This window comes from Pseudomonas sp. GW704-F2, from assembly GCF_059423025.1.
Genome location: NZ_JBWKXO010000014.1, coordinates 51854 through 107855 on the forward strand (window position 1 = coordinate 51854; position 56002 = coordinate 107855).

The 56002-nt window shown below is 62.5% G+C and carries 51 protein-coding genes and 2 pseudogenes; 24 read left to right on the plus strand and 29 right to left on the minus strand.

The annotated features are described in order from the left end of the window. The 6 genes from AC07W0_RS14085 to exbB all read right to left on the minus strand — a co-directional run. Positions 1 to 1314, minus strand: a 1314-nt coding sequence (locus AC07W0_RS14085) for an HDOD domain-containing protein (RefSeq protein WP_495029332.1), incomplete at its 3' end; no start/stop codon positions are given. Positions 1315 to 1391: 77 nt separating this feature from the next. Further along, entirely contained in the window at positions 1392 to 3467 is a 2076-nt protein-coding gene (gene recG, locus AC07W0_RS14090) for an ATP-dependent DNA helicase RecG (protein ID WP_017846067.1), read from the minus strand. A gap of 8 nt (positions 3468 to 3475) precedes the next feature. After that, positions 3476 to 4396 carry a hydrogen peroxide-inducible genes activator gene (locus tag AC07W0_RS14095; protein WP_046488968.1) on the minus strand — a complete coding sequence of 307 codons (921 nt, stop codon included), beginning with the start codon at positions 4394 to 4396 and terminating at the stop codon, positions 3476 to 3478. A 228-nt stretch (positions 4397 to 4624) separates the two neighbouring features. Next, on the minus strand, positions 4625 to 5374 hold the full coding sequence (locus AC07W0_RS14100) for a TonB family protein (RefSeq protein WP_017846065.1): 750 nt from the start codon (positions 5372 to 5374) through the stop codon (positions 4625 to 4627). After that, positions 5371 to 5796, minus strand: a complete 426-nt coding sequence (gene exbD, locus AC07W0_RS14105; protein WP_017846064.1) for a TonB system transport protein ExbD — start codon at positions 5794 to 5796, stop codon at positions 5371 to 5373. Before exbD ends, AC07W0_RS14100 begins: the two co-directional genes overlap by 4 nt. A 6-nt stretch (positions 5797 to 5802) precedes the next feature. Beyond that, on the minus strand, positions 5803 to 6774 hold the full coding sequence (exbB, locus tag AC07W0_RS14110) for a tonB-system energizer ExbB (protein WP_102617856.1): 972 nt from the start codon (positions 6772 to 6774) through the stop codon (positions 5803 to 5805). A gap of 189 nt (positions 6775 to 6963) precedes the next feature. Here exbB and AC07W0_RS14115 point away from each other — a divergent pair, with 189 nt between their 5' ends. Next, a complete protein-coding gene (locus tag AC07W0_RS14115; RefSeq protein ID WP_017846062.1) occupies positions 6964 to 7815 on the plus strand; it encodes an SDR family oxidoreductase in 852 nt (283 codons plus the stop codon). 128 nt (positions 7816 to 7943) lie between these two features. Here the strand turns inward: AC07W0_RS14115 and AC07W0_RS14120 are convergent, their stop codons facing one another. The 6 genes from AC07W0_RS14120 to AC07W0_RS14145 all read right to left on the minus strand — a co-directional run bounded on the left by AC07W0_RS14120 (position 7944) and on the right by AC07W0_RS14145 (position 13240). After that, a complete protein-coding gene (locus AC07W0_RS14120) occupies positions 7944 to 8687 on the minus strand; it encodes a hypothetical protein (RefSeq protein ID WP_017846061.1) in 744 nt (247 codons plus the stop codon). Between the two features lie 56 nt (positions 8688 to 8743). Continuing rightward, positions 8744 to 9124: a RidA family protein gene (locus AC07W0_RS14125; protein WP_003176922.1), complete on the minus strand. Its 381-nt coding sequence runs from the start codon at positions 9122 to 9124 to the stop codon at positions 8744 to 8746. A 24-nt stretch (positions 9125 to 9148) separates the two neighbouring features. Next, positions 9149 to 11254 (minus strand): bifunctional GTP diphosphokinase/guanosine-3',5'-bis pyrophosphate 3'-pyrophosphohydrolase, encoded by a 2106-nt coding sequence (gene spoT, locus AC07W0_RS14130; protein WP_102617855.1) that lies wholly within the window; start codon positions 11252 to 11254, stop codon positions 9149 to 9151. Positions 11255 to 11314: 60 nt separating this feature from the next. Further along, positions 11315 to 11578, minus strand: a complete 264-nt coding sequence (gene rpoZ, locus AC07W0_RS14135; protein WP_003176920.1) for a DNA-directed RNA polymerase subunit omega — start codon at positions 11576 to 11578, stop codon at positions 11315 to 11317. 167 nt (positions 11579 to 11745) lie between these two features. After that, the gene (gmk, locus tag AC07W0_RS14140) at positions 11746 to 12366 is read right to left on the minus strand and encodes a guanylate kinase (protein ID WP_017846059.1); all 621 of its coding nucleotides are present in this window, start codon (positions 12364 to 12366) and stop codon (positions 11746 to 11748) included. Between the two features lie 10 nt (positions 12367 to 12376). Further along, positions 12377 to 13240, minus strand: a complete 864-nt coding sequence (locus AC07W0_RS14145; protein WP_017846058.1) for a YicC/YloC family endoribonuclease — start codon at positions 13238 to 13240, stop codon at positions 12377 to 12379. A 229-nt stretch (positions 13241 to 13469) separates the two neighbouring features. On the opposite strand from AC07W0_RS14145, the gene rph reads away from it, so the two are divergent. Next, positions 13470 to 14192 carry a ribonuclease PH gene (gene rph / locus AC07W0_RS14150; RefSeq protein ID WP_003195497.1) on the plus strand — a complete coding sequence of 241 codons (723 nt, stop codon included), beginning with the start codon at positions 13470 to 13472 and terminating at the stop codon, positions 14190 to 14192. 22 nt (positions 14193 to 14214) lie between these two features. Beyond that, complete coding sequence (locus AC07W0_RS14155) at positions 14215 to 14583, plus strand: DUF4870 domain-containing protein (protein ID WP_017846057.1); 369 nt, start codon at positions 14215 to 14217, stop codon at positions 14581 to 14583. 60 nt (positions 14584 to 14643) lie between these two features. Here the strand turns inward: AC07W0_RS14155 and crc are convergent, their stop codons facing one another. Then, a complete protein-coding gene (gene crc, locus AC07W0_RS14160) occupies positions 14644 to 15423 on the minus strand; it encodes a catabolite repression control protein Crc (protein WP_003195493.1) in 780 nt (259 codons plus the stop codon). An 82-nt stretch (positions 15424 to 15505) separates the two neighbouring features. Between crc and pyrE the strand changes: the two genes are divergently transcribed. Beyond that, positions 15506 to 16153 (plus strand): orotate phosphoribosyltransferase, encoded by a 648-nt coding sequence (gene pyrE / locus AC07W0_RS14165; RefSeq protein ID WP_017846056.1) that lies wholly within the window; start codon positions 15506 to 15508, stop codon positions 16151 to 16153. A 146-nt stretch (positions 16154 to 16299) separates the two neighbouring features. Here the strand turns inward: pyrE and argB are convergent, their stop codons facing one another. From argB to coaBC, 4 genes and pseudogenes are all read right to left on the minus strand, one after another. Beyond that, positions 16300 to 17205 (minus strand): acetylglutamate kinase, encoded by a 906-nt coding sequence (gene argB / locus AC07W0_RS14170; protein ID WP_017846055.1) that lies wholly within the window; start codon positions 17203 to 17205, stop codon positions 16300 to 16302. Between the two features lie 22 nt (positions 17206 to 17227). Then, positions 17228 to 18652 (minus strand): annotated as a pseudogene (locus AC07W0_RS14175) (phosphomannomutase/phosphoglucomutase); the annotation flags it as partial. 242 nt (positions 18653 to 18894) lie between these two features. Next, complete coding sequence (gene dut, locus AC07W0_RS14180) at positions 18895 to 19350, minus strand: dUTP diphosphatase (RefSeq protein ID WP_017846053.1); 456 nt, start codon at positions 19348 to 19350, stop codon at positions 18895 to 18897. Positions 19351 to 19355: 5 nt separating this feature from the next. Further along, entirely contained in the window at positions 19356 to 20564 is a 1209-nt protein-coding gene (gene coaBC / locus AC07W0_RS14185) for a bifunctional phosphopantothenoylcysteine decarboxylase/phosphopantothenate--cysteine ligase CoaBC (RefSeq protein WP_102617852.1), read from the minus strand. Positions 20565 to 20707: 143 nt separating this feature from the next. Between coaBC and radC the strand changes: the two genes are divergently transcribed. Continuing rightward, positions 20708 to 21382, plus strand: coding sequence for a RadC family protein (radC, locus tag AC07W0_RS14190; protein WP_017846051.1), 675 nt, complete (start codon positions 20708 to 20710; stop codon positions 21380 to 21382). 61 nt (positions 21383 to 21443) lie between these two features. On the opposite strand, the gene AC07W0_RS14195 is transcribed toward radC, so the two are convergent. Then, positions 21444 to 23036 carry an ABC transporter substrate-binding protein gene (locus AC07W0_RS14195; RefSeq protein ID WP_102617851.1) on the minus strand — a complete coding sequence of 531 codons (1593 nt, stop codon included), beginning with the start codon at positions 23034 to 23036 and terminating at the stop codon, positions 21444 to 21446. Between the two features lie 458 nt (positions 23037 to 23494). On the opposite strand from AC07W0_RS14195, the gene rpmB reads away from it, so the two are divergent. Then, positions 23495 to 23728: a 50S ribosomal protein L28 gene (rpmB, locus tag AC07W0_RS14200; RefSeq protein ID WP_003176907.1), complete on the plus strand. Its 234-nt coding sequence runs from the start codon at positions 23495 to 23497 to the stop codon at positions 23726 to 23728. Between the two features lie 11 nt (positions 23729 to 23739). Beyond that, on the plus strand, positions 23740 to 23895 hold the full coding sequence (rpmG, locus tag AC07W0_RS14205) for a 50S ribosomal protein L33 (protein ID WP_003176906.1): 156 nt from the start codon (positions 23740 to 23742) through the stop codon (positions 23893 to 23895). A gap of 73 nt (positions 23896 to 23968) precedes the next feature. On the opposite strand, the gene AC07W0_RS14210 is transcribed toward rpmG, so the two are convergent. Beyond that, the gene (locus tag AC07W0_RS14210; RefSeq protein WP_017846047.1) at positions 23969 to 24331 is read right to left on the minus strand and encodes a cupin domain-containing protein; all 363 of its coding nucleotides are present in this window, start codon (positions 24329 to 24331) and stop codon (positions 23969 to 23971) included. Positions 24332 to 24561: 230 nt separating this feature from the next. On the opposite strand from AC07W0_RS14210, the gene AC07W0_RS14215 reads away from it, so the two are divergent. Further along, on the plus strand, positions 24562 to 26055 hold the full coding sequence (locus tag AC07W0_RS14215; protein ID WP_046381649.1) for an aldehyde dehydrogenase: 1494 nt from the start codon (positions 24562 to 24564) through the stop codon (positions 26053 to 26055). Positions 26056 to 26216: 161 nt separating this feature from the next. Beyond that, a complete protein-coding gene (locus AC07W0_RS14220; protein WP_102617850.1) occupies positions 26217 to 27359 on the plus strand; it encodes an MFS transporter in 1143 nt (380 codons plus the stop codon). Between the two features lie 63 nt (positions 27360 to 27422). Here the strand turns inward: AC07W0_RS14220 and AC07W0_RS14225 are convergent, their stop codons facing one another. After that, the gene (locus tag AC07W0_RS14225) at positions 27423 to 28991 is read right to left on the minus strand and encodes a phospholipase D family protein (RefSeq protein ID WP_032804275.1); all 1569 of its coding nucleotides are present in this window, start codon (positions 28989 to 28991) and stop codon (positions 27423 to 27425) included. A gap of 62 nt (positions 28992 to 29053) precedes the next feature. Next, positions 29054 to 30478 carry an aminotransferase-like domain-containing protein gene (locus AC07W0_RS14230; protein ID WP_046385149.1) on the minus strand — a complete coding sequence of 475 codons (1425 nt, stop codon included), beginning with the start codon at positions 30476 to 30478 and terminating at the stop codon, positions 29054 to 29056. A 165-nt stretch (positions 30479 to 30643) separates the two neighbouring features. Between AC07W0_RS14230 and AC07W0_RS14235 the strand changes: the two genes are divergently transcribed. After that, the gene (locus AC07W0_RS14235; protein WP_017846042.1) at positions 30644 to 30868 is read left to right on the plus strand and encodes a DUF1127 domain-containing protein; all 225 of its coding nucleotides are present in this window, start codon (positions 30644 to 30646) and stop codon (positions 30866 to 30868) included. Position 30869: 1 nt separating this feature from the next. On the opposite strand, the gene AC07W0_RS14240 is transcribed toward AC07W0_RS14235, so the two are convergent. Further along, entirely contained in the window at positions 30870 to 32162 is a 1293-nt protein-coding gene (locus tag AC07W0_RS14240; RefSeq protein WP_046381651.1) for an NAD(P)/FAD-dependent oxidoreductase, read from the minus strand. 114 nt (positions 32163 to 32276) lie between these two features. Here AC07W0_RS14240 and AC07W0_RS14245 point away from each other — a divergent pair, with 114 nt between their 5' ends. Beyond that, complete coding sequence (locus AC07W0_RS14245) at positions 32277 to 32630, plus strand: YkgJ family cysteine cluster protein (RefSeq protein WP_017135860.1); 354 nt, start codon at positions 32277 to 32279, stop codon at positions 32628 to 32630. A 47-nt stretch (positions 32631 to 32677) separates the two neighbouring features. Here the strand turns inward: AC07W0_RS14245 and AC07W0_RS14250 are convergent, their stop codons facing one another. After that, a complete protein-coding gene (locus AC07W0_RS14250) occupies positions 32678 to 33166 on the minus strand; it encodes an Lrp/AsnC ligand binding domain-containing protein (RefSeq protein WP_017846039.1) in 489 nt (162 codons plus the stop codon). A gap of 155 nt (positions 33167 to 33321) precedes the next feature. Between AC07W0_RS14250 and dadA the strand changes: the two genes are divergently transcribed. The 6 genes from dadA to AC07W0_RS14280 all read left to right on the plus strand — a co-directional run bounded on the left by dadA (position 33322) and on the right by AC07W0_RS14280 (position 39419). Continuing rightward, positions 33322 to 34623, plus strand: coding sequence for a D-amino acid dehydrogenase (dadA, locus tag AC07W0_RS14255; protein ID WP_017846038.1), 1302 nt, complete (start codon positions 33322 to 33324; stop codon positions 34621 to 34623). After that, positions 34595 to 34948 carry a RidA family protein gene (locus AC07W0_RS14260; protein ID WP_017846037.1) on the plus strand — a complete coding sequence of 118 codons (354 nt, stop codon included), beginning with the start codon at positions 34595 to 34597 and terminating at the stop codon, positions 34946 to 34948. Before dadA ends, AC07W0_RS14260 begins: the two co-directional genes overlap by 29 nt. 78 nt (positions 34949 to 35026) lie before the next feature. Next, complete coding sequence (gene alr / locus AC07W0_RS14265; RefSeq protein ID WP_046488947.1) at positions 35027 to 36100, plus strand: alanine racemase; 1074 nt, start codon at positions 35027 to 35029, stop codon at positions 36098 to 36100. 116 nt (positions 36101 to 36216) lie between these two features. Then, positions 36217 to 36765 carry a cupin domain-containing protein gene (locus AC07W0_RS14270; RefSeq protein WP_017846035.1) on the plus strand — a complete coding sequence of 183 codons (549 nt, stop codon included), beginning with the start codon at positions 36217 to 36219 and terminating at the stop codon, positions 36763 to 36765. 181 nt (positions 36766 to 36946) lie between these two features. After that, a complete protein-coding gene (locus tag AC07W0_RS14275) occupies positions 36947 to 37360 on the plus strand; it encodes a c-type cytochrome (protein WP_026139909.1) in 414 nt (137 codons plus the stop codon). Positions 37361 to 37496: 136 nt separating this feature from the next. Then, positions 37497 to 39419 (plus strand): acetyl-CoA hydrolase/transferase C-terminal domain-containing protein, encoded by a 1923-nt coding sequence (locus AC07W0_RS14280; protein WP_102617849.1) that lies wholly within the window; start codon positions 37497 to 37499, stop codon positions 39417 to 39419. 131 nt (positions 39420 to 39550) lie between these two features. Here the strand turns inward: AC07W0_RS14280 and AC07W0_RS14285 are convergent, their stop codons facing one another. Both AC07W0_RS14285 and rep read right to left on the minus strand, forming a co-directional pair. Then, entirely contained in the window at positions 39551 to 40123 is a 573-nt protein-coding gene (locus AC07W0_RS14285) for a xanthine phosphoribosyltransferase (RefSeq protein WP_017846032.1), read from the minus strand. Between the two features lie 58 nt (positions 40124 to 40181). Beyond that, complete coding sequence (gene rep / locus AC07W0_RS14290) at positions 40182 to 42191, minus strand: DNA helicase Rep (RefSeq protein WP_017846031.1); 2010 nt, start codon at positions 42189 to 42191, stop codon at positions 40182 to 40184. A 255-nt stretch (positions 42192 to 42446) separates the two neighbouring features. On the opposite strand from rep, the gene AC07W0_RS14295 reads away from it, so the two are divergent. Continuing rightward, positions 42447 to 44111: a putative bifunctional diguanylate cyclase/phosphodiesterase gene (locus AC07W0_RS14295; RefSeq protein ID WP_017846030.1), complete on the plus strand. Its 1665-nt coding sequence runs from the start codon at positions 42447 to 42449 to the stop codon at positions 44109 to 44111. 50 nt (positions 44112 to 44161) lie between these two features. On the opposite strand, the gene AC07W0_RS14300 is transcribed toward AC07W0_RS14295, so the two are convergent. Continuing rightward, positions 44162 to 45565: a NorM family multidrug efflux MATE transporter gene (locus AC07W0_RS14300; RefSeq protein WP_017846029.1), complete on the minus strand. Its 1404-nt coding sequence runs from the start codon at positions 45563 to 45565 to the stop codon at positions 44162 to 44164. A 152-nt stretch (positions 45566 to 45717) separates the two neighbouring features. On the opposite strand from AC07W0_RS14300, the gene AC07W0_RS14305 reads away from it, so the two are divergent. From AC07W0_RS14305 to AC07W0_RS14315, 3 genes and pseudogenes are all read left to right on the plus strand, one after another. Continuing rightward, positions 45718 to 46638: a LysR substrate-binding domain-containing protein gene (locus AC07W0_RS14305; RefSeq protein WP_026139908.1), complete on the plus strand. Its 921-nt coding sequence runs from the start codon at positions 45718 to 45720 to the stop codon at positions 46636 to 46638. A 177-nt stretch (positions 46639 to 46815) separates the two neighbouring features. Further along, positions 46816 to 47889, plus strand: a pseudogene (locus AC07W0_RS14310) (Cache 3/Cache 2 fusion domain-containing protein); the annotation flags it as partial. 180 nt (positions 47890 to 48069) lie between these two features. Next, on the plus strand, positions 48070 to 48792 hold the full coding sequence (locus AC07W0_RS14315) for a methyl-accepting chemotaxis protein (RefSeq protein WP_371918767.1): 723 nt from the start codon (positions 48070 to 48072) through the stop codon (positions 48790 to 48792). A gap of 17 nt (positions 48793 to 48809) precedes the next feature. Here AC07W0_RS14315 and pdxR read toward each other — a convergent pair whose 3' ends face one another. Beyond that, complete coding sequence (gene pdxR, locus AC07W0_RS14320) at positions 48810 to 50309, minus strand: MocR-like pyridoxine biosynthesis transcription factor PdxR (RefSeq protein ID WP_079444921.1); 1500 nt, start codon at positions 50307 to 50309, stop codon at positions 48810 to 48812. A 142-nt stretch (positions 50310 to 50451) separates the two neighbouring features. Between pdxR and AC07W0_RS14325 the strand changes: the two genes are divergently transcribed. From AC07W0_RS14325 to glyA, 3 genes are read left to right on the plus strand one after another with little or no spacing between them, the layout of a single operon-like run. Beyond that, the gene (locus AC07W0_RS14325) at positions 50452 to 51693 is read left to right on the plus strand and encodes a benzoate/H(+) symporter BenE family transporter (RefSeq protein WP_102617847.1); all 1242 of its coding nucleotides are present in this window, start codon (positions 50452 to 50454) and stop codon (positions 51691 to 51693) included. Continuing rightward, on the plus strand, positions 51690 to 52505 hold the full coding sequence (locus tag AC07W0_RS14330) for a YggS family pyridoxal phosphate-dependent enzyme (RefSeq protein WP_102617846.1): 816 nt from the start codon (positions 51690 to 51692) through the stop codon (positions 52503 to 52505). The genes AC07W0_RS14325 and AC07W0_RS14330 overlap by 4 nt, the downstream gene beginning before the upstream one ends. Before the next feature lie 25 nt (positions 52506 to 52530). After that, a complete protein-coding gene (gene glyA / locus AC07W0_RS14335) occupies positions 52531 to 53796 on the plus strand; it encodes a serine hydroxymethyltransferase (protein ID WP_102617845.1) in 1266 nt (421 codons plus the stop codon). Between the two features lie 10 nt (positions 53797 to 53806). On the opposite strand, the gene AC07W0_RS14340 is transcribed toward glyA, so the two are convergent. Then, positions 53807 to 55324 (minus strand): YifB family Mg chelatase-like AAA ATPase, encoded by a 1518-nt coding sequence (locus tag AC07W0_RS14340; RefSeq protein ID WP_102617844.1) that lies wholly within the window; start codon positions 55322 to 55324, stop codon positions 53807 to 53809. Between the two features lie 209 nt (positions 55325 to 55533). Further along, on the minus strand, positions 55534 to 55797 hold the full coding sequence (locus tag AC07W0_RS14345) for an accessory factor UbiK family protein (protein WP_017845178.1): 264 nt from the start codon (positions 55795 to 55797) through the stop codon (positions 55534 to 55536). Between the last annotated feature and the right edge of the window lie 205 nt (positions 55798 to 56002).

The following is a 56002-nucleotide window of genomic DNA, read 5'->3' on the forward strand; positions in this document are numbered from 1 at the left end:
GCTCAAGCCCAAACGTTCAAGCAGCTCGTCGGGGATGGTTTCGTGCGGCCCGGAGCCGATGCCCCGGCTGCGCAGCAGACGCACGGCCAGGCACACCAGGTTGGGGTACTCGGCGTATTGGCCGTCGTAGGACGGGTCGTGCTGGAAGCGCAGGGCGGTGGACAGTTCGTCCGGCATGTCCCAGTAGCGCATCAGCCAGGCGCCGATCTGTTCGCGGCTGATACCCAGCAAATGCTGCTCCACATAGCTGTGGCACAGGTGCGGGTTGACCTCCAGGTGTCGGCAGATCAGCGAGAAGTGCGGCGGAAACACGTGGGCCAGCAGCAGGTAACCGAAGTTGTGCAGCAGACCGGCCAGGTAGGTCAGGCCGGCTTCCGGGCGTTGCGCGCGCGGCATGGCGCGGGTCAGGCCTTCGATGACGGCGGCGGTGTAGATCGACTGGTGCCAGTACGGCGTGGCCTGGTGCGGGTGGTCCTTGGGCAGGCTCAGGGTTTTGCCCAGGGCCAGGCCCAGTGCCAGGTTGATCACCAGGTCGAAGCCCAGCACCCGCACGATGGCGTCTTCCACCGAGCGGATCTTGCCCGGCGAGGCGTAATAGGGCGAGGCGGCCCAGCTGACCACCTGGGCGGCCAGCGCCGGGTCGGTTTCGACCACGCCGGTGATGTCGTCGATGGTGGCGTTGGGGTCGACGCGCAGTTTGATGATTTTCTGCGCAGTGTCGGCCAGCGGCGGAATCTCGATGGTCGCTTCCAGGCGTTGCTGGATGCGCCGGGCCGTGAACGCCTGCATGGCCTGGGTGATTTCCTCGCGGTCATCATGGGGCCGGTCGAGGTTGGGCCGGATGTTGCTCAGCGGCTCGCCGAATTGAGCGGCGCTGGCCTTGGTCAGCATGGTCTTGAAGTCGGCGCTGGCGATCTCCAGCAGCAAACCGGCTTCGCCCGAGTGAACCAGCAGGCTCGACTCATCGAGCAGGCTGCCTTCATACAGGCAAGGTGAGCTGGTCAGCGCCGGCAGGCCGGGCAGCAGGCTGAGGTCATGCTTGCCCAGCATGCGTTCGATACGTTCCGGCGACACCGATGTCAGGCGGCGGCCGGTGAGTTCGGTCAGGCGGTTGAGGTCGAGCAACTGGTTCTGCGGGAACAGCACCATGAGCGCGCCCACCGCATCTTCCAGCAGCACCGCCTGGATCTTTCGCGCAGGGTTCAGGCCCGGATGTTCGGCGACTTCCGTATAGCTGATGGAGAGTTTCGCGAGCAGCGCCCGAATAACCGGCGGGGCGGTCAGTGGTGCGGCGGCGTGGGCAACTTCTGACATGGCCTGATCCAAATTCGTACAGTCTTTGGAGTATAACCAGCTTGATACAAATGTTGGTCGGATAAGTGAAACAGGCGTCACACTTGGCCGTATTGCTGCCCATGCCTGAGCCAGCGATCCAGCAGCGGGCTGACGTGATCCGGCCAACGCTCGAGCAGGGCCTGGGCCGCATCGCGCACTGCCGGCAGCAGGTCGGCGTCGCGCATCAGGTCGGCGACCTTGAATTGCAGCAGGCCGGTCTGGCGGGTGCCGAGCATCTCGCCGGGGCCGCGCAGTTCGAGGTCTTTTTCGGCGATGACAAAACCGTCGTTGGTTTCACGCATGATGCCCAGGCGTTGACGGCCGATCTGCGACAGCGGCGGATGATACAGCAGCACGCAGTGGCTGGCCGCGCTGCCCCGGCCGACGCGGCCACGTAGCTGGTGCAGTTGCGCCAGGCCCAGGCGCTCGGGGTTTTCGATGATCATCAGGCTGGCGTTGGGCACGTCCACCCCGACCTCGATCACCGTGGTGGCCACCAGCAGTTGCAGGTCGCCGGCCTTGAATTGCGCCATCACCGCGGCTTTTTCCGCCGGTTTCATGCGCCCGTGGATCAGCCCGACCTTGAGTTCGCCCAAGGCGCTGGTGAGGTCTTCGTAAGTAGTTTCGGCGGCCTGGCAGGTCAGCTCTTCGGACTCTTCAATCAGCGTGCATACCCAATACGCCTGGCGGCCTTCGGCGCAGGCGCCGCGCACGCGCTCGATGACTTCCACGCGCCGGGAGTCGGTGACCAGCACAGTATTGACCGGGGTGCGGCCGGGCGGCAGTTCGTCGAGGATCGAGGTGTCGAGGTCGGCGTAGGCGCTCATGGCCAGGGTGCGCGGGATCGGCGTGGCGGTCATGATCAATTGGTGCGGGCTCATGCGCCCGCCCGCGCCTTTCTGGCGTAGGGCCAGGCGCTGTTGCACGCCGAAGCGATGCTGTTCGTCGATGATCACCAGCGCAAGGTTCTTGAACTGCACTTCGTCCTGGAACAGCGCATGGGTGCCCACCACCATCGGTGCGCCGCTGGCGATCTGCTCCAGCGCGGTTGTGCGGTTTTTGCCTTTGAGTTTGCCCGCCAGCCACGCCACTTCCAGGCCCAGCGGTTCGAGCCAGCGCTTGAAGGTGATGAAGTGCTGCTCGGCGAGAATCTCAGTGGGCGCCATCAGCGCCACCTGGTAACCGGCTTCGAGTGCCTGCAGGGCGGCGAGGGCGGCGACCACGGTCTTGCCCGCGCCGACGTCGCCCTGGATCAGGCGCAGCATGGGTTCGGGCTGGCTGAGGTCGTAGGCGATTTCATTGCCCACGCGCTGTTGGGCACCGGTCGGCGCAAAGCCGAGGTTCGCCAGGTACTGCGCGGGCAGGCGCGTGGCCTTGGGCATCGCCGGGGCGCGCAGGGAGCGCATGCTCTCGCGCAGGCGTTGCTGGGACAGTTGGTGGGTCAGCAGTTCTTCGAACGCCAGGCGGTGCTGCGCCCAGTGATGACCGAGGGCCAGTTCGTCCACGTCCGCGTCGGCCGGTGGGTGATGCAGGTAGCGGATCGCATCGTCCAGCGGCGCCAGTTGATAGTCGCGGGCCAGCTCCACGGGCAGCCAATCGGGCAGGCTTTTCGGGCCGAGCATCGTCAGGGTCTGCTGGCACAGTTGGCGCAGGCGTTGTTGGGTGAGGCCTTCGGTCAGCGGGTAGATCGGCGTCAGGGTGGTGTCGACCGGCGGCGGCTCGTCGCCCGTAATGGCGCGGTATTCCGGATGGTAGATCTCCAGGCCCGAGGCGCCGGGGCGTGCTTCGCCGTAACAGCGCACGCGGGTGCCGCGCTTGAGGCCTTCCTTCTGCGCGTTGCTGAAATGGTAGAAGCGCAGGCTCAGGCCGCCGGTGCCATCCTGCAGGCGCACCACCAGGCTGCGGCGCTTGCCCATCACCACGTCGGCGCCGCTGACGGTGCCTTCGATCACTGCGTCCTGCCCAGGGCGCAAATGACCGATGGGCACCACGCGGGTGCGGTCCTGATAGCGCAGAGGCAGGTGGAACAGCACGTCCTGAAGGTTCTCCAGGCCGACCTTGGCCAACTTCTCGGCCATGGCTTCGCCGACACCCTTGAGTGCCGTCACCGACACCTGCGACAGCTCAGTCATACAGTGGCTCAGCTCGCAGCAGGCGGTTTGGCCACCGAACACAGGCGGATCGAGTCGGCCAGGATCTCAATGGCTTTGGGCCGCGGGAAGCTGGCGCGCCAGGCGATCGCCACGGTGCGGAACGGCACCGGCGGCGTGAGCGGGCGCACGGCGATCACGCCCGGGGCGTAGTGATGGCTGTCCACCGCCGACAGCGGCAGGATCGAAATGCCCAGGCCGGAGGCGACCATGTGGCGAATGGTTTCCAGGGAGCTGGATTCCACGGTGGTGTGTTTGGCGCCGTCGTGGCCCTTGGTCAGGGTCGGGCAGGCTTCCAGCACCTGGTCGCGGAAGCAGTGGCCTTCACCGAGCAGCAGCAGGCTCTTGTCGTTGAGCAGGCTGGCGTCGATGCTGTCTTTCTGCGTCCACGGGTGCGAGGCCGGCATCAGCACGTAGAACGGCTCGTCGTAGAGCGGCAGGGTCAGCACGTCAGCCTCGTTGAACGGCAGGGCGATGATGATTGCGTCCAACTCGCCGTTGCGCAGTTTGTCGCGCAGCACGTGGGTGAAGTTTTCTTCGATATACAGCGGCATCTGCGGCGCGACGCGGTGCAGTTGCGGAATCAGGTGCGGGAACAGGTACGGGCCGACGGTGTAGATGGCGCCGACTTTCAGCGGCGCGGTCAGCTGGTTTTTGCCGGCCTGGGCCAGTTCGCGAATGCTTTGGGCTTGCTCCAGGACCTTTTGGGCCTGGGCAACGATGCCTTCACCAACCGGGGTCAGGCGCACGGCGCTTTTGCTGCGCTCGAAAATCAGCACACCGAGTTCGTCTTCAAGCTTTTTCACGCCCACCGACAGCGTCGGCTGGCTGACGTGGCAACGCTCGGCCGCGTGGCCGAAGTGTTGTTCTTGGGCGAGGGTCACGATGTAGCGTAATTCTGTAAGAGTCATAGCGGGCGTCCATGAGGTTGCGAGCCAAGCATACCGGCTGCAATCGATAGACACACGTTATCAGAACTTTGATAAGGATTGAGCGGGGAATGTGCGAGATTTTGCTGAAGCGATAAAACCCGATGTGGGAAGGGCTTGCTCCCGATGGCGATGGGTCAGTCGAGGACGTGTCGACTGATGTACCGTCATCGGGAGCAAGCCCCCTCTCACATAGCCCGGCGCGTGCCTTTAGCGGCGACGCTTCTCGATGTTGTAAACGAACGGCGCGACGATCTCGATGCTGCCGCTTTTCACCATGTCGGCCGGTGGCTTGGGCAATGGCTGGGCGCGACGGATCATGTCCAGGGTGGCGCGGTCCAGGTCGGCGTTGCCGGAGCGGCCCACCAACTCGTAGGACAGCACATTGCCTTCGGCATCGACCACGAAGCGCAAGCGATTCATGCCTTCCTTGCCACTGTTCTGCGCGCTTTGCGGGTACTTTTTGTACTTCTGCAAGTGCGCCAGCAGGGCGCCTTCCCAGGAGGCTTTGGCGGCGACCTGTTGCGGCGACGGGCCCGGTGCGGGCTGGGCCGATTTCTCCGCCGGTGTATTGGTCGGCGGCGTGTCGCTTGGTGGCGTCTCGGAAGGTTTCTCCTTGGGCGGCTCGGGCTTTTTCTCCTCCGGTTTGGGCGGCTGGGGTTTCGGCTTGGGCTTGACCGGCTTGGGCACCTGGATCGTCGGCTTGGGCGCTTCGGCCAGTTTCGGCAGCGGCAGCTCTTCCACCGGGGCGGGCGGCTGCGGCGGCGTGACCACCTTGGGCGGTGCCGGCGGCGGCGGTGCGGGCATCGGCGCCAGGTCGATGACCATGGCCGCCGGTGGCAGCTGGACCGTGCGCGGCGCCGACCAGTGGAGCGCGATGGCAATCGCGATGGCATGCACGCCCAGCACGACGGCGAGGCTGGTGCCATAACGCGTCAGTTTGTGGCGCGTCGTGATCATTTTTTGGCTGCCGTCTCAAGTCCGACCAGGCCGACCTTGAGGTAGCCGGCTGCCCGCAGGGCATCCATCACGCTCATCAGGTCGCCGTAGTCCACGCCTTTGTCGGCCTGGAAGAAGATCGTCGTGTCTTTCTTGCCTTGGGTCTTGGCGTCGAGCGCCGGCCCCAGGGTTTCGGCTTTGACTTCTTCTTCGCCCAGGAACAGGCGCTGGTCCGCCTTGACGCTGAGGAAAATCGGTTTCTCCGGCCGCGGCGCGGGTTTGGCGCTGGAGGCGGGCAGGTCGACCTTGATATCCACGGTGGCCAAGGGGGCCGCCACCATGAAGATGATCAGCAGCACCAGCATTACGTCGATAAACGGCGTGACGTTGATTTCGTGGTTCTCGACGAGTTCGTCGTCGCCTTGATTCAAATGCAGGCCCATGGCCGATTACCCCACTTTCACCATGTGCGGTTGCGAGCTGCGCTCGGAAGGCAGGTGATCGAGGTCGCGGCTGACCAGCAGCAGGACTTCTGCCGACGCGTCCGATACCTGAGCCTTGTAGCCGGCAATCGAACGGGCGAAGACGTTGTAGATCACCACCGCGGGAATCGCGGCAACCAGGCCCAGGGCGGTCGCCAGCAAGGCTTCGGCGATGCCGGGAGCGACGACGGCGAGGTTGGTGGTCTGGGTTTTGGCGATGCCGATGAAGCTGTTCATGATGCCCCACACGGTACCGAACAGACCGACGAACGGCGCGGTGGAACCGATGGTCGCCAGCACGCCAGTGCCGTTGCTCATGTTACGACCGCAGGCTGCCACCAGGCGCTCGAGACGGAACGCCACGCGCTCCTTGATGCCTTCTTTTTCGCGGGTGTTGGCCGACAGGCGCATTTCTTCCAGCGCGTCGTGTACCAGCGTATTGGCCAGGGTGCCCTTCTTGGTCGCCGTTTCGCTGGCTTCCTTGAGGGTGGTGGCCTTTTTCAGGTGGACGATCTCGCTGCGCAGGCGGCGCTTGGCGCCCAGCAGTTCGAAGCCTTTGGCGATCCAGATGGTCCAGGTGATGATCGAGGCGATGGCCAGGCCGATCATCACGGCTTTCACTACCACGTCAGCGTTTTGGTACATGCCCCATGGCGACAGGTCGTGGGCCATGCCAAGGGTGTTGTTTTCTTCCAGCACCACGCCGGGCTCGTCGGCGGTGGCCGGCACTGCAGCCTGGGCTGGGTCTGTGGCGGCCGGCACCGCAGGGGCGGCGGTGGCATTCTGTTCGGCAGCAGCAGGAGCCGCCGGCGCGGTGGCATCAGCGAATGCGGCGGTCGGTGCCAGCAGTACGCTGAACAGCAGCGCCGCAATCGCACGCCAGGCGCGGGATGGACTGTGAAGTTTGGTTGGCGAAGCGGGGTGTGTATTACGTGTCATGCTGGCCGGACCTGAGAGAAAAAAATGAGTGATCGTCCTTCCAGACCCTGCGAGGTCGAGGACAAATGGGTCGTTATTATTGCAAGTAATTCTTGTTAACAGAAGTAATACAGTAACTTTATTTGTCCTTTTTCTGGCCGCTGGTCTCCTGCGACGGCTAATCTAGACCTTTCAGTACGGAGTTTTGTGATGTCTGCGCCTTCTGTTGTGATTGCCGGTTGTGGCGATGTGGGGAGTCGGCTGGCCAGCCAATTGCTCGCCTCGGAATGGGAGGTTCATGGCCTGCGGCGTGATATTTCGCGCCTGCCCGATGGCGTGATCGGCATTGCCGGTGACCTGTTCAATAAGGATTGCCCTGACACCTGGCCGATCGGCGGGGTGGATTACCTGGTGTATTGCGCGGCGGCGACGGATCACGACGAAGCCGGTTATCGCGCCGCTTATGTGCAAGGGTTGCAGCATGTGTTGGAGTGGTTGAAGGATTACGGCCAGGAGCCCAAGCATCTGCTGTTTGTGTCCAGCAGCAGTGTGTATGGGCAGCAGCAGGGCGAATGGGTCGACGAAACGTCCGAGACCCAGGCAAAAGGCTATTCCGGGCAGGTGATGCTGGAAGCCGAGCAAGTCGCGCTGAACAGCGGCATTGCGGCGAGCATCGTGCGCTTGACCGGGATTTACGGGCCGGGCCGCGAGTGGCTGCTGACGCAGGTGCGCCAGGGTTATCGCGTGGCGATCGATCCGCCTTTATATGGCAACCGGATCCACGCCGATGATGCGGCTGGCCTGCTGGCGTTTTTGTTGCGGCATGTGGAGCAGGGCGGTTCGCTGGATCGGATCTATATCGGTGTCGATGACGCACCGGCGCCGTTGGCCGAGGTGGTGGCCTGGTTGCGTGAGTACCTGGGTGTGACGCAATGGTCCGATGACGCCAGTGTGCGCCGCGCCGGGAGCAAACAATGCAGCAACGCCCGGGCCAAGGCGTTGGGCTGGGTGCCGACGTATCCGAGTTATCGCGAAGGCTACGCGGCCATCCTGAAGGGCTGAGCCGCGGTCAGAAAAGGTGGGAGGGGGTTTGCTTTGTCAGCCACGGTTGTAGTGGCTGATGCACCGCGATCGGGAGCAAGTCGAATCGTCGCATCGCCCCTCCCGCATTCAGGTCTGTGGGATGACGGTTATTGTTTTTCAAGCAGCCACTGGCGTGGCCCCGGTGTAAACGAGGGCACTTCGTCGGCCTGCGAGGTATTGATCGCCTGGAAGATTTCCAGCTGCTTGCCCTTGCGGGCAAAGATCCACGCATTGCCCACGCCGTTGCGTTGCAACCACATGCTGTCGTAGCCGCCGCTCATGGAGGCGCAATCACCCGCCAGGCATAACGAATATCGATCGGCGCCCGGCAAGCCGGCCACTTGGCCGTTGGCCTGGAACTGCACGGTGGCACCTTCGCCATTGCCGTTGGCGATTTTCCAGTCGCCGCCCATATAAGCGGCGTACAGCGCGCGCTCGAAGTTGGCGCCCAATGGCGCGCCTTCCGGTGCAGGTTCCTTGGCGCGGGCAAACAGCTGTTCGGGCTCGTTGTCGTTGGCCACTTGCAGCAGTTGCCGACCTTTGCGCTTGAGATCGGTGGCGGCGCTGCCGTAGAAGTCGACGCTCCAGGCACCGGGCTTCTCACCGAGCAACTTGCCTTCCGCTACTTCAAAACCGTTGTAGTAGCGGGCCTGCAGGGCCTTGGTGTTGACGTCCCACTCGAGGTTCGGGCCAAAGCTCTGCAGTGCTTCACGCAAAGGGCCGCCCTTGGCTGCCGCGTCGATGGCAACCTGGTTGATCCAGGTGCCGCTCACATCCAGGTCGGCGGGGTTGCTGGCACAGCCGCCGAGCAACAGGGCGAGCAACGAAGAGGCTACAAGCGCTTTGCGCATCATGAAATCCTTTTAAAACGAAGTCGGCGCAGCCTATGGAGGCTGCGCCGGGTGTTTTACTCGATGACCAGAATCGCGTCCATCTCAACCTGTGCGCCCTTTGGCAGGGCAGCAACGCCGATAGCGGCGCGGGCTGGGTAAGGCTGTTCGAAGTACTTGCCCATGATCTCGTTGACCTTGGCGAAGTGGCTCAGGTCGGTGAGGAAGATGTTCAGCTTGACGATGTCCTTGAACGAACCACCGGCAGCTTCGGCGACCGACTTGAGGTTTTCGAAGACCTGTACGGTTTGTGCTTCGAAGCCTTCAACCAGTTCCATGGTCTTTGGGTCCAGTGGGATCTGGCCGGACATGTAGACGGTGTTGCCCGCCTTGATCGCCTGGGAGTAGGTGCCGATGGCGGCTGGGGCTTTGTCGCTGGTGATAACAGTCTTGGTCATGAATGACTCCTTGTAAGAGGTGGGCTATGCACGCATGCGGGTGATGCGGATCACACCGGTCAAGGCGCGCAGTTTCTTGATCACGCGGGCCAGGTGTACGCGGTCGTGTACGCTGACCACCAGTTGGACCACGCTGATGCGACCATCGCGCTCGTCCATGCTGATTTTCTCGATATTGCCGTCGGCCGCGTTAACGCTGCTGGCCAGCAGGGCGATCAGGCCGCGCTGGTGCTCCAGCTCGACCCGCAGCTCGACGTTGAATTCGCCGGTGACATCCTTGGCCCACGAGAGCTGGATGCATTTTTCCGGGTTGTGGCGGATTTCGCTGATATTGCGGCAGTTGTCCAGGTGGACCACCATGCCTTTGCCCGCCGACAGGTGCCCGACAATCGGGTCGCCCGGGATCGGCGTGCAGCACTTGGCGTAGCTGAGCACCAGGCCCTCGGTGCCGCGAATCGCCAGCGGACCTTCCGGGCTTGGCAATTGCTCGCCTTCGCCGAGCAGGCGACGGGCGACCACATAGGCCATGCGGTTGCCCAGGCCGATGTCTTCCAGCAGGTCTTCGATGGTTTCCTGGCGATACTCGCTGAGCATCGCTTGCACGCGCTCGCCGGGGATTTTCTCGAGGGCGCTGTCGAAGCCGTTGAGCACCTTGTTCAGCAAGCGTTCGCCCAGGCTGATGGACTCGGAGCGGCGCTGCAGTTTCAGGGCGTGGCGAATATGGGTACGCGCCTTGCCGGTGACCACGAAGTTGAGCCACGCCGGGTTCGGCCGGGCGCCTGGTGCGCTGACGATTTCCACGGTGGAGCCGCTTTGCAGCGGTTCCGACAGCGGGGCCAGGCGCCGGTTGATGCGGCAAGCGATGCAGCTGTTGCCGACATCGGTGTGTACGGCGTAGGCAAAGTCGACGGCCGTGGAGCCTTTGGGCAGCTCCATGATCCGGCCCTTGGGCGTGAACACGTAGACCTCGTCCGGGAACAGGTCGATCTTCACGCTCTCGATGAATTCCAGGGAGTTGCCTGCACGTTGCTGCATTTCCAGCACGCCTTTGACCCACTGGCGCGCGCGGGCGTGGGTGCCTTTGGGCTGCTCGTCGCCGCTGGATTTGTACAGCCAATGGGCGGCGATGCCGTTGTTGGCCATCTCTTCCATTTCCCGGGTGCGGATCTGGATCTCGATCGGCACCCCATGCATACCGAACAGCGTGGTATGCAGCGACTGATAGCCGTTGGCCTTGGGAATGGCGATGTAGTCCTTGAAGCGGCCCGGCAGGGGTTTGTACAAATTATGTACAGCGCCCAATACGCGGTAGCAGGTGTCGACCTTGTCGACGATGATCCGGAACGCATACACGTCCATGATCTCGTTGAAGGCCCGGCGCTTGCCGCGCATCTTCTTGTAGATGCCGTAGATGTGCTTCTGCCGCCCGCTGACCTCGCCCTCGATCTCGTCGATCGCCAGGCAATGGCTCAGCGACTCTTCGATCTTGTTGACGATTTCCTTGCGGTTGCCCCGGGCACGCTTGACCGCCTGGTAGATGCGCGCCGAACGCATCGGGTGCATGGCCTTGAAGCCGAGGTCTTCGAATTCGATACGAATGGCGTGCATGCCCAGCCGGTTGGCGATGGGCGCGTAGATTTCCAGGGTTTCCTTGGCGATGCGCCGGCGTTTTTCGCCGGACAGCACTTCCAGTGTCCGCATGTTGTGCAGCCGGTCGGCCAGCTTGACCAGGATCACACGGATATCCCGGGCCATGGCCATCGCCATCTTCTGGAAGTTTTCCGCCTGGGCTTCGGCCTTGGTCTCGAAGTTCATCTGGGTCAGTTTGCTGACCCCATCGACCAGTTCGGCCACGGTGTCGCCAAATTGCGCGCTGAGCGCTTCCTTGGCGATGCCGGTGTCTTCGATCACGTCATGCAGCATCGCGGCCATCAGGCTCTGATGGTCCATGTGCATGTCGGCGAGAATATTGGCCACCGCAAGAGGATGGGTGACATACGCCTCGCCGCTGCGGCGGCGTTGGCCGTCGTGGGCTTGTTCGGCGTAGAAATACGCTCGGCGGACCAGGTTGACCTGGTCTGGGCCGAGGTAGGTCGATAAGCGATCGGCGAGGGCGTCTATGCTCGGCAAAGGATGGACTCCTGCCGCGTGCGTTGACACCGCGCCGTGCTACGTCGACCAGGCATAGGCTTAGACGGCCTCGTTGGACTCGTCCTCGAACGCTGCAAACAGCGGTTCGTCTTCAACGATCTCGGCGTTGGCGATGAACTCGTAGCTCATCAGGCCTTCAGCGATTTCGCGCAGAGCGACAACGGTAGGCTTGTCGTTTTCCCACTGGACCAGGGGCTCTTTGCCGCCAGTGGCCAGTTGACGGGCACGCTTGGTAGAGAGCATGACCAGCTCAAAGCGGTTATCCACGTGTTCTAGGCAGTCTTCAACGGTTACGCGGGCCATGGTATTCCTCGGAGCGAATGCAAGATGCGCGCTGCCCGGTTGGGCGAGCGGACTAAACAGTTTAAAAAATCACCAGCGTTTAGGGAAGCGCTGATTTTTCCCAGGCTCTCGCAAAACCGCTGCAAGTGCCAATGTAAGGCCCTCGCAGCGGTTTTGGGAAGAGCTGATCAACCGAGCAGTTCGGCCAATAACTTGCCGAAACGCTGTTGTTGGCGTTTTTGCTGGAGCTGATTGGCGCGGAAAATCGCCTTCAAATCGTCCAGAGCGTGGGCAAAATCGTCATTGATGATCAGGTAATCGTAGTCGACGTAGTGGCTCATTTCGCTGACGGCTTCACGCATGCGGCCTTCGATGATCGCGTCGCTGTCCTGGCCGCGGTTGGTCAGGCGCTGGTGCAAGGCTTCCAGGGACGGCGGCAGGATGAAGATCGACCGCGCCTTGGGCATCAGCTGGCGCACTTGCTCGGCGCCCTGCCAGTCGATTTCCAGGATCAGGTCGTGGCCTTCGTCCAGGGTCTGTTGCAGGTGGCTTTGCGAGGTGCCGTAGAGGTTGCCGAACACTTCGGCGCGCTCAAGGAAGGCGCCGTGCTCGATCATCTTGACGAACTCGGTGCGCTCGACGAAGTGATAGTGAACGCCGTTCACCTCGCCCGGGCGCATGGCGCGGGTGGTGTGGGACACCGAGATGCGGATCTGTTCGTCAGCGTCGGTCAGGGCCTTGACCAGGCTGCTCTTGCCCGCGCCCGAGGGGGCGGAAATGATGTAAAGGGTGCCGGTGCTGTGGGTCATGGAAGTTGCCTTACTCAATATTCTGTACTTGTTCGCGCATTTGCTCGATCAACACTTTGAGGTTGACCGCCGCCGTGGTGCTGCGCGGATCGAACGCCTTGGAGCCCAGTGTATTGGCTTCGCGGTTGAGTTCCTGCATCAGGAAATCCAGGCGCCGACCGGCGGCGCCGCCGGACTTGAGCACGCGGCGTACTTCAAGGATGTGGGTGCTCAGGCGATCGAGTTCTTCGGCGACGTCGCTCTTCTGCGCCAACAGGACCATTTCCTGCTCCAGACGTACCGGATCGAGGTCGGCCTTCATGTCGGCGAAGCGGTCGAGGACCTTCTGGCGCTGGGTCGCGAGCATCTGCGGCACCAGCTCGCGCAAGGTGACCACGTCGGCTTCGATCGCGCTCAGGCGCTCGCTGATCAGGCGGGCCAGCTCAGCGCCTTCGCGCTCGCGGCCGGCCTTGAGTTCCTTCAAACCCTGGGTGAACAAGGCGAGGGCTTCGGCGTTGAGGGCTTGCGGGTCGCTGGCGTCGGCCACCAGCACGCCGGGCCAGGCCAGCACTTCCAGCGGGTTCAGCGCGGCCGGCTGCTTGATCAGGCCGGCGATGGTTTCGGCGGCGGCGACCAGTTGCGCGGCGCGTTCGCGGTCGACCTGCAGCGGTTTGCCGGTGGTTTCCTCGGTAAAGCGCAGGGTGCACTCCAGCTTGCCGCGGGAAATGCCCTGGCGCAGTGCTTCACGTACCGCGCCTTCGAGGTCGCGGAACGATTCCGGCAGGCGCAGGTGCGGCTCCAGGTAGCGGCTGTTGACCGAGCGCAGTTCCCAGCTCAGGGTGCCTTGCGCGCCGGCTTTTTCGACGCGGGCGAAGGCGGTCATGCTGTGCACCATGGAGGTACCTCGCGTTGCAGTCCCGCGATGGCGGGCTGATGGGTAAATTGAAGCCGACAGGCTGCGAAGGCGCAGGAGTGTAGCGCAGTGGGACGATTGGCCCCAAACCCTGGCACTGACAAAGCACCGCCAGTCGACGATTCGTAACCGAATTTTTTAGACGTGCCCCGAATCGGCTCGCGGCTCTATAATGCTCGGCAGTTTTTCGTCCTCCGTACAGGTATCCCCTATGAAACGTCCAAGTGGTCGCGCTGCCGATCAGCTCCGCTCGATCCGCATCACCCGCAACTACACCAAACACGCCGAGGGATCTGTACTGGTCGAGTTTGGCGATACCAAGGTGATCTGCACCGTCAGCGTCGAAAACGGCGTGCCGCGTTTCCTCAAGGGCCAGGGCCAGGGTTGGTTGACCGCCGAATACGGCATGCTGCCGCGCGCCACTGGCGAGCGTAACCAGCGTGAAGCCAGCCGTGGCAAGCAAGGCGGCCGTACCCTGGAAATCCAGCGCCTGATCGGCCGTTCGCTGCGTGCTGCCCTGGACATGTCCAAGCTGGGCGACGTGACCCTGTACGTCGACTGCGACGTGATCCAGGCCGACGGCGGCACGCGCACTGCCTCCATCACCGGTGCCATGGTTGCGCTGGTCGACGCGTTGAAAGTGATCAAGAAGCGTGGCGGCCTGAAAGCCGGCGACCCGCTCAAGCAGATGATCGCCGCTGTGTCGGTGGGTATGTACCAGGGCGAGCCAGTGCTGGACCTGGATTACCTGGAAGACTCGGCCGCCGAGACCGACCTGAACGTGGTGATGACCAGCACCGGTGGTTTCATCGAAGTGCAGGGCACCGCCGAAGGTGCGCCATTCCAGCCGGCTGAGCTGAATGCCATGCTGGCGCTGGCGCAGAAAGGCATGACCGAGATTTTCGAGCTGCAGAACGCCGCGCTGGCCGACTGAACCGGCTTCAAGGAGAAACGCCATGAGTGACAGTCAACTGCCGGTTCCAGCACCGTCCAAGGAAGTCCGCCAATGGGCGATGTTGTGTCACTTCGCGGCGTTTCTGGGCCTGGTGTTCCCTTTCGGCAGCCTGTTGGGGCCGCTGATCCTGTGGCAGATCAAGAAGGACATGGACCCGCTGATCGATGATCAGGGCAAGGAAGCCCTGAATTTCCAGATCACCGTGGCCATTGCCTGGCTGGTCTGCATGGTGCTGGGGTTCGTGGTGATCGGCTTCCTGTTGATGTTGATCCTGGTGGTCGCGGCGCTGGTGCTGACGATCATTGGCGGGATCAAGGCCAACAACGGCACGGCCTACCGCTACCCGTGGACCTGGCGGCTGATCAAGTAACCAGGCGCGCACAAAAAAACCGACAGCGATGTCGGTTTTTTTTGTGCCTGGGCAAAGACCTCAGATGGTCAGTGTCCAGTCGTAGTCCACGATCAGCGGCGCGTGCTGCGAGAAGCGCGGCTGGCGTGGCAGGCGTGCGCTGCGCACAAAGCGACGCAGGCCTGGGGTCAGCAGCTGGTAGTCGAAACGCCAGCCCAGGTTGAGCATCTCAGCCTGTTCGTTGTCTGGCCACCAGCTGTACTGGTCGCCTTCGCGGCTGACTTCGCGCAGGGCATCGACATAGCCCATGTTGCCGACAATCTCGTCCATCCAGGCCCGTTCCGGCGCCAGGAAGCCCGGGGATTGCTGGCTGTCGCGCCAGTTCTTGATATCCAGCTTCTGTTGCGCCACGTACAGCGAGCCACAATAAATGTACTCGCGACGTTTGCGTCGCTGTTTATCCAGATAACGGGCGAAGTCGTCCATTAGCTTGAACTTCTGGTTCAAGTCTTCATCGCCGTTCTGCCCCGAAGGAAGCAGCAAGGTCGCGATGCTGACCTTGTCGAAATCGGCTTGCAGGTAGCGCCCGTAGCGGTCGGCTGTCTCGAAGCCGAGGCCGCTGATGACCGCCTTGGGTTGCAACCGCGAGTACAAAGCCACGCCACCTTGGGTGGGCACTTCGGCATCGCAGGCATAAAGGAAGTAGCCATCCAGTTGGAAGGCTGGATCGTCCAGTTCAAAGGCGGAGGCGCGGGTGTCCTGCAGGCAGATGACGTCGGCATTCTGGGCTTGCAGCCAACTGAGCAAACCACGCTCGACTGCAGCCTGAATACCATTAACGTTCACACTGATGATCCGCATAAATGGCCCCAAAAATCGCGTGCGTGTATGATACACGCCGTCTACCTAATTAGCTAAATCCGTGGTATCTGAGGCTTTTTTCATGCAGGCGTATCAACGCGATTTCATTCGTTTTGCCATCGATCGCGGGGTTTTGCGCTTCGGTGAGTTCACCCTCAAGTCCGGGCGCACCAGCCCGTATTTCTTCAATGCCGGCTTGTTCAACTCGGGTTCGGCCCTGGCTCAGCTGGGGCGTTTCTACGCGGCTGCCATCGTTGAAAGCGGTATTTCCTTCGACGTTCTGTTCGGTCCGGCCTACAAGGGCATCCCCCTGGCCGCCGCGACGGCCGTGGCGTTGGCCGAGCACCATGGGCGCGATCTGCCGTGGTGCTTCAACCGCAAGGAAGCCAAGGCCCATGGCGAAGGCGGTAGCCTGGTGGGCGCGCCGCTCACCGGCAACGTGCTGATCATCGACGACGTGATCACCGCTGGCACCGCCATCCGTGAAGTGATGCAGATCATCGCCTCCCAGGAGGGTGCCAAGGCCGCAGGCGTGTTGATCGCCTTGAACCGCCAGGAGCGTGGCAATGGTGAGTTGTCGGCGATCCAGGAAGTGGAGCGCGATTTCGGCATCCCGGTGGTGAGCATCGTGTCGTTGAACCAGGTGTTGCAGTTCCTGGAAGATGATCCGCAGCTCAAGCAGCACTTGCCGGCAGTACGGGCGTACCGCGAGCAGTTCGGCGTCCAGTAAACGCCGCACAACAAAAAGCCCCACCCTGTAGGAGCGAGCTTGCTCGCGAAGAACGCCAACGATGACGCGTTTATTCTGGATGAACGCGGCGTCTTTACGTTTTTCGCGAGCAAGCTCGCTCCTACAGAGGGTGGGGCTTTTTGTGGTTAAGGACGCTTGCGGTTGCTGATCAGCGTACCCACACCGGTGTCGGTGAAGATTTCCAGCAGAATCGCATTTGGCACGCGGCCATCAAGGATCAGCGAGCTGCCGACGCCGCCCTGTACCGCTTCCAGCGCACAACGGATCTTCGGCAGCATGCCGCCATAGATGGTGCCGTCGGCGATCAGCTCGTCCACTTGTTGGGTGGTCAGGCCGGTCAGCACCTTGCCTTGCTTGTCCATCAGGCCGGCGATGTTGGTCAGCAGCATCAGCTTTTCAGCCTTCAGCGCTTCGGCCACTTTGCCGGCAACCAGGTCGGCGTTGATGTTGTAGGACTCGCCGTTGGCGCCCACGCCGATCGGCGCGATGACCGGGATGAAATCACCTTTGACCAGCAGGTTCAGCAAGTCGGTGTTGATACCGATCACTTCGCCCACCTGGCCGATGTCGATGATTTCTGGCTGGGTCATTTCCGGCGTCTGACGGGTCACGGTCAGTTTTTTCGCGCGGATCAGCTCCGCGTCCTTGCCGGTCAGGCCAATCGCGCTGCCGCCGTGGCGGTTGATCAGGTTGACGATGTCTTTGTTCACCTGGCCGCCGAGGACCATCTCCACCACGTCCATGGTCTGCGCGTCAGTGACACGCATGCCATCGATGAAGTGGCTTTCGATCGACAGGCGCTTGAGCAGGTCGCCGATCTGCGGGCCGCCGCCGTGGACCACCACCGGGTTGATCCCCACGGCTTTCATCAACACGATATCGCGGGCAAAGCCGGTTTTCAGCTCGTCGCTTTCCATGGCATTGCCGCCGTATTTGATCACCAGCGTCTTGCCGACGTAGCGTCGAATGTAGGGCAACGCTTCGGACAGGACCTTGGCGGTGTTGGCAGCGGCTTCGCGTTCGAGGGTCATTCAGGGCTCCGGTGCAAAAAAATCAGAACGGTAATTGGAGATCGGGGGCAACACGTTTCAACTGGACGTGGAACACGTCCTTGATGCGCTGCAACTCAGCCTCGGTATCCGCCTCGAAACGCAGCACCAGCACCGGTGTGGTGTTGGACGCGCGAACCAGGCCCCAGCCTTTGGCGTAATCGACTCGCACACCATCAATGGAGGTCAGGTTGGCGCCTTCGCCCCATTGCGCATCGTGCAATGCGTCAATGATGCTGAATTTGCTCTCTTCGGTCACATGGATATTGATCTCTGGCGTAGAAATATCATTCGGGAAGGTCTGAAACAGCTCCTGCGCCGTGGATTTTTCCTTGCTGAGGATCTCCAGCAGACGAGCGGCGCTGTAAATGCCGTCGTCAAACCCGAACCAGCGCTCCTTGAAGAACACGTGGCCGCTCATTTCGCCGGCCAGCAGTGCGCCGGTTTCCTTCATTTTCTTTTTGATCAACGAGTGACCGGTCTTCCACATCAGCGGGCGACCGCCATATTCCTTGATCAGCGGCGTCAGGCGACGGGTGCATTTTACGTCGAAGATGATTTCGGCATTCGGGTTGCGCGCCACCACATCACGGGCAAACAGCATCAGCAGGCGGTCGGCGAACACGTTTTCGCCGGTGTTGGTCACCACGCCCACGCGGTCACCGTCGCCGTCAAAGGCCAGGCCGACGTCGGCCCCGGTTTCCTTGACCTTGGCGATCAGGTCCACCAGGTTTTCAGGCTTGCCCGGGTCTGGATGGTGGTTGGGGAAGTTGCCGTCGACGTCGCAGAACAACGGCACCACTTCGCAGTTCAGGGCTTCGAGCAGTTGCGGGGCGATCACGCTGGCCGCGCCGTTGCCGCAGTCCACCACCACTTTCAGGCGGCGCGCGAGTTTGACGTCGCCGGTGATTTCGTCGGAGTAGCGCTGAAGAATGTCGACCTTGGTGATGCTGCCTTTGCCGCTGGTCAGGTCGTTGGTTTTCAGGCGCGTGTGCAGGGCCTGGATCTGTTCGTTGGCCAGGGTGTCGCCGGCGATGACGATCTTGAAGCCGTTGTAGTCCGACGGGTTGTGGCTGCCGGTGAGCATCACCCCGGATTTGCCGGCCAGCACGTTGGCGGCGTAGTACAGCGCCGGGGTCGGCACCAGGCCGACGTCGCTGACATGGCAACCGCTGTCGGCCAGGCCCTGGATCAATTGCTCCACCAGTTCGGGACCGGACAGGCGACCGTCACGGCCGACCGAAACGTTCGGTTCGTCCTGGGCCAGGCTTTGGGCGCCGATGGCGCGGCCAATCCAGTAGGCGGTTTCGGCAGTCAGGGTCTTGGGCACCACGCCACGGATGTCATAGGCGCGGAAGATGCTGTCGGGGAAGGTCGGGGCTACTCGGGCGGCGGTACTCATCGCGGGGGGAAACTCCATCTGAAAGAGACAAGGCTGGCCTTAATGTGGCTGACCGGCAGGCTTAAACTGAAGGGTATGACGGCGTTTTCGGTGCAGAGTTCGTGGTGCAAAAAGGCCATCGGAGCATCCGCTCCGCGCTTATGTTTACGTAATGCATTGATTTTACTGATGAAATGTCGATCGTCAGGTCCGCGCATTCTTCATCCTGAAAGGTCATGCGGTGGCATCTAACCGGGCCGGACGGTAGCGTCCGCCCCGGTTTGGTGTGGTCAGTGACTGCCGGAATGCCCAAAACCGCCTGCGCCGCGTTGGGTTGCGTCGAATTCCTGTACCAGTTCGAAGTGCGCCTGCACCACCGGCACCAGCACCAGCTGCGCGATGCGCTCGCCGACGACGATGTTGAAGGCGGTCTGGCCGCGGTTCCAGCATGACACCATCAGCTCGCCCTGGTAGTCCGAGTCGATCAGGCCGACCAGGTTGCCCAGCACGATGCCGTGCTTATGGCCGAGGCCCGAGCGCGGCAGAATCAGCGCCGCCAGGCCCGGGTCGCCGACGTAGATCGACAGGCCGGTCGGAATCAGCAGGGTCTGGCCCGGCTCGAGGACGGTGTCTTCCTTGAGCATGGCGCGCAGGTCCAGGCCGGCGGAGCCCGGTGTGGCATAGGCCGGCAGGGGGAAGTCGGTGCCGATGCGGGGGTCGAGGATCTTGGCTTGCAAAGCGTGCATGTAAATTAAACCTGGTTCAGCCGTTGGGCGATAAAAGAGATCAGTTGGCGGGCAATCTTGCCCTTGCTGGTCTGGGCGAAAAGGGTGGCGTGCAGGTCGCGGTCGATCACGCTGCAGGCGTTTTCCTCACTGTTGAAGCCGATGCTTGGGTTGGCGACATCATTGGCAACGATCAGGTCGAGGTTTTTGTCTTTCAATTTGCGTGCGGCGTAGTCCAGCAGGTGCTCGGTCTCGGCGGCGAAACCGACGCTGAACGGACGGTCCGGGCGGCTGGCGATGGTGGCCAGGATGTCCGGGTTACGCACCATTTGCAGGAGCAGGCCGTCGCCGCTGGTAGGGTCTTTCTTGAGCTTTTGCGGGGCGACGACTTCCGGGCGGTAATCCGCAACCGCTGCCGAGGCGATAAACAGGTCGCAGGGAATGGCCGCCTCACAGGCCGCCAACATGTCCCGGGCGCTGACCACGTCGATCCGGGTGACACGATCGGGCGTCGGCAAATGCACCGGGCCGGTGATGAGGGTCACGCGCGCGCCTGCCTCGACCGCCGCTTCAGCCAGGGCAAAGCCCATTTTTCCTGAGCTATGGTTGGTGATGTAGCGCACCGGGTCGATGTTTTCCTGGGTCGGGCCGGCGGTGATCAACACGTGCTTGCCAGTCAGGGCCAGGTGCTGGAAGCACTCCGCGGCGCACAGTGCCAGGTCGGTGGCTTCGAGCATGCGGCCCATGCCGACGTCGCCGCAGGCCTGGCTGCCGGAGGCCGGGCCGAACACCTTGAGGCCACGGCTTTGCAGGAGCTGCATATTGGCTTGGGTGGCCGGGTCGCGCCACATGGCCTGGTTCATGGCCGGGGCGATGGCGACAGTGGCGTCGGTGGCCAGGACCAGCGTGGTCAGCAAGTCATCGGCGATGCCTTGCGCCAGGCGGGCGATCAGGTCGGCGGTGGCCGGGGCGATCAGCACCAGGTCGGCCCATTTGGCCAGTTCGATATGGCCCATGGCGGCTTCGGCGGCCGGGTCCAGCAGGTCCAGGTGAACCGGGTGGCCGGACAAGGCCTGCATGGTCAGCGGGGTGATGAACTCACTGCCGCCGCGGGTCATGACCACGCGCACTTCGGCGCCCTGGTCGAGAAGCCTGCGAACCAGCTCTGCGCTCTTGTAGGCGGCAATGCCGCCGCCGACGCCGAGAACGATGCGTTTCCGATACAGACGCTGCATTGGTTTGCCTTTCCAGTTCAGTGAAGCCAGTTCAGTGACGCCTGCGATGCCCCCTCCCCAGGTGAAATCGCATGCAAAAAAGAGGGCCTACGATAACACAGCGTCCGCCAGGCAACAGCGGCGCACATGCACAGGGAGGCGGGATGAGTATTCGTGATTGGCCGGTGGCCGAGCGGCCGCGGGAGAAGCTTTTGGAATGGGGGGCCGCAACGCTGTCCGACGCCGAACTGTTGGCTATCTTCCTGCGCACTGGCGTGGCCGGGCGGAGTGCGGTGGACCTGGCGCGGCATCTGTTGGCGCAGTTCGGTGGCTTGCGCCCGCTGCTGGAGGCCAGCCAGGTGCTGTTCAGCCAGCAGTTGGGGCTGGGGCCGGCGAAGTTTGCCCAGCTGCAGGCGGTACTGGAAATGTCCCGGCGCCACTTGGCCGAACAGCTGCGCAGTGACTCGGTGCTGGAAAGCCCGGTCGCTGTGCGGGACTACCTCAAGGCGCTGTTGCGCCATGAGCCTCACGAGATTTTCGGCTGCCTGTTTCTCGATTCAAAGCATCGGGTGCTGGGGTTCGAGGCGTTGTTCCAGGGCACCATCGACGCCACCGTGGTTTACCCGCGGCAAGTGGTCAAGCGCGCCCTGGCGTATAACGCGGCGGCGTTGATCCTGTGCCACAACCATCCCTCGGGGAGTGTGGAGCCGAGTGCGGCTGATCGAAAATTGACCAAAATCCTGCAAAAAGCCTTGGAAGTGGTGGATGTGCGGGTGCTGGATCACATCATCGTGGGCGATGGTGATCCATTGTCGATGGCGGAATACGGGTGGATGTAGGAGGGGCAGAGCAGTTGCAAGGTTGCAGCTGCAAGCCTCAAGGGGGCTTGCAGCTTGCAGCTCAGGGCTTGACGCTGACTTTCGAAAAGTCCTGCCGCCCAAACGGGCTCACTTGGTACCCATTGACATTCTTGCGGATCAGGGCGAACGCCATCGGGTGCGCCAGCGGCAGCCACAGTGCCTGCTGTTGGATCTGCGCCTGGGCCTGTTGATACAGCTTGCTGCGCACCCCTTGCTCGCTGGTGGTCTTGCCGGCGCTGATGAGTTTGTCCAGGGCCGGGTCGCAATAGCGGGCGAAGTTGGTGCCGGATTTCACTGCCGCGCAGGAGAACTGCGGAGTCAGGAAGTTATCCGGGTCGCCGTTGTCGCCGGCCCAACCCATGAACAGCAGGTCATGTTCGCCGGCCTTGGCGCGGCGGATCAGCTCGCCCCATTCGATCACGCGGATCTCGGCCTGGATGCCGACCTCGGCCAGGTCCGCCTGCAACAGTTGCGCGCCGAGGTTGGGGTTGGGGTTCAGCAGGCTGCCGGTGGGGCGTGTCCAGATCGTGGTCTTGAAGCCGTCCTTGAGCCCGGCGCGCTCCAGCAGCAGCTTGGCCTTGGCGATGTCCTGTGGATAACCCGGCAACTCCTTGGCATAGCTCCAGGTGTTGGGCGGGTAGGGGCCGTTGGCGGCTTCGGCGGTGCCTTCGAACACGGCTTTGAGGTAGCTGTCCTTGTCGAAGGCCAGGTTGATCGCCTGGCGCACTTCGGGCTTGTCCAGCGGTGGGTGCTGGCTGTTGATCGCGACGAATGCAGTCATGAATGCTGCGGTTTTTTCTATTTTGAGTGCAGGATCTTTCTCGGCTTCGCCCACATCCAGGGGTTTGGGCGACAGTGCGATCTGGCATTCGTCGCGGTGCAGTTTCTGCAGGCGCACGTTCGCATCCGGGGTGATGGCGAAGATCAAGTTATCCACAGCCGGTTTGCCGGCGAAATAGTCCGGGTTGGCTTTGTAGCGCACCACGGCATCTTTCTGGAACCGCGTGAAAATGAACGGGCCGGTGCCGATGGGCTGGCTGTTGAGCTTCTCCGGGGTGCCGGCCTTGAGCAGCTTGTCGGCGTACTCGGCCGGGTAGATCGAGGCAAAACCCATGCTCAGCGCAGCGAGGAAGGTTGAGTCGGGGTGATCGAGGGTGAAGCGCACGGTCAGCGGGTCAAGGGCGTCGATCTTCTTGATCAGTGCCGGCAATTGCAGCGACTGGGCATGGGGGAAGCCGCTCTGGGCGATCTTGTGCCATGGGTTGGCCGGATCGAGCATGCGCTCGAAGCTGAAGCGGACATCCTCGGCGGTCAGGGTGCGGCTCGGGGTGAAATAGTCGGTGCGGTGGAATTTTACGTTGGGGTGCAACTGGAAGGTGTAGGTCAGGCCGTCCGGCGACACTTCCCAACTGTCCGCCAGGCTTGGCACCAGCTTGCCGCTGACTGCGTCATAGTTCACCAGGCTGTTCATCAGCACGTCGGCCGAGGCGTTGGTGGTGGTCAGCGAGTTGTACTGCACTACGTCGAACCCTTCGGGACTGGCTTCGGTACACACGCTCAGATTGGTGGCCGCCAGGGCCTGCGACGCGATAAACAGAGGGGCTAGCAAAAGCGGTAGGGCAGCGAGGCGCATGTTCGGTTTCCTGTGCAGATCGAAGGCCCATCTGCGAGTGCAGTCTGGAAAAGTCCTACCGTAGTGGTCTGATTGATAAATGACTAGTCCATTTTTGCCTGTGCTTTTGGCTCAAATGCTGTTTTGATGGCGCCTCAGCGCGTTTCGCCTTGTACTTTTTGGTACTTGCGGGCGTTGTAAATCATTCTGTGCGACGAGCGGTCGGCTATTGCAGCGGCCCCTCCTGGCAACGGTTCGGCCATCTGTCGCCGAGATTTACGCCGGTAAAAACACACGGGCTGTTGTTGCACTTGGGTCTTTCTGGTATAAAGCAGCGCTCTTTTCTAGGGGCCCGGTTCCTTCGCTTGTAGGTGTAGCCGGTAAGACCCTAAAGAAACGCGGCGCCTGGCGCCAAATGACTGAGAGATTAAGCGGCCAACCCATGCCGGGTTGGGCATGTGGTTTTAGAGGGCTGAGGCATGTCGAGAGTCTGTCAAGTTACCGGTAAGGGTCCGGTGACTGGGAATAACATTTCCCACGCAAATAACAAAACCCGTCGTCGTTTCCTGCCGAACCTGCAGCATCACCGCTTCTGGGTTGAAGAAGAGAAACGTTTTGTGCGTCTGCGCGTATCTGCCAAAGGCATGCGCATTATCGACAAGCGTGGCATCACTGTCGTGCTGGCCGAAATCCGCGCCGCTGGCAAGATCTAAGGAGCTCTATCATGCGTGAATTGATTCGAATGATCTCTAGCGCCGGTACTGGTCACTTCTACACTACCGACAAGAACAAGCGTACTACCCCGGACAAGCTCGAAAAGAAAATGTTCGACCCGCGCGTTCGCAAGCACGTGATCTACAAAGAAGGCAAAATCAAGTAATTGATTTTCTTCCTTGTGAAAAAAAGCCCGTTTCTCACGATTCGGGCTTTTTTTTTTGCGCAGGATTTGCTGATCAGGCCTTCTGTTCGAACACCACATAGATCTTGCGGCATGGCTCGAGCACTTCCCAGGTGCCGCTGAAGCCGGCCGGGATCACGAAGCGGTCGCCGGCGCGCAAGGTCTTGGCGTTGCCCTCGGCATCGCGCAGTACGGAAACCCCCTGCACAATCTCGCAGTACTCATGTTCGGTGTAGTTGACCTTCCACTGCCCGACTTCGCCTTCCCAGACGCCGGCGCTCATCTGGCCGCACGGGCTGTTGTAGTGGTTGTAGATCGTTTGCTCGGGATTGCCCTTGAGGATTTTTTCCGGGGCAGGGAGGTAGCGATCTGGGGCGGTGTTGGCTTGGCTGAAGTCGACGATGTCCTGGATGCTCATGTGCGTGTCCCGTCTGGCCTGCGGTTGGAGAGCCCAAAGTCTATGTTTATTAAAATGAACATCGCAAGGGCGTTTACCGGCGTTATGTCAAATATATTGATACATCCCCAGCCGCTGGTTTAGGGTGGCAGTTGCCTTGAGCCGAACAACTGGCTGGCGGGGCAAGCATTCTTTGAGGCTGCCGGGGTACATCGCCTGGCCCTTGTATTCAATAAGAGGAGGACACTCGCATGACCACCCTGACCCGTGCCGACTGGGAGCAACGCGCCAAGGATCTGAAGATCGAAGGCCGCGCCTATATCAATGGCGAGTACACCGCCGCCGTTTCCGGCGACACGTTCGAATGCATCAGCCCCGTCGATGGCCGCCTGCTGACCAGCGTTGCCAGCTGTGACGTCGCCGACGCCCAGCGCGCCGTGGAAAATGCCCGCGCCACGTTCAATTCCGGTGTCTGGTCGCGCCTGGCGCCGGCCAAGCGCAAGGCCACCATGATCCGTTTCGCCGCGTTGCTCAAGGCCAATGCCGAAGAGCTGGCGCTGCTGGAAACCCTGGACATGGGCAAGCCGATCAGCGACGCCCTGAATATCGACGTACCCGGCGCGGCGAATGCCCTGAGCTGGAGCGGCGAGGCCATCGACAAGATTTACGATGAAGTCGCTTCCACCCCTCACGATCAGCTGGGTCTGGTGACCCGTGAGCCGGTCGGTGTGGTTGCCGCCATCGTGCCGTGGAATTTCCCGCTGATGATGGCTTGCTGGAAACTCGGGCCGGCGCTGTCGACCGGTAACTCCGTGATCCTCAAACCGTCCGAAAAATCCCCGCTGACCGCCATCCGCATCGCGGCGCTGGCCGTTGAAGCCGGTATTCCAAAAGGCGTGTTCAACGTGCTGCCGGGCTACGGCCACACCGTGGGTAACGCGCTCGCGCTGCACATGGATGTCGACACCCTGGTGTTCACTGGCTCTACCAAAATCGCCAAACAGCTGTTGATCCGCTCCGGCGAATCGAACATGAAACGTGTATGGCTGGAAGCGGGCGGCAAGAGCCCGAACATCGTGTTCGCCGATGCCCCGGACCTGCAAGCCGCCGCCGAATCCGCCGCTGGCGCGATTGCCTTCAACCAGGGCGAGGTCTGCACCGCCGGTTCGCGCCTGCTGGTGGAGCGTTCCATCAAGGATAAATTCCTACCGCTGGTGATCGCCGCGCTGAAGGGCTGGAAGCCAGGCAACCCGCTGGACCCGGCCACGAACGTCGGCGCGCTGGTGGACACTCAACAGATGAACACCGTGCTGTCCTACATCGAAGCCGGTCATGCCGACGGTGCCAAACTGGTGGCGGGCGGCAAGCGCACGCTGGAAGAGACCGGTGGCACTTACGTCGAGCCGACGATTTTCGACGGCGTGACCAACGCCATGAAGATCGCCCGCGAAGAAATCTTCGGCCCGGTCCTCTCGGTGCTCACTTTCGACAGCGCCGAAGAAGCCGTCGCCATCGCCAACGACACCCAATACGGCCTGGCCGCGGCGGTGTGGACGGCGGATATCTCCAAGGCGCACCTCACCGCCAAAGCGCTGCGCGCCGGTAGCGTGTGGGTCAACCAGTACGACGGCGGTGACATGACCGCGCCGTTTGGTGGCTTCAAGCAGTCGGGCAACGGTCGCGACAAGTCGCTGCATGCGTTCGACAAGTACACCGAGCTGAAGGCGACCTGGATCAAGCTCTAAGCAACACCGCAGGTCCCCTGTAGGAGCGAGCTTGCTCGCGAAGAACTCAAAGACGCCGCGTTCAACCAGACAGCACGCGTTATCGTTGGCGTTCTTCGCGAGCAAGCGCGCTCCTACCGTTCGTTTGCAGCCCTGAAAAAACTATCCACAGGAGCGTGGAAATGCGTTGGGCGACTTATTTCGCCGTGCTGGCCTCGGTGCTCAGCGTTGGTCTGGCGTTGGGTGTCAGCATGCCGCTGGTGTCCCTGCGCCTGGAAGGCTGGGGCTACGGCAGCTTCGCCATTGGAGTGATGGCTGCGATGCCGGCCTTCGGCGTGCTGTTGGGGGCGAAGGTTTCCAGTCGGCTGGCGTCCTGGCTGGGCACTGCGCGTCTGATGCGCCTGTGCCTGTGGGCGGGGGCGGTGTCCATCGGCCTGTTGGCGATCCTGCCGAGCTACCCGGTGTGGCTGGTGCTGCGGCTGATGATCGGGGTGATCCTGACCATCGTGTTCATTCTTGGCGAAAGCTGGATCAACCAGTTGGTGGTGGAGCAATGGCGCGGCCGGCTGGTGGCGCTGTATGGCTGCACCTATGCGCTGAGCCAGCTGTCGGGGCCGCTGCTGTTGGGCGTGCTGGGCACCGATCATGACTATGGGTTCTGGGTGGGCGTGGGCCTGTTGACGCTGGCGCCGTTGCTGTTGCTGGGGCGTTCCGGGGCGCCGACCGCCGAGTCCTTCAGCGTGACGTTTGCCGAGCTGTGGCGCTTCTGTCGGAGCCTGCCGGCGATTGCCTGGGCGGTGGCGTTATTCGCGGCGTTCGAGGCGATGATCCTGACGCTGCTGCCGGTGTATTGCTTGCAGCAAGGCTTCACGGCCGAGATCGCCCTGGCGATGGTCAGCACGGTGGTGGTGGGCGATGCGTTGCTGCAGCTGCCCATCGGTGCGGTGGCCGACTACCTGCCGCGGCGCACGCTGTTCTTGAGCTGCGCGCTGCTGTTGCTGGGGGCGAGCCTGGCGGTCCCGTTGTTGATGCACACGCTGCTGATCTGGCCGGTGTGGGTGCTGTTCGGCGCGAGTGCCGGCGGTTTGTTCACCTTGTCGTTGATCCTGATCGGCGAGCGTTACCGCGACGATGCGCTGGTGCGCGCCAATGCCCACGTGGCGCAGCTCTGGGGCATCGGTTGCCTGATCGGGCCGCTGGTGGCCGGTGCGGGCAGCCAGTGGATCAGCGGGCATGCATTGCCGTGGCTGATGGCGGCCGGGGCGCTGGGGTTGGTGGTGCTGTTGTTGCGTCAGGGGGCGTTTGGCGCCGCGCAGCCCGCTTAGGCGCGAGGGGATGAAGGCTGGTTAAGTGCGGTGTTCTTGCGTTCTTCGCGAGCAAGCTCGCTCCTACAGCATGCGCTCCAGGCCGACGGAGGTGGCGAACCAGGCGTTGAAGTGGCGCCACCAGCTGCCCGGCTCGCGGGTCAGGGTGTGCGGTTGCCCGTTATCTTCGGTGGTCCACACCACCTGGCCATCCTGTAATTTCGCCTCGTAGCTCAATGCTGGCGCCATGCCTTGCAGCGCCAGATTGCGCAGGTGCTCGGCCAGCTCAGGGCTGTCCACCAGCACGCCGACTTCGGTATTCCACAGCACCGAACGCGGGTCGAAGTTGAACGAGCCGATAAACGACTTTTGTCGATCAAAAATCATCGCCTTGCTGTGCAGGCTGGAATCCGAGCCGAGGAACAGGCCGCGACGAAACAGGTGGGGGCCGCTGCCTGTGCGGGGTGCGCCGGGTTGGCGGCGCAACTCATAGAGTTTCACGCCGTGCTCCAGCAGCGCCTTGCGATAGGGCGCGTAGCCGCCGTGTACGGCCGGCACGTCGGTGGCTTCGAGGGAGTTGGTCAGCAGGCTCACCGAGACGCCCGCGTCCGCGCGACCGGTCAGGTACACCAGGCCCGGCTGTCCCGGCACGAAATACGCCGAAATCATCATCAACTCATGGTTGACGCCTTCGAGTTCCGGTTCCAATTGGGTGGTCAGCAGCAGGCGCGGGTCCGGATCATTCTTGGCGAGTACCTTGCTCGGGGCGTCCCACAACGCCTGGTTCCAGGCCCAGATCAGCTCGCGCCGCCAGATGTCCAGGCGCGGTTCGGTCTTGTAGGTGCGCAGGCGGTTGTACAAGGCGTGGTTCTGTTGGCGCGACTGGGCCAGGGATTCTTCCAGGCGCAGGCGTGCGCTGGCCAGGTCGCCTTTGGACGGCAGGTTGGAGATGAATTCATTGATGGGCTTGCTCAGGGCGCTGTTCCAGTACTGGTCGAAACTGTGGCCGAGTTGCTCGGCCACCGGGCCCACGCTGAGCATGTCGATGTCGGTGAAATTAAGGTTGGGTTCGGCGTCGAAATATTCGTCGCCCAGGTTGCGCCCGCCGACGATGGCCGCGCTGTTGTCCGCCAGCCACAGTTTGTTGTGCATGCGTCGATGTTGCAGCGACAGGTTGAGCAGGCGCCCCATGGCGCGCGTCACGCCGGTGCTGCGCCCCAGGTGCAGCGGGTTGAACAGGCGAATCTGGATGTTGGGATGGGCGGCGAGGGTGGCGATGACCTGATCGAGGCCGTCGCTGGTGGTGTCGTCCAGCAGGATACGCACACGCACGCCACGGTCGGCGGCCTTGAGCAGTTCATCCACGAGCAGGCGGGTGCTGATGCCGTCGTGGACGATGTAGTACTGCAGGTCGAGGCTGGTCTGGGCGTTGCGGATCAGTTCGGCGCGGGCCATGAACGCCTCGCTGCTGTTGGGCAGCAGGCGAAAGCCGGAGCGGCCCTGATGCGGCGCGGCCTGGGCCTGGATCGAACGGCCGAACGACGACTGCGTCGCCGGCAGGGCATCGCTGGGGATGCGCGGCACATTCACCGTGGCGCAGCCGCCCAGGGCCAGGGCGCCCAACAGGAAAAACGCTAAAAGCCGTCGAGTCATCAAGGGCACCGTTTCCAGATCAGGGCGGTTGTCGACATAGGACGGCTATTTTCCCGGAAAGGTCAGTCGGCGGCCTCGGCCAGCATCTTGCTCGCGACGGCGCCGACTTTGCGCACCGCCTCTTCAATCTGCGGCGTAGGTTTGGCAGCGTAGTTCATGCGCAGGCAATTCCTGTACTTGCCGGACGCGGAAAAGATACTGCCTACGGCGATTTGTACGCCTTGTTCCACCAACACCCGGTTGAGCTTGAGGGTGTCGAAACCTTCCGGCAGCTCGATCCACAGCATGAAGCTGCCTTGAGGTCGGCTGGCGCGGGTGCCGGCGGGGAAATAACGGCTGACCCAGTCGAGCATCATGTCGCGATTACGTTGGTATTGAGTACGCATCCGCCGCAAATGCGGTTCGAAATGGCCGCCCTTGAGAAATTCGGCGATGGCGATCTGCGGCTGGGTCGCGGTGGAGCCGGTGCTGATGTATTTCATGTGCAACACCCGCTCCAGGTAGCGGCCCGGCGCGACCCAGCCAATCCGCAGACCCGGCGCCAGGGTTTTCGAGAACGAGCTGCAGAGCAATACGCGGCCATCTTCGTCGAAGGATTTGATGGTGCGCGGGCGCGGGTAGCTGTAGGCCAGTTCGCCATACACATCGTCTTCGATGATCGCCACGTCAAAGCGCTGGGCCAGGGTCAACAGCGCCCGCTTGCGTGCCTCCGGCATGATGTAGCCCAAAGGATTGTTGCAGTTGGGGGTCAGTTGAATGACTTTGATCGGCCACTGTTCCAGCGCCAGTTCCAGGGCTTCGAGGCTGATGCCGGTGAGCGGGTCCGTGGGGATTTCCAGGGCTTTCATGCCCAGGCCCTTGAGGGTCTGCATGGCGCCGTGGAAGCTCGGCGAGTCCACCGCAACGATATCCCCCGGCTCGCAGATGGAGCGGATGCTGGCAGACAGCGCCTCATGGCAGCCGGTGGTGATCACGATGTCTTCGGCGGTCAACTGGCAGCCGGAATCCAATGACAGTCGGGCGATTTGTTCGCGCAACTCCATACAGCCGAGGATATTGTCGTAATACAGCCCCGGCAGGTCCTGGCGCCGGCTGACGCGGGCCAGGCTGCGCAGCAGCGGCTTGAGGGTGGGCGACAACACATCCGGCATGCCGCGGCCCAGCTGTACGACATCTTTGCGCGGCACCGCGCGGATCAACTCGAGCACTTGGTCCCACTGGGAAATTTCCACCGGGCGCTGGGCCGGACGGCCGACTTCGGGCAAGGCCGGCAGCTCACGGCCGACGGGCACGAAGTAACCGGACTTGGGCTTCGGCATCGCCAGGCCGTTGTCTTCCAGCATGCGATACGCTTGCTGCACGGTGCTCAAACTGACCCCGTGCTCGACGCTCAAGGCCCTTACGGAAGGCAGCCGATCGCCGGGGCGGTAGAAGCCCTGTTCGATGCGGGTGCCCAGCAACTCGGCGAGGTTGACGTAAAGGGTCACGGTGATCACTCCCAGGGGACCAGTACAGATCCAGGGAAAATACAGGATTCAGCCGCTCGAGGGCAGTATCTGTATGGATTTAATAAAATTTGGTTGAATCTGTAATGGTTTTGTCCGCCCGCTCATTCTAGTCACTCATGGCAACCAGCAAATGAGGACGACAAAATGAACGGCATGAGCGATGTGCGGCTGACGTTACACGGCCAGGAACTGGAAGCGGGGCAGGCGCGGGCGATGTCGGCCCCGACCCGCAACCGCTGGAGCCTGTTCTGGCACCGTCGCCACACGCGCAAGGTGCTGCTGGAGCTGACTGCCGAGCAACTGCGGGATATCGGGTTGACCGCCGAGCAGGCGCGCCAGGAAGGCTTGAAGCCGTTCTGGCGCAGTTGAGTCACACCAGTTCTTTCAACCGGTGCCAGAGCATCCCCAGCGCCAACAGCGGCGAGCGCAAGTGCTTGCCGCCGGGGAAGGTGATGTGCGGCACCTGGGCGAACAGATCGAAACGTCCCTGCTGCTGGCCGCTGATGGCTTCGCCCAGCAGCTTGCCCGCTAGGTGTGTCGCGTTGAGGCCATGACCGGCGTAGGCCTGGGCGTAATACACGTTGGGTTGATCTGCCAATCGGCCGATCTGCGGCAAGCGGTTGGCACCGATGCCGATCATGCCGCCCCATTGATAGTCGATTTTCACGTCGGCCAGTTGGGGGAACACCTGCACCATCTTCGGCCGCATGTAGGCGCCGATGTCCTTGGGGTCGCGTCCGGAATAGTGGCAGGCGCCGCCGAACAGCAGACGACGGTCGGCAGACAGTCGGAAGTAGTCCACCGTCACCCGCTGATCACACACCGCCATGTTTTGCGGCAGCAATTGGGCCGCCTGGGCGGCGCTTAACGGCTCGGTGGCGATGATATAGCTGCCGGCCGGCAGCACTTTGCCGCTCAGCAGTGGGTTGAGCCCCTTCAGATAGGCGTTGCAGGCCAGCACCAGGGTCTTGGCGCGCACATTGCCGCGGGCGGTGTGTACGTTGACCTCGGGGCCGTAGTCGATGCGCGTCACTTCGGAGTGCTCGAACAGTTGCACGCCGAGTTTTTGGGCGGCAGCTGCCTCGCCGAGGGCCAGGTTCAGCGGGTGCAGATGGCCCGAGCCCATGTCGATCATGCCGCCCACGTAGCGCTCGGAACCGATCACGCTGCCCATTTCGCTGGCTTGCAGCAGGCGTACTTCGTGGCGATAGCCCAGGCTGCGCAATTCTTCGGCGTCTTCGGCGAGGCCGAGCAGGTCGCGGGGTTTGTTGGCCAGGTCGCAGTAGCCCCAGGTCAGGTCGCAGGCGATCTGGAAACGCTCGACGCGCTCGCGCACGATTTCTACCGCCTCCAGGCCCATCAGTTTCATCTGGCGCACGCCGTCGGTGCCGATCACGTTGGTGAATTGCTCCAGGCCATGGCCAACGCCGCGGATCAACTGGCCGCCATTGCGCCCGCTGGCGCCCCAGGCGATCTTGCGCGCTTCCAGCAGCACCACGCTGAACCCGCGTTCGGCCAGTTCCAGCGCGGTGTTGAGCCCGGAAAAACCGCCGCCGATCACGCACACGTCGGCCACCGTTTCGCCGGCCAACGCCGGATAGTCGGGTTGCGGCAGGCTGCTGGCGGCGTAGTAGGAAGCGGTGTGCCGGGCGCTGGCAGTCATGGGAACATCCCCGTTTGGAAAATTTGACGCAGGATACAGCGGTCGGACGAAGCTGTCTCACCGCGGGGTTTTGCGGCAGAATCCAGGCCTATTCGCCGTTCGGTACGTGTTTCGATGAGTTGCAACAGTCAGAAAATCAGCGCATTGCGCCGACAGATTCCCTCGTTCGAGTGCGTCCCCGGTTGCCACGATTGCTGTGGGCCGGTGACGACTTCACCCGAGGAAATGTCGCGCCTGCCGCGTAAGACCGCTGCCGAACAGGAAGCTGCCATGGACGAGTTGAACTGCGTACACCTGGGGCCCAATGGCTGCACGGTGTATGACGAGCGCCCGCTGATCTGTAGGCTTTTCGGCACCACAAAGACCTTGCCGTGCCCCAATGGACGCCGGCCGGTGGAGCTGATTCACCCGCGGGTGGAGAAGCAGATCCACGAATACATGGCGAGTACCCGGCAGGTGCTGGTCTAAATGTGGGAGCAAGCAAGCCCCCGTCCACATTGACCCGGTTGTGTCAGTCAGTCGGGGATGGGCAGATTGAGGCTCTCTTTCACCTCTTCCATCACGATATAGCTCTTGGACTCCCGCACATGGGGCAGTTTGAGCAGGATGTCGCCGAGCAGTTTGCGGTACGAGGCCATCTCGGAAATCCGCGCTTTCACCAGGTAGTCGAAGTCCCCCGAGACCAAGTGGCACTCCAGCACATGGGGCAATTTCAGCACGGCGCGGCGGAATTCTTCGAAGGTGTCGCCGGATTTGTAGTCGAGGCTGATCTCGACAAATACCAGCAAACTCGCCTTCAAATGCTGGGGGTTGAGGCGTGCGTTGTAGCCCATGATGATCCCTTCACGCTCAAGGCGGCGCACGCGCTCGGTGCAGGGGGTGGTCGACAGTCCGACCTTTTCCCCCAGCTCCGTGAACGAAATGCGCCCGTCGGCTTGTAGGATGCGCAAGATGTTCCGGTCGATCTTGTCCAGCTCCCGTTTGGTCTGGGTGTTGGTACGCATAGGGGATACGCCTCTGTGAAAACGGTTGTTGCCAAGAATTGTCGCCAAATATAGGCATTTATATAGTGAAATGCACTGGTGATTGCTTTTTATACTGCTCACATCATTGCTCGAACAACACACGTCGGCGGTCAAGCCGCGATGAGGATATAAAAATGCGCGTTCTGGTCTTGGGTAGCGGCGTCATTGGTGTGACCAGTGCCTACTATTTGGCGCGAGCCGGTTTTGAGGTGGTCGTGGTCGACCGCCAGCCAGCCGCGGCCATGGAAACCAGTTTCGCCAACGCCGGCCAGGTCTCTCCAGGCTACGCCTCGCCATGGGCCGCGCCGGGTGTGCCGCTCAAGGCCATCAAGTGGCTGCTGCAACGCCACGCGCCGCTGGCGATCAAGGCCACCGCCGATATCAACCAATACCTGTGGATGGCGCAGATGCTGCGCAACTGCACCGCCAGCCGGTATGCGGTGAACAAGGAGCGCATGGTCCGCCTGTCCGAGTACAGCCGCGATTGCCTCGACGAACTGCGCGCTGAAACCGGCATTGCCTACGAAGGCCGCAGCCTCGGTACGACCCAACTGTTCCGCACCCAGGCCCAGCTCGATGGCGCTGCCAAAGATATCGCCGTGTTGAAAGAGTCCGGCGTGCCGTTCGAATTGCTCGACCGTGCCGGCATCGCCCGCGTCGAACCGGCCCTGGCCAGCGTCACCGACATCCTCGCCGGTGCCCTGCGCCTGCCGAACGACCAGACCGGCGACTGCCAGATGTTCACCACGCGCCTGGCCGACATGTGCAAGCAGTTGGGCGTGGAATTCCGTTTCGAACAGGACATCCAGCGCCTCGACCACGCCGGTGATCGCATCAACGGTGTGTGGATCGACGGCAAGCTGGAAACCGCCGACCGCTACGTCCTGGCCCTCGGCAGTTATTCGCCGCAGTTGCTCAAGCCGCTGGGGATCAAGGCGCCGGTGTACCCGCTCAAGGGCTACTCGCTGACTGTGCCGATCACCAACCCGGCGATGGCGCCGACGTCGACCATTCTCGACGAGACCTACAAGGTCGCGATCACCCGTTTCGACAACCGCATCCGTGTCGGCGGCATGGCTGAAATCGCCGGTTTTGACCTGTCGCTGAACCCACGTCGGCGCGAAACCCTGGAGATGATCGTCAACGACCTTTATCCTCAGGGCGGCAATCTGACCGAAGCAATCTTTTGGACCGGCCTGCGTCCGACCACCCCGGACGGTACGCCGATTGTCGGTGCCACCCCGTTCAAGAATCTGTTCCTGAACACCGGCCACGGCACCCTCGGTTGGACCATGGCGTGCGGCTCCGGTCGTTTGCTGGCTGACCTGATGGCCAAGAAAACGCCGCAGATCAGTGCCGAAGGCCTCGATATTTCCCGTTATGGCAACCACCAGGAGTCTGCAAAACATGTCAATCCAGCGCCAGCTCACCAATGAGCGCATGAGCCAGATCGTTGCCCACGGCGGCACCGTGTACCTGGCAGGGCAAGTCGGCGACGACCTGAGTGCCGGGATTGAACAACAGACCCGTGAAACCCTGGCCAATATCGAGCGTTTGCTGGACTTGGCCGGCACCGACAAAAGCAAGCTGCTGTCGGTGACGATCTACCTCAAAGACATCGACGCCGACTTCGCCGGCATGAACGCGGTGTGGGACGCATGGCTGCCCAAAGGCGTCGCCCCGGCCCGCGCCACGGTTGAAGCGAAACTGTGCGAGCCACAAATCCTGGTGGAGCTGTCCGTCGTGGCCGCCCTGCCTTAAGCAACGATCCCTCTCCCGGTACCGATGCGGTTGGTCGGTGCCGGTTTTTTTCACTCTGCCGCCTAGAAGCCTGCCGCCATGCGTCCTGCCCGTGCCCTGATCGACCTCCAAGCCCTGCGCCACAATTACCAATTGGCCCGTGAAGTCACGCGGGCCAAGGCCCTCGCTGTGATCAAGGCCGATGCCTACGGCCATGGCGCAGTGCGCGTGGCCCAGGCGCTGGAAGCCGAGGCCGATGGTTTTGCCGTGGCCTGTATCGAGGAAGCACTGGAGCTGCGGGCTGCCGGTATCCGCGCGCCGGTATTGCTGCTGGAAGGGTTTTTCGAAGCCGACGAGCTGCCGCTGATCGTCGAGCATGATTTCTGGTGCGTGGTGCATTCGCTGTGGCAACTGGAGGCCATCGAGCAGGCGGCCTTGCGCAAGCCCCTCACCGTGTGGCTCAAACTGGACTCGGGCATGCACCGTGTCGGCCTGCATCCCAAGGACTACCACGAGGCGTACCAGCGCCTGCTCGCCAGCGGTAAGGTGGCGAAGATCGTATTGATGAGCCACTTCGCCCGCGCCGATGAGCTCGATTGCGTGCGCAGCAATGAACAAGTGGCGGTGTTCGAAGCGGCGCGCCAGGGGCTGTCGGCCGAGGTCAGCCTGCGCAATTCGCCGGCGGTGATGGGCTGGCCGAAGGTGCCCAGCGACTGGGTACGCCCCGGCATCATGCTGTACGGCACGACGCCGTTTGGTGAAGACCAGGCCATCGCCGCGCGCTTGCAGCCGGTAATGACCCTGGAATCGAAAGTCATCTGCGTGCGCGAACTGCCGGCCGGCGAGCCGGTGGGCTACGGTGCCAAATTCATCACGCCGAAACCGATGCGGATCGGCGTGGTTGCCATGGGCTATGCCGACGGTTATCCACGTCACGCCCCCACCGGCACGCCGGTGCTGGTGGCGGGGCAGCGCAGCCAGTTGCTCGGCCGGGTGTCCATGGACATGCTGTGCGTCGACCTCACCGACGTGCCCCAGGCCGGCCTCGGTTCCACCGTGGAGCTGTGGGGCAAGAACATCCTCGCCAGTGACGTCGCGGCCGCCGCCGAGACCATCCCCTACCAGATCTTCTGCAACCTGCGCCGCGTGCCAAGGCTCTATTCCGGGGCTTGATCGGCCTCTACGAACGGTGCTGGGGAGGATTTAGGCCCAAGTGTTGTAAATACTGAACGCTGTCGCCATGATAACGCTCAATTACAACAAAGCCTGAATCCTAGGAGGCTCCCGCATTGGACGTCGGCGAACGACTGCAATCCATCCGTAAACTGAAGGGTCTTTCCCAGCGCGAGCTCGCCAAGCGTGCGGGTGTCACCAACAGCACCATTTCGATGATCGAAAAAAACAGTGTCAGCCCTTCCATCAGTTCCTTGCGCAAGGTGCTGGGCGGCATTCCCATGTCGATGGTCGAGTTCTTTTCCGAGGAAATCCTCCAGGAAATACCGACCCAGGTCGTCTATAAAGCCAACGAGCTGATTGATATCTCCGACGGCGCCGTCACCATGAAACTGGTGGGTCGCGCACATCCGAGCCGGGCGATCACGTTTCTCAACGAAATTTACCCGCCTGGCGCCGATACTGGCGAAGAAATGCTCACCCACGAAGGCGAAGAAACCGGGATTCTGGTGGAGGGTCGCCTGGAATTGGTCGTCGGTCTTGAAACTTTTGTGCTCGAAGCTGGCGATAGCTACTACTTTGAAAGCACCAAGCCCCATCGTTTTCGTAATCCGTTCGAGGTGCCGGCGCGACTAATCAGCGCAGCCACGCCCGCGAACTTTTGACAGAAGAGGCGTCCTGCCAGCATTGCAGAGACTCCCGCAGCGTATTCCGTGAGACTGAATCTCCCTTTGCTTAATAGGGTTGTTTCAGCCAGGCGGGCTAACCGTTATACTTTCGCCGCCTGCGAAACCGTGGCCGCAGGCGTGAATAGCCACCATTGAGGGTGAACGCGTGAACCTAATTATGAAAATGCTGGCTGCACCAGCAACCGTACTGGCCCTATGGGCTGTCAGCGCTCAAGCTGCGACCAATGATGACATTGCCAAGCGCTTGGAGCCTGTTGGCCAAGTGTGTGTGCAGGGGCAGGAGTGCAAGGGGATGGAAGTCGCCGCAACAGCGGGCGGCGGCGGCGGTGCGAAAACACCGGATGAGATCATTGCCAAGCACTGCAATGCATGCCACGGAACCGGCCTGTTGGGTGCTCCGAAAATCGGCGACACCGCCGCCTGGAAAGACCGCGCCGACCACCAGGGCGGCCTCGACGGCATCCTGGCCAAGGCGATCACGGGTATCAATGCCATGCCGCCAAAAGGCACCTGTGCTGATTGCACGGATGCTGATCTGAAAGGCGCGATCAAGAAGATGTCCGGGTTGTAATCCAGCGATCTTCGTCAAAAATGCCGCTTACGAGCGGCTTTTTTGTGCCTGCGATCGAGGGTTGAGGCTGTTCTTTGCAACCAAGACGGGCCACTCTCTATCCAACCCCTAGTCATGAAATGTTCAGGAGGGTCGGATGGTGCAGTTATGTTCAATCGAGCAAGCCGTTGACGACGTACTCGCGCGCTTGCCGGCGCATATCCACATGGGCCTGCCCCTGGGCCTGGGCAAGCCCAATCTGTTCGTCAACGCGCTGTACCGACGTATCGCCAAGCTGCCGGAGCGGGCGCTGACGATTTACACCGCCTTGAGCCTGGGTCGCCCGGCGCTGGGCGATGGCTTGCAGAAGCGCTTCCTGGAACCGTTTACCGAGCGGGTATTTGGCGATTATCCCGAGCTGGATTATCTCGCCGATCTGCACAAGGACAGCCTGCCGGCGAATATCCACGTCCAGCAATTTTTCATGCAGCCCGGTAGCCTGCTTCACAGCCAATCCGCGCAACAGGACTACGTCAGCAGCAACTACAGCCATGCCGCGCGCGATATCTACGCCGCCGGCCTGAACCTGGTGGCGCAGTTGGTGGCCAGCAGCGCCGAGCACCCCGACCGGCTGAGCCTGAGCTGCAACCCCGATGTCACCCTCGACCTGCTGCCGATGATCGCCAAGCGTCGCGCCGCCGGGGAAACCGTGCTGATGGTCGGCCAGGTCCACACCGATTTGCCCTACATGCCGGGGGATTCGGAGTTGGGCATGGATGCGTTCGACTACCTGCTCGATGAAAAGGACAGCAGCACGCTGTTCTCCACACCGAATATGCCGGTGGGTTTCCAAGACCATTTTATCGGCCTGCATGCCAGCACCCTGGTGCGCGATGGCGGCACCTTGCAGATCGGTATCGGTTCGATGGGCGATGCGCTGACCGCCGCCTTGCTTGCGCGCCAGGCCGATAACGAAGCCTATCGGCTGCTGCTGACCGACCTCGATGTGTACCGCTGGGCGGCGCTGATCAGCCGTGAAGGGGGCGTCGAGCCGTTTGCCAAAGGCCTTTATGGTTGCAGCGAAATGTTCGTCAACGGCCTGCTGGTGCTGGCGGATGCGGGGATCGTGCGGCGCAAGGTCTACCCGGATGTGGCGACGCAGGAACAGGCAAACGCCGGCCTGCTCGATGATGCGGCCCAGCCCGACGGCATTTCGATCCATGGCGGTTTTTTCGTTGGCCCGCGAAGTTTTTACCAACGCTTGCAGGACATGACCCTCGCCAAGCGTCAGGCGTTCAACATGACGCGCATCAGCTACATCAACGAGCTGTACGGGCAGGAAGAACTCAAGCGTTTGCAGCGTCTGGATGCGCGGTTCATCAACAGCGCGATCGTGGTGACCTTGCTCGGCGCCGGGGTTGCCGACCAACTGGAAGGTGGCCGCGTGCTCAGTGGCGTGGGCGGGCAGTACAACTTTGTTGCCCAGGCCCACGCGCTGGAAGGTGCGCGCGCGATCCTGATGTTGCGCAGCTGGCGCGAAGCGGCGGGGGAGGTCAGTTCCAATATCGTGTGGGAGTACGGCCATTGCACGATCCCACGGCACCTGCGGGACATTGTCATCACCGAATACGGAATTGCCGACTTGCGCGGTCAGACCGATTCCAAGGTAATTGAGGCGTTGCTCAACATCACCGACTCCAGGTTCCAGGGCGACTTGATCGAGCAGGCGCAAGAGGCCGGCAAACTACCCCGGGATTTCCAGCTGGACCCGCGCTTTACCGACAACACTCCGCAGCGGCTCCAGAGCCTTCAGGCCCGGCATCGCCGGTTGTTTCCGGAGTATCCGCTGGGCACCGATTTCACGGATGTCGAACGGGACCTGTTGCGGGGGTTGAACTGGCTCAAGAGCAAATTCAAGCTGAGCGAGATTTTCGACCTGGGCAAGGCGGCGCTGGATGCGCCGGAGCCGGAGGCGTTTCCCGAGCATCTGAAGCGGATGGGGTTGGACCAGCCGGAAGGGCTAAAAGAGGACGTGTATCAGCGGCTGTTGCTCGCCGGCCTCCAGGCCACCGCGCACTAAATGTAGGAGGGGGCTTGCCCCCGATAGCGGTGTATCAGTCACACAAATGTGTTGGCTGAGCCACTGCTATCGGGGGCAAGTCGAATCGTCGCACCGCCCCTCCCACAGTTTTAACCGGGTTCCGTCAGCGATTACTCGATGAAGGTGACGACACCACCGCTCAGCGACTTCACGCGCGCCAGTGATTCAACCCGATAACCCTGCGCATCCAGCTCGGCACGCCCGCCCTGGAACGACTTCTCGATCACGATCCCCAGGCCGGCAACGGTGGCACCGGCCTGCTTGATGATCGAGATCAGCGCCTGGGACGCCTTCCCGTTGGCCAGGAAGTCATCGATGATCAGCACGCGGTCGCTGCTGGTCAGGTGGCGCGGCGAGATCGCTACGGTGCTTTCGACTTTCTTGGTGAAGGAATACACCGTTGCCGACAGCAGGTTTTCGGTCAGGGTCAGGGACTGTTGCTTACGGGCGAAGATCACCGGCACGCCGAGGTTCAGGCCGGTCATGATCGCCGGGGCGATCCCCGAGGCTTCGATGGTGACGATCTTGGTGATCCCCGAATCCTTGAACAGCGCGGCGAATTCGTCGCCGATCAGTTTCATCAGCGCCGGGTCGATCTGATGGTTCAGAAAGGCGTCGACTTTGAGTACCTGATCGGAAAGCACGACGCCTTCTTCGCGAATTTTCTTGTGCAGTGCTTCCACGGAACGCTTCCTCTAATGGCGCACGGTGCGCCGAAAGTAGATTAAAAAATAGTCGATTCTAGCGCTTTAACATCGCGCGAATATCCGCCAGGGCGGTGTTGCCGCGAACGGCCTTGACCTCGGTCGGGGTGTCGTCGTTGCCTTCCCAGGCCAGGTCGTCCGGCGGCAGTTCGTCGAGGAACCGGCTGGGGGCGCAATCGATGATTTCGCCGTATTGCTTGCGCTTGGCGGCAAAGGTGAAGGCCAATGTCTGGCGTGCGCGGGTAATGCCCACGTAGGCCAGGCGCCGTTCTTCCTCGATGGTGTCGGCTTCGATGCTGGAGCGGTGCGGGAGGATTTCCTCTTCCATGCCCATGATGAACACGTAGGGAAATTCCAGGCCCTTGGACGCATGCAAGGTCATCATCTGTACACCTTCGGCGCCGTCTTCCTCTTCTTGCTGGCGCTCGAGCATGTCGCGCAGCACCAGCTTGCCGATGGCGTCTTCGACGGTCATTTCGCCGTCTTCGTCTTTTTCCAGGGTGTTCTTCAACGCTTCGATCAGGAACCAGACGTTGCCCATGCGGTAGTCCGCGGCCTTGTCGCTGGAACTGTTGGTGCGCAGCCAGTTTTCATAGTCGATGTCCATGACCATGCTGCGCAGGGCGCTGATCGGGTCTTCACCGGCGCATTGCTCGCGCACTTTGTCCATGAAGCGCTTGAAGCGCGACAGGCGATCGGTGAAGCGCGTGTCCAGGTGTTCGCCCAGGCCGATTTCGTCGGTGGCGGCGTACATCGAGATCTTGCGTTCGGTGGCGTAGTTGCCGAGTTTTTCCAGGGTGGTCGAGCCGATTTCCCGACGCGGTACGTTGATCACGCGCAGGAAGGCGTTGTCGTCGTCCGGGTTGACGATCAGGCGGAAGTAGGCCATCAGGTCTTTGACTTCCTGGCGTCCGAAAAAGCTGTTGCCGCCGGACAGACGATACGGCACCTGATGGTGCTGCAGTTTCAGCTCGATCAGCTTGGCCTGGTAGTTGCCGCGATAGAGGATCGCGAAGTCGCTGTAGGGCCGGTCGGTACGCAGGTGCAGGCTGAGGATTTCCACGGCCACGCGCTCGGCTTCGGCGTCTTCGTTGCGGCAGCGGATCACGCGGATCTCGTCGCCATGGCCCATCTCGCTCCACAGTTGTTTTTCAAACTCGTGGGGGTTGTTCGAGATCAGCACGTTGGCGCAGCGCAGGATGCGGCTGGTGGAGCGGTAGTTCTGTTCCAGCATCACCACTTTCAGGGACGGATAGTCGTCCTTGAGCAGCATCAGGTTTTCCGGGCGGGCGCCGCGCCAGGCATAGATCGACTGGTCGTCGTCGCCCACCACGGTGAACTGGTTGCGCTTGCCGATCAGCAACTTCACCAGCAGGTACTGGCTGGCGTTGGTGTCCTGGTATTCGTCCACCAGCAGGTAACGTACCTTGTTCTGCCACTTCTCGAGGATGTCGGCGTGTTCCTGGAACAGCTTCACCGGCAGCAGGATCAGGTCGTCGAAGTCCACCGCGTTGAACGCCTTGAGCGTGCGCTGGTAGTGGGTGTAGACGATGGCGGCGGTCTGTTCCTTGGGGTTGCGCGCGTTTTCCAGGGCTTCGGGCGGCAGGACCAGGTCGTTTTTCCAGGCGCCGATCATGTTCTTGATCTCGTCGACGCCGTCGTCGCCCGCGTATTCCTTCTGCATGATGTCGGTCATCAGGGCTTTGACGTCGGTCTCGTCGAAGATCGAGAAACCCGGCTTGTAGCCCAGCCGCGCATGCTCCTTGCGGATGATGTTCAGCCCCAGGTTGTGGAACGTACACACCGTGAGGCCGCGGCCTTCGCCACCCTTGAGCAGGGTGCCGACCCGCTCTTTCATTTCCCGCGCCGCCTTGTTGGTAAAGGTCATGGCGACGATGTACTGGGCGCGGATGCCGCAGTTCTGGATCAGGTGCGCGATCTTGCGGGTGATCACGCTGGTCTTGCCGGAGCCTGCACCGGCGAGCACCAATAGAGGGCCGCCGACGTAGTTCACGGCTTCTTGCTGCCGGGGATTGAGTCGGGACATACAGAGTTCAGGGAGTCGTTGTTCAAAAGGGCGGGCATTTTAACAGGCTGGTGAGATTCTGCTGCCTTGGATCGACGGTGTGACGTACCACTCGATCTAAATTTGCCGCTTTTGCTACTTTGCCGCAGGATGTGGGGGTATTTGCGACTTTTGTGCGTACTGCTCGTATTTGATAACTTTTATCATTTGTGAATGCTCGACCTGACGTCATAATACTTGCCGCCAACGAAATCTTGCAGAGTCTAGGGAGCTAGCTTGTCCACGCCTGTCGAACCCTTGCGTTTGCTGCTACTGGCCGATACGCCTGAGTGGGCAGCATTGTTGCGCGAGTGCCTGGTGCCGATGGGCGACGGGGCTGTGCTGATCAGCGCGCCCAACTGGGACTCGGTGAGTCGTCTGTTCGACGACGACCACAGCGCCGTGCTGTTGACCACGCCCAACCTGCAACCCGGCCCGGGCCGTTGCAGCTTGCCGTGCGTGTTGTTGCTGGAACAGGAGCCGTTGGTGGCGCCCCTGGGAGTCAGTGACTGGCTGATCCGTCTTGCCATGGACGCCGACACCCTGCGCCGCTGCCTGCGCCATGTGCGCGAACGTGGCGTGCTGGAAAACACCTTGCAGCGCCTGGCCGAACAAGACCCGCTGACCGGTATCGCCAACCGCCAGGGCTTCCAGACCCTGTTGGCCGCACGCCTGGCAGACAACGAAGGGCGCGGCCTGGCCCTGGGCCACCTGGACCTCGACAACTTCCGCCACGCCAACGATGCCCTCGGCCACCAGGCCGGCGACCGGCTGATCCTGCAAGTGGTCTCGCGGCTCAAGAGCCAGCTCGAAGCCGGCGACCAACTGGCGCGCCTGGGCAGCGATGAGTTTGCCTTGCTGATCGACACCCGCCGCGCGCCCCAGCGTGCCGAATGGATGGCCGAGCGCATCACCGAAGCCATGGCCGAACCGTATTGGGTGGATGGCGAGAGCCTGCTGATCGGTTGCAGCCTGGGCGTCGCGCATGCCCGCGCGCGTGCCGGCGCCGACCCGTTGATGTGGCATGCCCATATCGCCATGCAGCAAGCCAAAAGCACCCAGGGCTGCACCTTTCATATCTTCAACGAACGCATCAACCGCAACGCCCGCAGCCTGGCCGACCTGGAAAGCGAATTGCGTCGCGCGCTGCGTCGCGACGAACTGGAACTGCATTACCAGCCGCGCCTCGACCTGGACGACGGCCATATCGTCGGCCTCGAAGCCCTGGTGCGCTGGCGCCATGGCGAGCGCGGCCTGTTGCCGCCCAGCGAATTCGTGCCGCTGGCCGAACAGAGTGGGTTGATCGTACCGCTGGGTTACTGGGTGATCTCCCGGGCCCTGCGCGACATGCAGGACCTGCGCGAACGCGGCCTGCCGCCGCTGCATATGGCGGTCAACCTGTCGTTCCGCCAGTTCCAGGACAGCCAACTGCTCTCGACCCTCAGCCGGCTGATTGTCGAGCGCGGGGTGGATGCGCAATGGCTGGAATTCGAGTTGACCGAAACCGCCGTGATGCGCCGCAGTGACCTGGTCAAGCAGACCATGGACGCCCTCGGTCGCCTCGGTGTGCGCTTTTCCCTCGACGACTTCGGCACCGGCTTCTCATCGTTCGTCCACCTCAACAGCCTGCCGATTGCCTTGTTGAAGATCGACAAGAGTTTCGTCGGCGGCATGGAAGAGCGTGAAGAAAACCGCAAGCTGGTCCACGCCATGATCAACCTGGCCCACAACCTCAACCTGGAAGTGGTGGCCGAAGGCGTGGAAACCGCGGAACAACTGGCGCTGTTACGTTTGTTCGGTTGCGACCAGGCCCAGGGTTACCTGATCAGCAAACCGCTGCCATTGCCGGAGTTGGTGGACTACCTGACGTTCGGCAAGGACCAGCAGGCTTTGTTGGGCTAGCTCATCCTTTTCTTGCCAACCCGCCCCCACATTTCAACCGCGCAAGACTTCTAGTCGGTCTGCGCGGCATGGAATGAGCGTTGAGCGTCTGGCTCCTGCCGAATCATGCGCTTCATCTTCGCCTCGAACGCACAGGTCAGGCTGATCGCCGCACAGGCCAAGCCCAGCGCCAGGCCCCACCACACGCCGGTCGGCCCCCAGCCCAGGGTGAAGGCCATCCACCAGGCCGCTGGCGCACCGATCAGCCAATAGCAACCCAGGCCCACCAGGAAGGTGGTCTTGGCGTCCTTGAGCCCACGGATGCAGCCCATGGCGATGGTCTGCACGCCGTCGAACAGCTCGAACCAGGCCGCCACGGCCAGCAGGCTGACGGCGAGCACGATCACCTCGTGGAATGCCGGGTCGTTATGGTCGAGGAACAGCCCGACCAGCGGATCGGAATACAGCCACAGCACCGCGGCAAATCCCAACATCACCGCCGCGCCAAAGCCGATACCGACACGCCCCGCCATGCGCGCCTGCAGCAGTTGCCCGGCGCCATAGTGCTGGCCGATACGCATGGTCACCGCGTAGGACATCCCCGCCGGCACCATGAACGCCACCGAGACGATTTGCAGCGCGATCTGATGCGCCGCCAATTGCGTACTGCCCATGGTGCCCATGCACAGCGCCGCGAAGGCAAACAACCCGACTTCCACCGCGTAGGTGCCGCCAATCGGCAGGCCCAGCCGCCACAGCTCGCGCAAGTAGTGGGTGTTCAGACGCAACAGGCCTGCGCTCAGCGGGTAGGCCGAGTACGCGCGGTTGCTGCGGATGTACGCCATCAGTGCCAGCGCCATGCCATTGGCGACGATGGCCGTGACCAGGCCGATGCCCATCAAGCCGAGTTTCGGCAGGCCGAACATGCCCTCGATCAACGCGTGGTTGAGCAGGTAGTTGACCACTGTGCCGCCGAGACTGATCACCATCACCGGTGTGGCTTTGCCGATCGCGCTGGTGAAGCCGCGCAGGGCCATGAAACTCAGGTAGCCGGGCAGGGCGAACGGCAGGATCGTAAGGAATTGCCCCGCCGCGTCCACGTTGGTTTCGGTCTGACCGAACATCAGCAGCACCGGCTTGAGGTTCCACAGCAGCAGCGCCGCCGCCAAGGCCATCAGCCAGGCGAGCCACAGCCCGGCCTGGGTCAGGCGGGTGGCGCCGTCGATATCGCCCGCGCCGTGGCGGATGGCGACCAAGGTGCCCACGGCAGCAATCACGCCGATGCAGAAAATCGCCACGAACGAGTAGCTCGCCGCGCCCAGGCCACCGCCGGCCAGGGCCTCGGGGCTCAGGCGGGCCATCATCAGGGTGTCGGTCAGCACCATCAGCATGTGCGCCAACTGTGAGGCAATCAACGGCCCTGACAGCCGCAGAATGGCCCAGAGTTCGGTACGTGCCGGATGTTGCATGATCATCACGCTCAAATTTTCGGAGGAGGGGGAGAACGTCGATTCTCGGCGCTCTCAGCTCATTGCACAAAGGGATAAAAGCGATTGGTCGCATGATTAAAACTCATGCCTGATTGATTCTGGTAGGGTTTCAGCATCCTGCTGTCGGAGCTTTCCTTATGTCTCGTCGTCTTCCTCCGCTTTATGCGCTACGGGCTTTTGAGGCCGCCTCCCGACACAATTCCTTCACCCGTGCGGCGCAGGAGCTGTCCATCACCCAAAGTGCGGTGAGCCGGCATATCCGCACCCTCGAAGAGCATTTCGCCTGCCGCCTGTTCCTGCGCAGCGGGCGCAACCTGCAGCTCACCGAGGCCGCACGCCTGTTGCTGCCCGGGGTGCGCGAGGGCTTTGCCGCGCTGGAGCGGGCCTGTCATACCTTGAACGCCGAAGATGACATCTTGCGCATGAAGGCACCCTCGACCCTGACCATGCGCTGGCTGTTGGCGCGGCTCAGTCGTTTCCGGCATTTGCAGCCGGGCAACGAAGTGCAGCTCACCAGCGCGTGGATGAGCGTGGATGAAGTCGACTTCAACCAGGAGCCTTTTGACTGCGCGGTGTTGTTGAGCGACGGGCACTTTCCGGCGGATTGGGAAGCCAGTTATCTGTTCCCGGAACTGTTGATTCCAGTCGGCGCGCCCAATTTGTTGAGCGACGGCCCATGGGACGTCAATCGCCTGGCCAGCGCCGAGTTGCTGCACCCCACACCCGACCGCCGCGACTGGCGTAACTGGTTGGAGCGCATGGGGCTGTCCGCCCAGGTGTCGCTCAAGGGCGGGCAGGTGTTCGATACCCTGGAGCTGGGCATGATCGCCGCCGCCCGGGGTTACGGTGTGTCCATGGGCGATCTGCTGATGGTCGCCGAAGACGTGGCCCAGGGACGCTTGAGCCTGCCGTGGCCGACCGCCGTCGCCAGTGGGGAAAACTATTACCTGGTGTGGCCGAAAACCCGCCCGGGCGGCGAGCGTCTGCGCCGGCTGGCGGAGTTTCTGCAGGGCGAAGTGCAGGCCATGGTGTTGCCTGTCGTCGAGCGTCTCGATTGAATCGCTTCAGCGTGAGAGAGCAATCGTTTGCGTGATACCCCTGCACTTCGCTCAAGTATTGCCCGGCGCCGCCGAAGTAGGGGTGTTGGAACTATCGTGCACCAACGAATCTCACCAGATAATTTGCCGAGCAACGCTATGAGATCAGGATGATCCAGGCCTCGGCCAGGAGCTGTCATGTCTCAACCTCGTGCTCGGATCGCCTCCCAGCTAGGCCTCGCGTTAGCCGTGATTCTGGCTGTCGTCATCAGCGGCAGTACGGTTTTTGCCTTGCGTTCCCTCGACTCCGCCAACCTCGATACCCGGGAAGAACATCTGGCCAGCGAGGCGCGGCTGCTGGCCGATCAACTCAGTACCTTCCACGGCACCTTGCGCGAGAGCACTCAGCGCTTGAGCGGGCTGTTTGAAAAACGCTTCGGCGCCGGCTTGAGTGTGCAGGCGGATCAGCCGGTCGCCGTGGCCGGCGTGCAGACCCCGAGCCTGTACCTGGGCAAGGCGCTGCTGAACAACAACTTCGGTGACGTCGACGAGTTCAAGCAGATATCCGGCGGCGTGGCCACGGTGTTCGTGCGCAGCGGCGACGACTTTATCCGCATCAGCACGTCCTTGACCAAGCAGGACGGCAGCCGTGCCATCGGCACAGTGCTGGATCGCCAGGGGCCGGCCTACTCGCGGGTGGTCGGTGGGCAGACGTACATCGGCCGCGCCGTGCTGTTCGATCGCTCCTACATGACCCAGTACAGCCCGGTGCGCGACGCCAGCGGCAAAGTCATCGCGGTGCTGTTCATCGGCTTCGACTACACCGATGAGCAGAATGCCCAGTTCACCAACCTCAAGCGCTTCCGCATCGGCCAGACCGGTTCGCTGGCACTGCTGGATGAGCAGAAACACTGGCTGGTACCGCCGGCCGGGGTGCAGGCGCCGGACCAGGCTGTGCCGGTGATGCTGGACCTGGCCAAGGCGCCCGGCAAGGGCCGCTTCTGGAGCGACAAGCAGGAAGATTTCTACAGCGTCTCGGTGCCGTTTGCCGGCGGCCCCTGGTCGGTGGTGGCGAGCATGCCGAAAGCCGAGATCCGCGCGGTCACGTGGTCGGTGGGCATTCGCCTGGTGATCGGCAGCATGCTGGCGATGCTGCTGGCGGTGGGCGCAACGGTGTGGTTGTTGCGCAGCAAACTGGCGCCGTTGAGCGACTTGGTACGCCAGGCCGAAGCCTTGGGCGGCGGTGATTTGAGCGCGCGCCTGAACGTGTCGAGCCATGACGAGATCGGCCAACTGGCGGGCAGCTTCAACCAGATGGGGGAAGCGCTGTCGACCATGGTGTCGCACATCCGCAGGGCCGCCGAAGAGGTCAACGGCCGGGCGCAGGCGTTGTCCGGTTTGTCCGGCGGTGCCTATGAAGGCATGGAGCAGCAGTCCGGCGAAATCACCAGCATGGCCGGCGCGGTGGAGGAATTCAGCGCCACTTCGCTGAACATCGCCGACAACATGGGCAACACCGAGCGCCTGGCCCAGGAAAACGCGCAGCAGACCCGCATCGGCCGCAACTCGATGCAGGAGGCGTCGTCGTCCCTGGAACACATCGCCACCGCCCTGAACAGCACGGCCACGGTAATCAACACCTTGGGCCAGCGTTCCCAGGAAATCGGCGGGATCGTTGGCGTGATCACTTCGATCGCCGAACAGACCAACCTGCTGGCGCTCAATGCCGCCATCGAAGCCGCCCGCGCCGGTGAGCAGGGCCGTGGGTTTGCGGTGGTCGCCGACGAAGTGCGCAACCTGGCCTCGCGCACTCGCCAGGCCACCGATGAGATTTCCGGGATGATCCTAAGCATCCAGCAGGAAACCGGTAACGCCATCAGCACCATGGAACAGGGCAATACGCTGATGCAGGAAGGCCTGTCACGCAACGCCGACGTGGCGTCGGCCCTGGCACGCATCGACGAGCAAAGCCGCTCGGCCGGGCAGCAATTCGCCGCGATCACCACCGCCACCCAGGAGCAGAGCAGCACGGCGACGTTGCTGAGCAGCAACCTGCAGAGCATTGCGCTGGCCAACAGCGAGCAACGCGAAGTGGTGTCGAACCTGGCGATTACCGCCAAGGAACTGGAGACGCTGGCGGCAGGCTTGCGCCAAGAGGTCGATCGGTTTCGTTGAAGGCGCGCCTGGAACGGCTAGCGTGCCTTGAGCGCGTTAGCCAGGCGCTGCATGGCGGTTTCGATTTCATGGGCGGTCAAGGACGAGTAGCCCAATAACCATCCCTGTTGCGTGGCCGCACCGGCATACAACCGGCTGAGGCCGGACAGTTGCACACCCGCGCTGGCGGCCTGGCGGATGGTTTTTTCTTCCGACCACCCCTCATGCAGCACGCAAGGGATTTGCAGCCCGCCCTGGGGCCGGCATGCCGTGACCACATCGCCGAGGTACTTGCCGATGGCGTCGAGCATGATGGCTTGGCGCCCGGCGTAGAGTTTGCGCATCGCCCGGACATGGGCGTTGTAATGCCCGTCCTCCATGAAGCGCGCCAGCGTCAGTTGCAGGATTTGCGGAGTGTGGCCGTCCATCATGCTGCGCGCATAGGTGAAGGCCTTGACCAGTTCAGGGGGCAGCACCATGTAGCCCATGCGCAGGCCGGGGAACAGGGTCTTGCTGAAGGTGCCGAGGTACAGCGTGCGCTGGTACTTGTCCAGGCCCTGCACGCAGGCCGTGGGTTTGCCTTCGTAGTGGAACTCGCTGTCGTAGTCATCTTCGATGACCCATTTGCCTTTTTCCGCGGCCCAGTTGATCAACTCCAGACGCCGCTCCAGGGTCAGCGTGGCGCCGGTCGGGTATTGATGAGACGGCGTGACATACACGCAATGGGCGCCGCTGCGGTCGGCGTGCAGCAGGTCGGTGCGGATGCCCGCCGCATCGACATCGATGGGCACGACCTTGGCCTCGGCGGTTTCGAAGGCCTTCCTGGCGCCGTAGTAGCCCGGGTTTTCCAGCAGGATCGGTTTGCCGACGTCCACCAGCAGTTGCGCACACAGAAACAGCGCCTGGCGCGTACTGCTCAGCACCAGGACCTGGTCGGGCGAGCACTTCGCCCCACGCTCAAGGTTCAAGTACGTCGCGATGGCTTTGCGTAACGACTCGGCTCCTTGCGGGTCACCGTGCAACAGCACGCTGCTGCGATAGTCCTTCATCACCTGGCGCTGCAGGCGCTCCCACACATCGGTCGGGAACGAGCGGGTTTCGGGCAGGCCCGTGGCGAATGCCTTGATCACCTGTTGATCGTTCACGCCGCCGCTGTCGAGGATCATCCGCCCGCGCAGGCTCAAGCCGGCGCCCGGTGCGGCCTGGCTGGTTTTGACGGCCTGCGCCTTGATGCGGCGGCGCGAGGCACCGCGCAATTCGGTGCCGATGGCCTCGCACACGTAACTGCCGGAGCCTTCGCGCCGCACGATAAAACCATCGCGGTGCAACTGCACGTAGGCGTTCTCCACCGTGTCGCGCGCGACCCCCAACGACGTGGCCAACACCCGCGTCGCCGGCAGCTTCAGGCCCGGCGAGAGTGCGCCGTCGAGGATCAAGGCGCGCAGCGCGCGTTGAATGCGCTGGTGCAGGCCCAACTGCTGGAATTGCGCGTCGTTGAGGCGCATCTGCAGGGTTTCCAGCTCGAAGGATTTCGCCATGCGGTCTGCCTCGCCCTGAAGAATTGGCCGGTAATAGCAGGCCAGTCTATCCGTAGACTTTCACCTGTGCCACCGCCTTCACGCCGGCCAATGACCCATCACGCGAGGCTCAACCCCTCGTTTGGCAAGGAGCAAAGTCCCTATGTCTTCGTCAATATCGCCGTCGCCGCTGCGCCCGCGCGACCTGTTGCACCCCATCGTGGCCGGGCTGATTTCAGTCATCGTCAATTATGGCGGTACGTTCATTCTGGTGTTCCAGGCGGCCAAGGTGGCCGGGCTCAGCCCCGAGCTGACGGCTTCGTGGGTCTGGTCGGTATCGATCGGCGTGGGGGTGACCGGGCTGTTTCTCAGTTGGGTGAGCCGTGAGCCGATCATCACCGCCTGGTCGACCCCCGCTGCGGCGTTTCTGGTGGTCGCGCTGTCTGCCACGCCTTACGCCGAGGCGGTCGGCGCGTACATGGTTTCAGCCGCTGCGTTTGTGCTGCTGGGGCTGTCCGGCTGTTTCGAAAAAGTCATCCGGCTGATTCCGCCGGGCATCGCGGCGGCCATGCTGGCGGGGATTCTGCTGCAGTTCGGCATCGGCGCGTTTGGTGGCATGAGCCTCGACCCGGTGCTGGTCGGCGTGTTGATCGCCGCTTACGTCGGGCTCAAGCGCTTTACTGCGCGCTACGCGGTCGTCGGCATTCTGCTGCTGGGCTTGGGATTCCTGCTGGTGCAGGGGCGGGTGGACTTGTCGGGCCTGTCCCTGCAACTGGCGGCGCCGGTATTCACCCGGCCCGAGTTTTCGCTCAATGCGTTGCTCAGTGTGGCGCTGCCGCTGTTTCTGATCACCCTCACGGGCCAGTACATGCCGGGCATGCTGGTGCTGCGCAACGATGGTTTCAAGACCAGCGCCAACCCGATCCTGACGGTGACCGGGTTGGGGTCGCTGCTGATGGCGCCGTTCGGCTCGCACGCGTTCAACGTCGCGGCGATCACGGCGGCCATCTGCACAGGCAAGGAAGCCTCGGAGGACGCGTCCAAGCGCTGGGTCGCCGGGGTTGCCGCTGGGGTGTTCTACATCCTCGTCGGGGTGTTCGGGGTAACGCTGGCCGCCGTATTCATGGCGTTCCCGCCGGCATTCATCACCACGCTGGCCGGCTTGGCCCTGCTGGGCACCATCGGCGCCAGCCTGGCCAACGCGATGGCGGACGTCAGGTCGCGTGAAGCCGCGCTGATCACCTTTCTGGCGTGCGCCGCCAACATCAACCTGCTCGGGATCGGCGGCGCGTTTTGGGGGTTGTTGATCGGGTTGGCTGCGTATGCGTTGCTCAACGGCCGCTTGCCACGGCGCCGTGCGCCGGCTTCCGAGGCAGTGGCGGCGGCCAAGGGAGCGGCCCAATGATGCGCGCCGAACCGCCAGCCAGCGCCACCCTGCATGCGCGTCACGGGCGTTACCCGCAGGCCACCAGCGTGGAGGACTTCCGGCGCAATCTGGCGGCCGTACAGCAACGTATCGCCAGTGCCTGTGCGCGGGTCGGACGCGACCCGGCGAACGTGCGCCTGTTGCCGGTCAGCAAAACCTTTGACGAGGCGCACCTGCGCCTGGCGTATGCGGCGGGCTGTCGGCTGCTGGGTGAGAACAAGGTGCAGGAAGCCCAGCGCAAATGGCAGGCCATGAGCGATCTGGCCGATCTGCAGTGGTCGGTGATCGGCCACCTGCAAACCAACAAAGCCAAGCAGGTCGCGCGCTTTGCCAGTGAGTTCCAGGCGCTGGACAGCCTGCGAGTGGCCGAGGCGCTGGATCGTCGCCTGCAGATCGAAGGGCGCCAACTGGATGTGTTCGTGCAGGTGAATACCTCCGGGGAAGCCAGCAAATACGGCCTGGAACCGCACGCCGTCGCGGGTTTTCTGCAGGCCCTGCCAGCGTTCCCGGCCTTGCGCGTTCGCGGGCTGATGACGCTGGCGCTGTTTTCGGCCGATGTGGCCCGCGTGCGCCCGTGCTTTGTGCGGCTGCGCGAACTGCGCGAGCGCCTGCGCGATCACGCCCCGGCGGGCGTCAGCCTGGAGGAATTGTCGATGGGCATGTCCGGGGATTTCGAGATTGCCATCGAGGAAGGCGCGACCGTTGTCCGCGTCGGCCAGGCCATCTTCGGCGCCCGCGCCATGCCGGATGACTACTACTGGCCGAGCGCCGATCAACCGTCAACGACCTGACTTTTTCAGCAAGGACCTGTTCATCATGTACGACTCAACATTGACACTTGAAAGCTTCGACCCGCAGCTGTGTGAGGCGATTCATAACGAGGAGCGCCGTCAGGAAGACCATGTCGAGCTGATCGCTTCCGAAAACTACGCCAGCCCGCTGGTCATGAGTCTCCAGAGCACGGTACTGACCAACAAATACGCCGAGGGCTACCCCGGCAAGCGCTACTACAGCGGCTGCGAATACGTCGATGTGGCCGAGCGCCTGGCCATCGAACGGGTCAAGGCCCTGTTCGACTGCGATTACGCCAACGTGCAGCCCCATGCGGGCGCCCAGGCAAACGCCGCGGTGTTCCTGGCCTTGATCAAACCCGGCGATACGGTGATGGGCATGAACCTGGCCCAGGGTGGCCACCTGACCCACGGCAATCCCTCCAACTTCTCGGGCCGGCATTACCACATCGTGCCTTACGGGCTTGACCCGCAGACGGGCTTGCTCGACTACGACGAGATGGAGCGCATCGCTGTGGAAACGCGGCCGAAGATGCTGATCGGCGGGTTTTCGGCCTACTCGCGGTACAAAGACTGGGCGCGCATGCGGGCGATTGCCGACAAGGTCGGTGCGATTTTCTGGGTCGACATGGCTCACGTCGCCGGCTTGGTCGCCGCTGGCGAGTACCCGGACCCGTTGCCGCACGCCCACGTGGTCACCAGCACCACGCACAAGACCTTGCGTGGCCCGCGAGGCGGGTTGATTTTGTCCAAGGGCCAGGACGCAGCGTTTTACAAAAAACTCGATTCGGCGGTGTTCCCGGGTGTTCAGGGTGGGCCGTTGATGCATCAGATTGCCGCCAAGGCGGTGGCCTTCAAGGAAGCCTTGAGGCCCGAGTTCAAAACCTACCAGGCCCAGGTCGTGGTCAATGCCCGGGCCATGGCGGCCGTGTTGCAGCGGCGCGGTTACAGGATTGTCTCGGGTGGCACCGATAACCACATGATGTTGATCGACCTGTCCGACCGGCCTTACACCGGCAAAGACGCCGATGCGGCCTTGAGCAACGCCGGCATCACCGCCAACAAGAATTCGGTGCCCAACGATCCGCGCTCCCCCTTTGTCACCTCGGGGCTGCGCATCGGCACGCCGGCCGTCACCACCCGCGGTTTCGGCGTGTTCGAGTGCGAGCAACTGGCCGCTTGGCTGTGCGATGTCCTGGACGCCCTGCAACGCGGGGAGAGCGATAGCGTTGCGCTGCAGGTGCGTGAACAGGTGATTGCGCTGTGCCGCCGACACCCGGTTTATCGCTGACTTTTCCCTTCTAAACGTTGGCGCTGTCGACCTGACTGGAGGCTGAGGGGCGGTATTGCAGGGCTTCGGCAATGTGGCTGCGGCGGATGCTGTCTGTGTGTTCCAGATCCGCCAGCGTGCGGGCGACCTTGAGCAGGCGGTGGGCCGCGCGAAGGGACAGGGTCAGGCGCTCGCAGGCGCTTTCCAGCCAGGCTTCATCCGGCCTCGACAGCGCGCAATGCTGGCGCAACCCCGGTAGGTCGAGGACCGCATTGGCGCAGCCCTGGCGCTGTTGCTGGCGGTCCCGGGCCTGGGCTACCAGTGCCGAGGCGGTGGACGTGTTGTCGCCGGGCTGCGGGGCCGGGTTCAGCGCGGTGATTTCGCGAGCGACGGTCAGGTGCAGGTCGATCCGGTCCAGCAACGGCCCGGAGAGTTTGTTGCGATAGCGCTGGACCTGCTCCGGCGTACAGCGACAGCGTGCGCTGGGGTCGCCCATGTAACCGCAAGGGCAGGGGTTCATTGCGGCGACCAGTTGAAAGCGCGCCGGGAAACTCACGCGGTCGCGAGCGCGGGAGATCACGATATGCCCCGACTCCAGTGGCTCGCGCAAAACCTCCAGCACCTTGCGATCAAACTCCGGCAGCTCATCCAGGAACAGCACCCCATGGTGGGCCAAGGTGATTTCCCCCGGTTGCGGCTTTGACCCTCCACCCACCAGCGCCGGGCCGGAGGCCGAATGGTGCGGCTGGCGAAACGGCCGATGGGGCCAATGACTCAGGGGCGCCAGGCTGACCACTGATTGAATCGCTGCCACTTCCAGCGCTTCGTGCTCACTCAGCGGTGGCAGCAAACCCGGCAGGCGGCTGGCGAGCAAGGTCTTGCCGGTGCCGGGCGGGCCGCTGAACAACAGGTTATGCGCGCCTGCCGCAGCGATCAGCAATGCGCGTTTGGCGGCGAGTTGGCCCTGGACTTCGCTGAGGTCCGGGTAAGGTTTGTTCAAGTACAGCAAACCGTCAGACTTGAAGGGCTCGATCGGCACATGCCCATTCAGGTGCGCCACCACCTGCAGCAGGTGGTCCACCGCAATCACCTTCAACCCCGATGCCAGGCAGGCCTCTTCGGCATTCGCCCGGGGCACGATCACGCTGCGCCCGGCCTTGCGCGCCGCGAGCGCTGCCGGCAACACACCTTTCACTGCGCGTACCTCGCCCGATAGCGCCAATTCCCCCAGGCATTCCACGTCGTCGAGCATCTGCGTCGGCACCTGCACGCTCGCCGCGAGAATCCCGAGGGCTATCGCCAGGTCAAAACGCCCGCCGTCCTTGGGCAGGTCGGCGGGCGCGAGGTTGAGGGTGATGCGGCGGGACGGGTATTGCAGCGCGGAGTTGAGGATGGCACTGCGCACGCGGTCCTTGCTTTCCTTGACGGCGGTTTCCGGCAAACCCACCAGGGTGAGCGATGGCAGACCATTGGCCATGTGTACTTCGACGCTGACGGCAGGGGCTTCGACGCCGATCTGGGCGCGACTGTGGACGATGGCGAGGGACATGCTCATTCCTTGAAAGGGCGGACCGCTTCCTGCGGTTTTTCAAGGGTAGACGAGGTGGGGTAGAGCGGGACGCGGGAGGTTTTACAGAACGTATCCGCAGAGTGACGCAGAACAGGTGGGAGCGCCGGCTTGCCTGCGATAGGTCAGGCGTATCAGAGGGACCGAGGTGATTCCATCGCAGGCAAGCCAGCTCCTACATTGGTCGGGGGTTATTCGGAGGCTGCCGGGGTCAACCGCGCTTCCAGCTCCGCCACTTTCGCCTCCAGGCTTTCCAGGCGTGCTCGGGTGCGGGCCAGCACCACCATTTGGCTGTCGAATTCTTCCCGGCTGACCAGGTCGAGCTTGCTGAAGCCGCTTTGCAGCAAGGCCTTGAACTGGCTTTCGATTTCATTGCGGGGCAGTGGGGTCTCGCCGCTGAACAGGCGGGAGGCATGGCCGCTCAGGGCGTCGAGGAGGTCTTTGGGCGCGAGCATGGGAAATATTCCGGAAAACTGTTGGCGGGCAGTGTAACACGCAGCGTCTATAGTCATTTTCACGACCTCGGGCGCACGCTTTTCGCGCAGGGTGTCGGGCGGTAGCGCACCGTTTTCGTGCGCAATCACCCCGCCAAAAAGCCCCGCAGGTGGGCATAAGTGGGCAAGGGACTGATTTCAGTGGTTTTTACGGAGCTGGCAAGGT

Bases quoted from the DNA above. Each gene is read 5' to 3' on its own strand.
- recG (WP_017846067.1), bottom strand. From the start codon at position 3,467: ATGACTGAGCTGTCGCAGGTGTCGGTGACGGCACTCAAGGGTGTCGGC.
- AC07W0_RS14095 (WP_046488968.1), bottom strand. From the start codon at position 4,396: ATGACTCTTACAGAATTACGCTACATCGTGACCCTCGCCCAAGAACAA.
- AC07W0_RS14100 (WP_017846065.1), bottom strand. From the start codon at position 5,374: ATGATCACGACGCGCCACAAACTGACGCGTTATGGCACCAGCCTCGCC.
- exbD (WP_017846064.1), bottom strand. From the start codon at position 5,796: ATGGGCCTGCATTTGAATCAAGGCGACGACGAACTCGTCGAGAACCAC.
- exbB (WP_102617856.1), bottom strand. From the start codon at position 6,774: ATGACACGTAATACACACCCCGCTTCGCCAACCAAACTTCACAGTCCA.
- AC07W0_RS14115 (WP_017846062.1), top strand. From the start codon at position 6,964: ATGTCTGCGCCTTCTGTTGTGATTGCCGGTTGTGGCGATGTGGGGAGT.
- AC07W0_RS14120 (WP_017846061.1), bottom strand. From the start codon at position 8,687: ATGCGCAAAGCGCTTGTAGCCTCTTCGTTGCTCGCCCTGTTGCTCGGC.
- AC07W0_RS14125 (WP_003176922.1), bottom strand. From the start codon at position 9,124: ATGACCAAGACTGTTATCACCAGCGACAAAGCCCCAGCCGCCATCGGC.
- rpoZ (WP_003176920.1), bottom strand. From the start codon at position 11,578: ATGGCCCGCGTAACCGTTGAAGACTGCCTAGAACACGTGGATAACCGC.
- gmk (WP_017846059.1), bottom strand. From the start codon at position 12,366: ATGACCCACAGCACCGGCACCCTTTACATCATTTCCGCCCCCTCGGGC.
- AC07W0_RS14145 (WP_017846058.1), bottom strand. From the start codon at position 13,240: ATGGTGCACAGCATGACCGCCTTCGCCCGCGTCGAAAAAGCCGGCGCG.
- rph (WP_003195497.1), top strand. From the start codon at position 13,470: ATGAAACGTCCAAGTGGTCGCGCTGCCGATCAGCTCCGCTCGATCCGC.
- AC07W0_RS14155 (WP_017846057.1), top strand. From the start codon at position 14,215: ATGAGTGACAGTCAACTGCCGGTTCCAGCACCGTCCAAGGAAGTCCGC.
- crc (WP_003195493.1), bottom strand. From the start codon at position 15,423: ATGCGGATCATCAGTGTGAACGTTAATGGTATTCAGGCTGCAGTCGAG.
- pyrE (WP_017846056.1), top strand. From the start codon at position 15,506: ATGCAGGCGTATCAACGCGATTTCATTCGTTTTGCCATCGATCGCGGG.
- argB (WP_017846055.1), bottom strand. From the start codon at position 17,205: ATGACCCTCGAACGCGAAGCCGCTGCCAACACCGCCAAGGTCCTGTCC.
- dut (WP_017846053.1), bottom strand. From the start codon at position 19,350: ATGCACGCTTTGCAAGCCAAGATCCTCGACCCCCGCATCGGCACCGAC.
- coaBC (WP_102617852.1), bottom strand. From the start codon at position 20,564: ATGCAGCGTCTGTATCGGAAACGCATCGTTCTCGGCGTCGGCGGCGGC.
- radC (WP_017846051.1), top strand. From the start codon at position 20,708: ATGAGTATTCGTGATTGGCCGGTGGCCGAGCGGCCGCGGGAGAAGCTT.
- AC07W0_RS14195 (WP_102617851.1), bottom strand. From the start codon at position 23,036: ATGCGCCTCGCTGCCCTACCGCTTTTGCTAGCCCCTCTGTTTATCGCG.
- rpmB (WP_003176907.1), top strand. From the start codon at position 23,495: ATGTCGAGAGTCTGTCAAGTTACCGGTAAGGGTCCGGTGACTGGGAAT.
- rpmG (WP_003176906.1), top strand. From the start codon at position 23,740: ATGCGTGAATTGATTCGAATGATCTCTAGCGCCGGTACTGGTCACTTC.
- AC07W0_RS14210 (WP_017846047.1), bottom strand. From the start codon at position 24,331: ATGAGCATCCAGGACATCGTCGACTTCAGCCAAGCCAACACCGCCCCA.
- AC07W0_RS14215 (WP_046381649.1), top strand. From the start codon at position 24,562: ATGACCACCCTGACCCGTGCCGACTGGGAGCAACGCGCCAAGGATCTG.
- AC07W0_RS14220 (WP_102617850.1), top strand. From the start codon at position 26,217: ATGCGTTGGGCGACTTATTTCGCCGTGCTGGCCTCGGTGCTCAGCGTT.
- AC07W0_RS14225 (WP_032804275.1), bottom strand. From the start codon at position 28,991: ATGACTCGACGGCTTTTAGCGTTTTTCCTGTTGGGCGCCCTGGCCCTG.
- AC07W0_RS14235 (WP_017846042.1), top strand. From the start codon at position 30,644: ATGAACGGCATGAGCGATGTGCGGCTGACGTTACACGGCCAGGAACTG.
- AC07W0_RS14240 (WP_046381651.1), bottom strand. From the start codon at position 32,162: ATGACTGCCAGCGCCCGGCACACCGCTTCCTACTACGCCGCCAGCAGC.
- AC07W0_RS14245 (WP_017135860.1), top strand. From the start codon at position 32,277: ATGAGTTGCAACAGTCAGAAAATCAGCGCATTGCGCCGACAGATTCCC.
- AC07W0_RS14250 (WP_017846039.1), bottom strand. From the start codon at position 33,166: ATGCGTACCAACACCCAGACCAAACGGGAGCTGGACAAGATCGACCGG.
- dadA (WP_017846038.1), top strand. From the start codon at position 33,322: ATGCGCGTTCTGGTCTTGGGTAGCGGCGTCATTGGTGTGACCAGTGCC.
- AC07W0_RS14260 (WP_017846037.1), top strand. From the start codon at position 34,595: ATGTCAATCCAGCGCCAGCTCACCAATGAGCGCATGAGCCAGATCGTT.
- alr (WP_046488947.1), top strand. From the start codon at position 35,027: ATGCGTCCTGCCCGTGCCCTGATCGACCTCCAAGCCCTGCGCCACAAT.
- AC07W0_RS14275 (WP_026139909.1), top strand. From the start codon at position 36,947: ATGAAAATGCTGGCTGCACCAGCAACCGTACTGGCCCTATGGGCTGTC.
- AC07W0_RS14280 (WP_102617849.1), top strand. From the start codon at position 37,497: ATGGTGCAGTTATGTTCAATCGAGCAAGCCGTTGACGACGTACTCGCG.
- rep (WP_017846031.1), bottom strand. From the start codon at position 42,191: ATGTCCCGACTCAATCCCCGGCAGCAAGAAGCCGTGAACTACGTCGGC.
- AC07W0_RS14300 (WP_017846029.1), bottom strand. From the start codon at position 45,565: ATGATCATGCAACATCCGGCACGTACCGAACTCTGGGCCATTCTGCGG.
- AC07W0_RS14305 (WP_026139908.1), top strand. From the start codon at position 45,718: ATGTCTCGTCGTCTTCCTCCGCTTTATGCGCTACGGGCTTTTGAGGCC.
- AC07W0_RS14315 (WP_371918767.1), top strand. From the start codon at position 48,070: ATGGCCGGCGCGGTGGAGGAATTCAGCGCCACTTCGCTGAACATCGCC.
- pdxR (WP_079444921.1), bottom strand. From the start codon at position 50,309: ATGGCGAAATCCTTCGAGCTGGAAACCCTGCAGATGCGCCTCAACGAC.
- AC07W0_RS14325 (WP_102617847.1), top strand. From the start codon at position 50,452: ATGTCTTCGTCAATATCGCCGTCGCCGCTGCGCCCGCGCGACCTGTTG.
- AC07W0_RS14330 (WP_102617846.1), top strand. From the start codon at position 51,690: ATGATGCGCGCCGAACCGCCAGCCAGCGCCACCCTGCATGCGCGTCAC.
- glyA (WP_102617845.1), top strand. From the start codon at position 52,531: ATGTACGACTCAACATTGACACTTGAAAGCTTCGACCCGCAGCTGTGT.
- AC07W0_RS14340 (WP_102617844.1), bottom strand. From the start codon at position 55,324: ATGTCCCTCGCCATCGTCCACAGTCGCGCCCAGATCGGCGTCGAAGCC.
- AC07W0_RS14345 (WP_017845178.1), bottom strand. From the start codon at position 55,797: ATGCTCGCGCCCAAAGACCTCCTCGACGCCCTGAGCGGCCATGCCTCC.